This window comes from Niabella agricola, assembly GCF_021538615.1.
GTDB lineage: Bacteria > Bacteroidota > Bacteroidia > Chitinophagales > Chitinophagaceae > Niabella > Niabella agricola.
The window spans coordinates 4,382,359-4,440,029 of sequence record NZ_JAJHIZ010000003.1 but is presented as its reverse complement, the minus strand read 5'-3'; the positions used below and the strand labels follow the sequence as shown (position 1 = coordinate 4,440,029).

33 protein-coding genes (1 of these 33 running past the window's edge) are annotated in these 57,671 nt (G+C 49.0%); 6 read left to right on the top strand and 27 right to left on the bottom strand.

All coding sequences use genetic code 11. The annotated features are described in order from the left end of the window. Positions 1-696 carry the start of a F0F1 ATP synthase subunit beta gene (gene atpD / locus LL912_RS23770; protein ID WP_235556125.1) on the bottom strand. Its footprint begins 798 nt before the window's first position, so only the first 696 of its 1,494 coding nucleotides appear in the window; the start codon lies at positions 694-696; the stop codon falls past the left edge of the window. Between the two features lie 289 nt (positions 697-985). On the opposite strand from atpD, the gene LL912_RS23765 reads away from it, so the two are divergent. Both LL912_RS23765 and LL912_RS23760 read left to right on the top strand, forming a co-directional pair. Then, entirely contained in the window at positions 986-2,755 is a 1,770-nt protein-coding gene (locus LL912_RS23765; RefSeq protein WP_235556124.1) for a L,D-transpeptidase family protein, read from the top strand. 207 nt (positions 2,756-2,962) lie between these two features. Next, positions 2,963-4,156, top strand: coding sequence for a hypothetical protein (locus LL912_RS23760; RefSeq protein ID WP_235556123.1), 1,194 nt, complete (start codon positions 2,963-2,965; stop codon positions 4,154-4,156). 50 nt (positions 4,157-4,206) lie between these two features. Here LL912_RS23760 and LL912_RS23755 read toward each other — a convergent pair whose 3' ends face one another. Next, entirely contained in the window at positions 4,207-4,581 is a 375-nt protein-coding gene (locus LL912_RS23755; protein ID WP_235556122.1) for a hypothetical protein, read from the bottom strand. Between the two features lie 217 nt (positions 4,582-4,798). On the opposite strand from LL912_RS23755, the gene LL912_RS23750 reads away from it, so the two are divergent. Next, positions 4,799-5,476, top strand: a complete 678-nt coding sequence (locus LL912_RS23750; protein WP_235556121.1) for a metal-dependent hydrolase — start codon at positions 4,799-4,801, stop codon at positions 5,474-5,476. Between the two features lie 271 nt (positions 5,477-5,747). Beyond that, entirely contained in the window at positions 5,748-7,253 is a 1,506-nt protein-coding gene (locus LL912_RS23745; RefSeq protein WP_235556120.1) for a hypothetical protein, read from the top strand. Between the two features lie 447 nt (positions 7,254-7,700). On the opposite strand, the gene LL912_RS23740 is transcribed toward LL912_RS23745, so the two are convergent. The 25 genes from LL912_RS23740 to LL912_RS23620 form a co-directional block, all read right to left on the bottom strand. After that, on the bottom strand, positions 7,701-8,840 hold the full coding sequence (locus LL912_RS23740) for a glycoside hydrolase family 88/105 protein (protein ID WP_235556119.1): 1,140 nt from the start codon (positions 8,838-8,840) through the stop codon (positions 7,701-7,703). A gap of 21 nt (positions 8,841-8,861) precedes the next feature. Continuing rightward, entirely contained in the window at positions 8,862-10,394 is a 1,533-nt protein-coding gene (locus LL912_RS23735) for a sialate O-acetylesterase (RefSeq protein WP_235556118.1), read from the bottom strand. Positions 10,395-10,780: 386 nt separating this feature from the next. Next, the gene (locus LL912_RS23730; RefSeq protein ID WP_235556117.1) at positions 10,781-12,565 is read right to left on the bottom strand and encodes an alpha-L-fucosidase; all 1,785 of its coding nucleotides are present in this window, start codon (positions 12,563-12,565) and stop codon (positions 10,781-10,783) included. A 12-nt stretch (positions 12,566-12,577) separates the two neighbouring features. Next, positions 12,578-14,536: an SGNH/GDSL hydrolase family protein gene (locus LL912_RS23725; RefSeq protein ID WP_235556116.1), complete on the bottom strand. Its 1,959-nt coding sequence runs from the start codon at positions 14,534-14,536 to the stop codon at positions 12,578-12,580. Between the two features lie 175 nt (positions 14,537-14,711). Then, positions 14,712-17,249 (bottom strand): glycosyl hydrolase family 95 catalytic domain-containing protein, encoded by a 2,538-nt coding sequence (locus tag LL912_RS23720; RefSeq protein WP_235556115.1) that lies wholly within the window; start codon positions 17,247-17,249, stop codon positions 14,712-14,714. Beyond that, positions 17,246-19,318, bottom strand: coding sequence for a DUF5696 domain-containing protein (locus tag LL912_RS23715; RefSeq protein ID WP_235556114.1), 2,073 nt, complete (start codon positions 19,316-19,318; stop codon positions 17,246-17,248). The genes LL912_RS23720 and LL912_RS23715 overlap by 4 nt, the downstream gene beginning before the upstream one ends. Positions 19,319-19,567: 249 nt before the next feature. Then, on the bottom strand, positions 19,568-21,136 hold the full coding sequence (locus tag LL912_RS23710; RefSeq protein ID WP_235556113.1) for a RagB/SusD family nutrient uptake outer membrane protein: 1,569 nt from the start codon (positions 21,134-21,136) through the stop codon (positions 19,568-19,570). A gap of 10 nt (positions 21,137-21,146) precedes the next feature. After that, positions 21,147-24,515, bottom strand: a complete 3,369-nt coding sequence (locus tag LL912_RS23705; protein WP_235556112.1) for a TonB-dependent receptor — start codon at positions 24,513-24,515, stop codon at positions 21,147-21,149. A 141-nt stretch (positions 24,516-24,656) separates the two neighbouring features. Continuing rightward, positions 24,657-25,700, bottom strand: coding sequence for a FecR family protein (locus tag LL912_RS23700; RefSeq protein ID WP_235556111.1), 1,044 nt, complete (start codon positions 25,698-25,700; stop codon positions 24,657-24,659). A 157-nt stretch (positions 25,701-25,857) separates the two neighbouring features. Then, positions 25,858-26,448 (bottom strand): RNA polymerase sigma factor, encoded by a 591-nt coding sequence (locus LL912_RS23695; RefSeq protein ID WP_235556110.1) that lies wholly within the window; start codon positions 26,446-26,448, stop codon positions 25,858-25,860. Between the two features lie 517 nt (positions 26,449-26,965). Beyond that, positions 26,966-28,537 (bottom strand): hypothetical protein, encoded by a 1,572-nt coding sequence (locus tag LL912_RS23690; protein WP_235556109.1) that lies wholly within the window; start codon positions 28,535-28,537, stop codon positions 26,966-26,968. Positions 28,538-28,559: 22 nt separating this feature from the next. After that, positions 28,560-30,080 (bottom strand): glycoside hydrolase family 28 protein, encoded by a 1,521-nt coding sequence (locus LL912_RS23685; protein ID WP_235556108.1) that lies wholly within the window; start codon positions 30,078-30,080, stop codon positions 28,560-28,562. Positions 30,081-30,306: 226 nt separating this feature from the next. Beyond that, positions 30,307-31,731, bottom strand: a complete 1,425-nt coding sequence (locus tag LL912_RS23680; RefSeq protein WP_235556107.1) for an alpha-L-fucosidase — start codon at positions 31,729-31,731, stop codon at positions 30,307-30,309. Between the two features lie 201 nt (positions 31,732-31,932). After that, a complete protein-coding gene (locus LL912_RS23675; protein ID WP_235556106.1) occupies positions 31,933-33,306 on the bottom strand; it encodes a polysaccharide lyase 6 family protein in 1,374 nt (457 codons plus the stop codon). 26 nt (positions 33,307-33,332) lie between these two features. Continuing rightward, positions 33,333-34,727 carry a polysaccharide lyase gene (locus LL912_RS23670; protein ID WP_235556104.1) on the bottom strand — a complete coding sequence of 465 codons (1,395 nt, stop codon included), beginning with the start codon at positions 34,725-34,727 and terminating at the stop codon, positions 33,333-33,335. A gap of 197 nt (positions 34,728-34,924) precedes the next feature. Continuing rightward, positions 34,925-36,118 carry a glycoside hydrolase family 88 protein gene (locus LL912_RS23665; RefSeq protein WP_235556103.1) on the bottom strand — a complete coding sequence of 398 codons (1,194 nt, stop codon included), beginning with the start codon at positions 36,116-36,118 and terminating at the stop codon, positions 34,925-34,927. 178 nt (positions 36,119-36,296) lie between these two features. Then, positions 36,297-38,168 carry an alpha-L-fucosidase gene (locus tag LL912_RS23660; RefSeq protein ID WP_235556102.1) on the bottom strand — a complete coding sequence of 624 codons (1,872 nt, stop codon included), beginning with the start codon at positions 38,166-38,168 and terminating at the stop codon, positions 36,297-36,299. A 75-nt stretch (positions 38,169-38,243) separates the two neighbouring features. Continuing rightward, positions 38,244-39,413 carry an alginate lyase family protein gene (locus LL912_RS23655; RefSeq protein ID WP_235556101.1) on the bottom strand — a complete coding sequence of 390 codons (1,170 nt, stop codon included), beginning with the start codon at positions 39,411-39,413 and terminating at the stop codon, positions 38,244-38,246. 113 nt (positions 39,414-39,526) lie between these two features. After that, complete coding sequence (locus LL912_RS23650; protein ID WP_235556100.1) at positions 39,527-41,665, bottom strand: glycoside hydrolase family 31 protein; 2,139 nt, start codon at positions 41,663-41,665, stop codon at positions 39,527-39,529. A gap of 6 nt (positions 41,666-41,671) precedes the next feature. Then, positions 41,672-44,236, bottom strand: coding sequence for a glycoside hydrolase family 95 protein (locus LL912_RS23645; protein WP_235556099.1), 2,565 nt, complete (start codon positions 44,234-44,236; stop codon positions 41,672-41,674). A 148-nt stretch (positions 44,237-44,384) separates the two neighbouring features. Next, the gene (locus LL912_RS23640) at positions 44,385-46,871 is read right to left on the bottom strand and encodes a glycoside hydrolase family 2 TIM barrel-domain containing protein (protein WP_235556098.1); all 2,487 of its coding nucleotides are present in this window, start codon (positions 46,869-46,871) and stop codon (positions 44,385-44,387) included. A gap of 63 nt (positions 46,872-46,934) precedes the next feature. After that, positions 46,935-48,011: a hypothetical protein gene (locus LL912_RS23635; RefSeq protein WP_235556097.1), complete on the bottom strand. Its 1,077-nt coding sequence runs from the start codon at positions 48,009-48,011 to the stop codon at positions 46,935-46,937. A 20-nt stretch (positions 48,012-48,031) separates the two neighbouring features. Next, complete coding sequence (locus LL912_RS23630) at positions 48,032-48,757, bottom strand: fasciclin domain-containing protein (protein WP_235556096.1); 726 nt, start codon at positions 48,755-48,757, stop codon at positions 48,032-48,034. A gap of 26 nt (positions 48,758-48,783) precedes the next feature. Beyond that, complete coding sequence (locus LL912_RS23625) at positions 48,784-50,346, bottom strand: RagB/SusD family nutrient uptake outer membrane protein (protein ID WP_235556095.1); 1,563 nt, start codon at positions 50,344-50,346, stop codon at positions 48,784-48,786. Between the two features lie 13 nt (positions 50,347-50,359). After that, a complete protein-coding gene (locus tag LL912_RS23620; protein WP_235556094.1) occupies positions 50,360-53,512 on the bottom strand; it encodes a SusC/RagA family TonB-linked outer membrane protein in 3,153 nt (1,050 codons plus the stop codon). Between the two features lie 174 nt (positions 53,513-53,686). On the opposite strand from LL912_RS23620, the gene LL912_RS23615 reads away from it, so the two are divergent. Beyond that, positions 53,687-54,544: an AraC family transcriptional regulator gene (locus LL912_RS23615; protein ID WP_235556093.1), complete on the top strand. Its 858-nt coding sequence runs from the start codon at positions 53,687-53,689 to the stop codon at positions 54,542-54,544. A 28-nt stretch (positions 54,545-54,572) separates the two neighbouring features. Continuing rightward, positions 54,573-57,392 carry an endopygalactorunase gene (locus LL912_RS23610; RefSeq protein WP_235556091.1) on the top strand — a complete coding sequence of 940 codons (2,820 nt, stop codon included), beginning with the start codon at positions 54,573-54,575 and terminating at the stop codon, positions 57,390-57,392. The last annotated feature ends 279 nt before the right edge of the window (positions 57,393-57,671 follow it).

Below are 57,671 nucleotides of genomic sequence, written 5' to 3'. Positions count from 1 at the left end.
CGTTGCTTTGGAATCCGCCAGCTCTTCAGGGTTTACCTTGCTCAGGTCCCAGCCGCCTTCTTCCATGCTGTGCTTGAATGCTTCACCATATTTCATAATGCCTGCCTCAATCATCTCACGCATCAGGTCATTTCCCTCACGGGTACGCTCACCCACACCGGCAAACACCGACAAACCACCGTGTCCTTTTGCGATATTGTTGATCAGCTCCTGGATCAATACGGTTTTACCTACCCCGGCACCACCAAATAAACCAATTTTACCTCCCTTTGCGTAGGGCTCGATCAGGTCGATCACTTTGATACCGGTAAACAACACTTCGGTTGCCGTGCTGAGGTTTTCGAAAGCCGGCGGCATGGCGTGGATCGGACGGCCATTTGCTTTGGAAACAGCAGGCAACCCGTCGATGGCGTCACCGGTTACATTAAACAGGCGTCCTTTGATGGCCTCACCCGTAGGCATGGTAATCGCTTTTCCGGTATCGCGTACTTCAGTACCCCGAACAAGGCCTTCCGTACCGTCCATTGCGATGGTACGCACGCTGTCTTCTCCCAGATGCTGCTGCACCTCTAACACCAGGGTATCACCATTTTCTTTCGTGAGTTCCAATGCGTTATAAATTTCCGGGAGCGTGCCGTCGAACTGAACGTCGATTACCGCGCCGATCACCTGTTTTACTTTACCTACGTTTGCCATATCAATATTGAAATATAAGGTTTTATTTGAGGCTGCAAAAGTAAGGTTTATACCTATAATAAATAACGCAGCGGTCAAGAATTATTAATAACCTGTGGAAAAAATACATTTATCAGGACTTTGCCTGTATTTTTGTCCTCATAAACACTTAAAACTTATAGAAAATGACGAAAAACATCGGCCAAAGAAAGGAGCCGCCCTAAGGCCCCTTCATTATTTTACTGGCGCTACCCGCCGTATTTTCAATAAGTTCCGTAATTTTCTGTCAATTTTTAATTGAATGTATCCGATGCGTGTTCAAAAACTGATGCTCCCGCTGGCGCTGCTGACCATCGCCGGTATCTTCTCCTGTAAAAATGCCGAAAAAAAAGAGCGGCAAAAAGTAATCCGTGTAGAAAAACCGGTCACAAAGGTGGATGTCACCATCGACACCAGTAATGCCTTTAACCAGTTGTTTATCGACAGCAGCCTTGTAAACGGCTTCCTGGCGGCGGACAGTAGTTTGAGCGACACCCTGGTTAACCGTATAAAAAGCTTTTATAACAGCCGGAACTACCAGTATGCCTGGTTTTCTCCTGAAGGAATCCCGGAGCACACCATTTCATTCTGGAACCTGCTGAAGAATTACCTGAACTATTCGAAAGATTCTTCCGTTTACAATAAGGCGCTGAGCGCAAAGATGGAGGCATTGATCACCTCCCGCGAATCGGTAAAAGTTAAAAACGACTCCACCTTCCAGCAGCTGGAGCTCTCGCTTACCAAATACTTCCATTTATACGCCGATCATGAATATGCCTATGATGCCAACTTCGATATGAAGACCCTCGAATGGTATATTCCCAAGAAAAAGCTTACCCTCGAAGCAATGCTCGATTCCGTTATAGCGGCCAGGGGGCAATTTTCAGAGGCTTTTGCGCCCCGCAATCCTCAATATACCGCCCTGCGGAAAAAACTGCAGCAATACAAAGCCATTAAGGATGCCGGCGGCTGGCCCCGGGTAAACAGCAAGGTGGAAGAAATGAAAACAGGCTACAAGGATGCCGCTGTGCTGGCATTAAAAAAACGCCTGAAAACCGAGGGCTTCCTAGAAGGGGAAGACAGCACATTCACCAATGTGTACGACACCGCACTGGCCGAAGCAGTTAACACCGTAAAAGAAGTATACGGTTACAAACCCGACGGCAAGGCCGGGAAAACTTTTCTTAAAGACCTGAATGTATCGGTGGATGAGCGGATCCAGCAGATCCTGATCAATATGGAGCGGATGCGCTGGATCCCCATTGAAACCCGGGATTCCGGCCGGGCCATTATGGTAAACATCCCCGAATATAAAATGCATGTGTATGAAAACGGGCGTCCTGCCTGGGATATGAATGTAGTGGTAGGAAAAGAAAGTAATAATACCACCGTATTTACCGGTATGCTCAAAACGGTAGTGTTCAGTCCCTATTGGAATGTACCTACCAGCATCGTGAAAAAAGAAATGGGAGGTCGCCCCAGCGCGGCCTATTTAGCCCGCAACCACATGGAAATCGTAAACGGTCAGGTGCGTCAGAAACCCGGTCCCTGGAATTCATTGGGCCTGGTAAAATTCCTGTTCCCCAACAGCTACGATATTTATTTTCACGACTCACCTGCCAAAAGTTTATTTAATAAAGACAAACGCAGCTTCAGCCACGGATGTATCCGGCTGAAAGAGCCCGCAAAATTTGCGCAGTACGTGCTGGACGATACCGCTAAATGGAGCCCGTTGAAGATCGACTCAGCCATGAACAGCGGCAAGGAAAAATTTGTGCGCGTAAAACGGCCGATCCCCGTGCTGATTACTTATTTCACCGCCTGGGTGGATGATAATGACCGGCTTAATTTCCGCGAAGACATTTATGGTCACGATGCCATTATTGCCAAAAAAATGTTCCTGAACAGTGTAGGCACTACCTGGAGCCGCCAGAAGGCGGTACGCGACAGCCTGCAGCAGATCAAAGACTCCATAAAGAAAAAGGAGCTGGAACGGAAGGAAAAACTAAAACAAGACAGTTTGAAACGGGCGAAGATTTAGCTCCAGGTTTAACGTTCAAGGTTTCAGGCGTGCCCGTCGTGGCGGGTTGACTCCCGGTTTCATACCTGATAAGCGCCCTTCCTTCCTGGTTCTCATCAGCTGATTACGGATCACTGATAGCTGAAAACCGTTTCAAACCCGGGAGCCCCCGGCTATTGCCATTAATCATTGCCTATTCACTATTCACCTATTCCCTAATTTTGCCGGATGACACTGGAAGAAGTAACTACGGCCGCGCAGGCAAAAGCCTTCCTGGCGGTTAACGTACACATTAATAAAAATGACCCTAATTATATACGGCCGCTGGATAAGGATATTGAAGAAGTATTTGATCCTGCCCGGAACAAGGCCTTCCGTTTTGGCGAAGCCATCCGTTGGGTGCTGAAAGACGATCAGGGCAACCTGATCGGGCGTGTTGCCGCTTTTGTAAATAAAAAATACAGGACCAAGGGCGATGACGGACCTGTAGGCGGTGTGGGCTTTTTCGACTGCATCCATAACCAGAAAGCTGCCAACCTGCTGCTGGATGCGGCAAAGCAATGGCTGGAAGCGCGCGGGATGACGGCCATGGATGGTCCGATCAATTTTGGTGAACGCGACAAATGGTGGGGGTTGCTGTCTGAAGGTTTTGAACCGCCGTTATACTGCATGAACTATAACCAGCCCTATTATAAAGAGCTGTTTGAAACCTATGGCTTCAAACCTTTTTTCTACCAGGCCTGTTTTTCCCTCCGCGTAAAAAACCGTGTACAGGAAAAGTTTTATGAACGGCATGCAGCACTTGCCGCCGATCCGGATTACGCTTCGGATAATATTAAAAAGAACAACCTGGCTAAATATGCCCGGGATTTTACCATAGTTTACAACAAAGCCTGGGCCGGGCATGGAGGTCTTAAACAACTGGAAGAAAAAGTAGCCCTCAAAATGTTCCAGAGCATGAAAGCCGTACTGGATGAGCGCATTTGCTGGCTGATCTATTATAAAAAAGAACCGATCGGTATCTGGCTGAACCTGCCCGATTTGAACCAGTGGTTTAAATTGCTGAACGGCAAATTCGGATTGCTGGACAAACTGAAATTCCTTTGGTATAAAAAAACAAAGCCCTGCAATAAGTTTGTAGGTTTGGTATTTGGCATTATACCCGAATTCCAGGGAAAGGGTGCCGATGCCTATATGATCATTGAAGGCTGTAAACAGATCCAGCAGCTGACTATTAAAAACGGAGAATATATCATTGGGAAACCAATCTATGATCAATATGAAATGCAATGGATCGGTGAGTTCAATCCCAAAATGATCAACGTGGCTGAAGCCCTTGGTACTTACAAAAGCCGGCGGCTGACCACCTACCGTTATAACTTCGACCGGGAAAAGGAATTCAAGATGCACCCGGTATTATAAATAAAAAAAGCGGGCAGATTGCCCGCTTTAAAATTGATGATAAAATCATCTTATCGGTTACAATCTGCAGTCCAGGTATTGCCGTCCTTACCCACTGCGATATTAAGATTGTTCGCATTAAAACGGATAAAGCCTGTATATCCGTTCACTGTACCAATATACCCCTGATCTCCCTTTGAGATCTGCACATTTGATATTGTCGGAATATTATCTGAAAATTTAAAATCATAACGGTCACCCACCTTAGTTACAAAGACAGAACCGTTGGAGTTTGACACATCCTTGTCGCCATGGTAAGATACGCTTCCTTTGTAGGTACCTGCAAACAAATCATTATCGGCAGGATTATCATTTTTACTGCAAGAGGACAATACCACCGTTCCCGCAATCAGTGCCAGGCTTAAGAACTTTAAAAGTTGCTTCATAGAAATTTGGATTTTATTTGGTTAAAAAATATGATACGTTAACCAAGACAAGCACAATGCCAAACTATCGATATACGATTTTGTTTTAACATTTTCTATATCAAAAAGAACCGCCCAAAAGCGTGGACCGGCTGATTCCCTTCAACTACATTCCGTTGAGTTCCACCCCATTTGCATCACCGGTGGAGAATGATTAGCTTTGCGCAAAAGCGCTACAATGAAATTTACATTTTATGGCCAGTCCTGTTTCCTGATTGAGATCAACGGAAAAAAATTCCTGTTCGATCCTTTTATCACAGGCAATGAGCTGGCAAAAGATATTGACATCCGGACCCTCGACGCCGATTATATCCTGGTAAGCCATGGCCATGGCGATCATACGGCAGACCTGATCCCCATCGCCCAACGAACCGGCGCATTGGTGATCAGTAATTTTGAGATCGTTAGCTGGCTGCAGCAACAGGGCATCACCCATGTGCACCCGATGAATTTCGGAAGTTATGATTTTGATTTTGGCACGCTGACCTACATGCAGGCACTGCATTCCAGCAGTTTTCCCGATGGCAGCTATGCCGGTGCTGCCGGCGGTTTTATCCTGGCATCGCCCCATTATAACTTTTATTATAGCGGCGATACCAGCCTGATGCTGGACATGCAACTGGTACCCCACTACGCAAAAATCGACGCTGCTATCTTGCCCATCGGCGGCAATTTTACCATGAATGCACGCGATGCTGTAAAAGCCAGTGATTTTATCCAATGCAATAATATCATCGGGGTGCATTTTGATACCTTCGGCTATATTAAGATTGACCATGCAGCAGCCGTCGATCTTTTTAAAGCAGCTGGCAAAACTTTGCTGATCCCGCAGATCGGTTGTTCTTACGACGTGTAGCGAAGAGTTTCAGGTTTAATGTTTCAGGCTAGATCCGTGCTGCACTCGATACAAGATGCACAGCTCCCGGTTTCCACTACATAAAGCCTGAAGGATGGATCAGGAAGCAGTAACGGCATCTTACTTCTGCATTTCATATTTTACATTCTTTATTTTACATTCCCGAAGGCGCCGGAGATGCAACTTTTACCCAAGTACTCAGTTATTTTACCCTCTGTCATTATCATCTTTATTTTTTAATGAATTTTATGTTTCAATAAAATTCATTCATATGCAAGTGCGCATCGCTTCCTTTGGTCTACTGGCCGTTTGTTTCATCGCTGTTTCCTTTACAGCCACTCAGCGCTGGCAGTCTTCCTTTGTGGTACTGAACAGCAACGGAACGCTGACATATAAGGCCGATGAAAAAGGGAATACGATTCCCGATTTCAGCAAAGTAGGCTATCGCACCGGGAATGTTCCCATTCCTGATGTGCCGGTGATAAAAACCATCAACCCCGGACCGGATGCAGAAAGCGCAATTCAGCATGCGATCGACGTTCTGGCAAAAAAAGCGCCGGATAAAACCGGCTTCCGGGGCGCTATCCTGCTGAAGAAAGGCAGGTACTCCATCCAAAAAAATATAAAGATTAGCGCCAGCGGGATTGTACTGCGGGGCGAAGGCAATGAAACGCTCCTGGTGGCCGAAGGCACGGAAAGACGGGCGCTGATCGATGTAACGGGAACCGGTGACCCCAAAGAAATAAACGGAACCCGCACGCCTGTTACCGCGGATGTACCTGTAGGCGCCACAGCCATCCCCGTAAAATCTGCCGCGGCCTTTAAACCCGGCGATGCGGTGATCATCCACTGGGTTGCCAGGGATCAATGGATCGAAGATCTGAAGATGAACCAGATCGTTGAACGGCCGGGTACCAAACAATGGCGGGCCAAAGAATATGATTTTAAATTTCAGCGAACCATTATCCGTATTGAAGGGAACACGCTCTTCACCGACAATCCCGTGGTAATGGCTATGGAAGCCCGGTACAATACAGCGGAGGTTTATGCATACCATTTTCCCGGCAGGATCGCTAACGTGGGCGTAGAAAACCTTTCCTGTGCATCGGCCTATACTTCCGACACTGCAGAAGATCATTCCTGGGATGCCGTTGCATTGAACCGGGTTGAAAACGGCTGGGTGCGACATGTAAACGCCCGGTATTTTGCTTATTCCTGCGTAAACCTGGGCGCTTTGTCGAGGAACATCTCGGTACTCAACTGCTCCATCTCCGATCATAAATCCATCATTACCGGAGGGCGTCGTTATTCGTTTAACAATACCGGGCAGATGAACCTTTTTATGAACTGTGCGGCCAGCGACGGCCGCCATGATTATGTAACCGGCGCCCGGGTATGCGGCCCCAATGTATTTTACAATTGTACCGCGTCGCGCACGCATGCAGACATCGGACCGCACCACCGGTGGGCCATGGGCACCTTATACGACAATATTACCACCGATGGCGAAATCAATATACAGGACCGCGGCAACTGGGGCAGCGGCCACGGCTGGGCCGGTGTAAACCAGATCGTTTGGAACTGCACCGCGAAAAGTGCTACCGTACAAAGCCCCTGGGTATCCGGTAAAAATTATTGCATCGGGCTAAAGGGACAGAAATCAGCGGGAAGACTGGCCCAGCGGCCGGATGGCGAATGGGAGGGACAGAACAAAGCAGGCCTCGAGCCAGCTTCGCTTTATATGGCACAGCTCAAAGCCAGGGCGCTTCATCACTAACGACGCTGGTCTTAAAGACCTGGCAGTTTTCTCTGCTCCGGCATTACAAAGGTTCTACTCAAAGCAATGGTTCCTGCCCTTTTTTTGTAATAAACATATTTGTGATAAAAAAAAATATCACAAATTTCTTATTACAAAAAGGCTTATCACAACAAGAAAGGGCTCTATAACAGACCGGTGTCAATTTTATAAATTGGCGGTTCTCTTAAATGGTTTGTGAAAATACAAACCCTAACGGTAGTGTCCGCATTGCCCCGGCCAGGAAATTGATAGAAACAATTTGATACCGGTTTATTACCTGCCTTCCTCCGGTGCCTCCGGAGAGGGACGCAGGGTCCGCTGCGAGAGATCCTGCGGAGAAAAGGCGCTGCGGTGCACCAACGCCTGATGACAATCTCAACCTAACACATATAATGACAACCGCCGTTTTTGCCGTCCCTGGCAGGATCAGCGCAATAACGCCGTAGCGCACCAAAGCAGCGGTGCCTGGCCATGAAGGTCGCCCGTGATCCGTTTTCGATCCAGGTAATACTGGTGGTCATTTTTCTTATTGGTTCCTTCACATACCTCGGTAATATCTCCATCGGCATTAATATACTGAGTGAGCGATAGCCAGGCTTTCCGGGCAGCAGGTCCGTATACCTTCGGATCCAGCCATCCTTCTTTTACACCGGTGATAAACGCACAGGTAAACATGCCCGTGCAGGAGGTTTCCTTCCAGGATTTGGGATCATCAATCAGTTGCCGCCACATACCATCTTCCGCCTGGTATTTCAGCAGGGTAGCCATCATTTTTTTATACCCTTCCATGATCCGGGGTCTGTTGGGATTGTCTTTTGGAAGCGAGCGCAGCAGCTCGCTCATCCCTACCGCCATCCATCCGTCTCCCCTTCCCCAGAAATACGGTACGTCGGGTGCATGGTAAAATAATCCGTTGGGTTGTTGCAGCGAATCCAGGTAAAATACCATCTCGTTAGCCGCCTTATCGATATACCTGCGGTCCCCTGTGGCGCGATAGGCCTGCGACTGTACTGCCGTAATCATAAACATATCATCGATCCATAAGCGGGTTTGCCAGGTAAGCCCTTTGTTATAAAACCGGTGCGATTCCGCCGTTACCCTTTTCCCTTCGGGCGGCCCCCACTGCTTATCGGCAAAATGTTTTCCCAGCTTCAGGTAACGGGCGTCCTTTGTTTGCATATACAACTCAAACGGTACAGAACCGAACACAGTGTAGTCTACATGATCCGGTATGGGTACCAGGGTATCCCGGCTTCCCAACAGCGGCTCAAAACGGGCAGCCAGTTGCCGGGTAAGCTTTTTATTTCCCGTAACCTTAGCAAAGGTCAGCGCGCCATACCAGGTACAGGTTTCGGGGTAGGTAATTACCTTGGGCGGACCCGGCCGGTTAAAATTGGTATGCGGTGTGGCAACAAACCGGTTGGCGATGATATTGCCGATGTCTTTGGGTCCACTGCCTGCCGGCCAGTTTTTAAGATCCGCAGCCGTGTTTTTCGATTGTGCATAGAGGCTGGCGCTCATAAGCAGCCCAACAGCCGTTGCAGCCAAAAAAGAAACAGATTTCATTGAAAATGTTTTTTAATTTTTTTAATGATTGTTGATGGTTTCGCCCGGCCAGTCGTCGGTGCGGAACGGCGATGCCGGCAAACCCGCTTTGTTAAACAATACCGCATGTGGTACGGCACTCCAGCCAAACCGTACAGCAACCGGCTGCGGCACGGCGTTGCTCATTACCACAATTGAATTTCCTTCTATGCGGGCGGTAGCAGGCACAAACTGCCGGTTGGCTCCGGCAATGGTAAAGCCGGTCAACAGCCCGTCTTTTGCGATCAATCCGCCATCTGCAAAGGAAAAGCGAATGCGCATTTTATGGCCCTCCTGCAGCGCCGATTGATACTGCGGACCGGAATAGACCAGGCGCTGTTTACCGTACGTTTTTGCGAGGGCCCACAACGCCAGCCGATGCCCCACCACTGCCTTATTTCGCGGATGGATGTCGAGTGAATCGCCGGCATCGGTGATCACCGCCATACCTGTACCCGGCACCGTTTTATAGGCGAGCAGCTGTGCTTCGCGGATCTCCGGGCTTTGCTGGTAATGGGGCGCGATCTGCACAAAATAGAAAGGAAAATCCGCCTTCCATTCGGCCCGCCAGCTACGGATCATCGCCGGGAAGAGCTGGCGGTACTGGTAGGCCCTGCCGGCATTGGATTCACCCTGGTACCAGATCACCCCCTTCAGTGTAAACGGGATGAGGGGATGAATCATGGCATTGTAAAGCTTTGTGGGCGACTTGGAATTCTTTTCCGGTTCCACAGGACGCGCCGGTTTCTTGCGAAGCCCCTGCCGATGGGCCGCTGAATCTTTCAGCCATTGGTTCAGTTCCTGTTGGTATGTTACCAGGTCATCCGGATATGTTTTTACTGCCGTTTCATAACGATCGAGTATGAGCCGGAACTCCCTGCTGGTATCCAGCACTTCCTTCCGCGTCCAGGATTCTGCGGGTGTTCCGCCCCAGGAAGAATGGATCAATCCTACCGGCACACCTGTTGCTTCCCGGATCTCTTTGCCGAAATAATAAGCTACGGCAGAAAAGGTAGCCGCAGTTTCCGGTGTGGTGGGCGCCCAGTTCCCCTGTACGTCGGGCTGCGGCGTTCCGGCCACTTCCTGCTGTACGGTAAAGAGCCGCAGGCGCGGATCCGCGGCTTTCGCCACCTCCTCTTCATAGTTTGTTACCCCCGTACGCCAGGCTTTTTGTTTGGCCAACGGGAACTCCATATTGGACTGACCCGAGCAAAGCCATACTTCGCCCAGCAATACATCCCCAATTTCAATGGTATTAGTACCCTTGAAGCGGATCGTATACGGACCTCCTGCAGCAATGGTTTTTACACGGGTCAGCCAACGTCCGTCGGCTCCGGCTGTAACCGTTACCGGCTGCCGGTTCCAGCTGCATTGGATGGTGATGCGCTCTCCCGGGTTGGCCCAGCCCCATAAGGCCGCCGTGGTTTTTTGCTGTAGTACCATGTGATCGGCAATCACCGCCGGGAGTTTTACAGCAGCGAGCCCTTCAACGCTGATGCATAAGAATAATACATAAATCAGTTTTCTCCATTTCATTTGTTATTGTCTTTAAATGTGTCTGTACAATTTTCCAAATCCTGATCAAATGCCTGCATTGGGCTAATCAAAAAAAATTGCCGCTGTTATGCGGAGGTTTTTATTTGTATTGCAAAATCAATGAGCCTGTGAACTGATATTCTTTCATTGCCCCGCAAACGGCGGAAGGAGCGGAAGCGGTTCTCTATTTCCGCGCCCCCTAGTATCACAGAGATGCCCAGGCTCCACTTTGTTGCGCTCGGCATGACGAAAGTGTGATTGGTTGTCCATGTGTCATATCATCTGCCATTGGCAGCTTTTTATTTGCATTGCAAAATCAATGAGCAGAAACGCCTCGACTGTGACTGGCATGACGAAAGAATCATTGATCTTAGCCTTACCATTCCTTACTTCAGTGGTTCTGCAATAATACCCTTCAGTTTAAACAATTCCTTTCCCTGCCGGTAAGGGCTCACTTTAATGGTATACAGGCCCGCCTTTTGCACCGTAAGAATCGTAACGGGATGTTTGATAAACAACAGGGGCGCCGATTTATCAAACTCCGAAGTCCTTAAGGTACGGAACATATAGCTTTTACCATCTACTTCCAGGCATCCTTCCTGTTTGGCGCTTTCCTGCGGACAGGCATATTCCAATACCAGTTTATAATCACCCGGCTCTGTAATGCGGATGGTAAAGGCAGCCACATCCTCCGGTGACTGCATACCGGTAATACAGGTAGTATGCTTCCAGTCGCCAAAATAATGACTATAGGTAAGCGACTGTATTTTTGAAGCACCGCTTGTTTTGCCAAAGATGGCTTCTATATGATTGGCTGCATACTGTGCAGATACCGTAACGGGTGCCGCGGCATTATAAACCGGCGGCTGGCCTTTGTATTCCACCACCAGTACGTTGTCGGATGCAGGCGTGTCCGGAAGAGCGGCCATGTCTACTATAAGATCTGCTCCCTGCTTCCGGAAAGGAAGCGTCTTCTTATCCGTTAAAGCCGATACCCTGATAACAGCATTGGGAAAACCCGGCACCAGCAGTTTCCCGTTTTCAGGGCGCTCCCATACATGCAGGAACAGCTTACCTGGTTTGGAAGTGGTTACACCCCAGGGCTGCGCGGGTATCCAGCCGGCGGCAGAGCTGTAGATGCTTGCTCCGTTCTTTTGCAGCCAGGCACCGGTTTCTTTCAGGTACTTTACAGAATAGTAAGGAATATTCCCTTTCCCGTCGGGCCCCACATTCAGCATCAGGTTACCGCCTTTAGACGCTACATTAGAAAGCAAACGGATGATTTCATGCGCGGATTTAAAATTCATATCATGCGCAATATATCCCCAGGAATCATTATGCGTATAGATCGACTCCCAGGCGCCTTTGATGGGCACCGGCGGCACTTCAGAATCCCCAAAATCCTTGTAGTCGCCCAGGCCCTGTCCTACCCTGCTGCTGAACAAACTTTTCGGCTGTAATACCCGCAGTTCATCAATAAAGGCCTGCGTCTGTTCTTTGGTCATGCCGCCCGGTGTATCAAACCAAACGATGCCCAGCGGCCCGTAATTGGTCAGCAGTTCTTTTAGCTGTGGTATGGCCTTTTGGCGGTAGTACTGCTGATAATCTTTTTTGGATTCGTCAAAATCCCAGGTATTGCGTCCCCCGTTCGGTTCATACCAATCCTGGAACTGTGAGTAATAAAATCCAAACTGTATGCCTCTTTTTCTGGTTGCCATGGCCAGCGCCTTCATGGGATCTTTTTTATAAGGCGTTGCATCCACAATATCGAAGTCGGTTACTTTTGAATCGAACATGGAAAAGCCTTCATGGTGTTTGGCCGTAATCACCATGTATTTGATGCCGGCATCCTTTGCCAGCTGCGCCCATTCATCGGCATTAAAATTTACCGGGTTAAAACTTTCCGCTACTTTGCGGTAGCGGCTCACCGGAATCTTTGCCTGGTTCATGATCCACTCCCCGCTGCCGTAATAGTTCTTTCCATCCCAGGTGCCGGCCAGCTGGGAGTATAGTCCCCAGTGAATGAATAATCCGAACTTGGCTTCTTTGAACCATTGAACATTGGAGTGTTCTTTGACAACGGATGATTTATCCCACATTTCCTCCATTCCCTGCTGTGCAAAACAACTGCAGGAGATACCCAAAGCAAGTATTGCTGAACGTAATTTCATGTTTATTGTATGTTACTCTCCATTCACTAAAAAATACACGATCCGAACGGCATGGCCTTTTGATTGCGGGTGCTGCTGATCAGCAACTGTTATATCCAGATGATGCCTTCCTTTTTTTAATCCATCCCTCAGCAACAGGTACCAGGGCAGGTGCAAACCCTTGCTCCACTGGGTATAAAGATCCGCCGTCTGCTCCGGCCCTCCATCGATCGAATAACGGATCATGCCGGCATCCGGCCCCGAAACCACAGCAATGCCTACGGAGCTGCCCCGGAATGAAAAACGGGTTGATGCCCCTGCTGTTGCTCCCTCCAGCACCGGCACCTTTACAAACCCCGGCCGGGTACCCACACCGTCTGCCGGTTGCCAGTCTGGATGCAATACAAACCCTGTTTTAACCGAAGCATCTTTTACAGGTGCATATTTTCCTCCCGCATAATGAAGCGGGTCCATAGCCGGCGGAATTTCTCTTCCAGCAATAGCCCGCGGCACGGCTCCTTCCAACTGCTTTTGCAGCAAGGTCTTTATAGCATTGAAATACAACTCCTGCCCAAAAGGCGCGGGATGCAGGTTTTTAAAGTCGTATTCCCAGGTAAATTCCTGGTGTGCGATTCTTGCGTTTACTTCTGCGGCAAGGTTAATAAAGGGCAATCTGTAATGCCGCGCTATGGCCTCATGTAGGCTAATTTCCGGAGGTTCTTTTCCTGCCTGGAAATCGGCTAGCTTAAACTCATCGGCAAAGCCCATCAATACAATATCCATCGCCGGATTGCTGCCGAGCGCGTGCCGCACGATGCCTTCCAATGCCCGCCGCTGCTGGATCTCCGGCGTACCATTTACCCGGTCATTCACTGCAGCTTCAAGGAAGAGCAGGTCTACCCGTCCCTGGTCCAGCACATCTTTTTGCAGGCGGAAGGCATGGGGCAGGCTTCCCAGGGAAGGAATGCCCGCGTTTAAAAAACGGAAATGCGTTTCCGGGTACCGCTCCGCGAGATATTGTTCTACCTTATTGCGCCAGCCCGTCATATTGGTGATCGAGCCACCCAGAAATGCTACGGTTACTGTTTCCTTATGCCGGACGCGGAATAACAGGTTATCCAGTTTTCCATAAGCGCGGATATAGGCATCTGCCGGCAAAGGCTGAGGTTGTTTCCGTACATTTTCGAAAATAAAATCCGCCAGCGACGTTACATTTTCTATCGGAAAATGATGCCCCTCCAGGTCCTGCTTTCCGCGGGTCATCGGAATAACGGTTGCCGGCCCTCCATGTCGTATATAGTTTTGAACCAGGGCCAGGCTGTTCTCTTCCGCCGGAACGATCTGGTCCTGCAGTCCGATCACGTGCACAACAGGAACCTTGTAGGCAGCCAGTGCTTCAAGATTGTCCTTTGGCTGATCGGGGTATTGCAGGGCCTCCATTTCCGTAAGCCCGTATACCTTCAGCAATTTCTGCCATTCTGCGGGAGCGCCTTTGCCTTTTCCTTTCCCTGCAGGCCAGCTGGTAAAGTCACATACCGGTGCCTCTGCATATATGCAGCTTACTTTTGACGGATTGCGCTTTGCCCAACCGTATGCATATAATCCGCCCCGGCTTACGGCTTCCAGTGCCGGCCGTGCTGCAAAATGTAGTTGTGTAGTGAGGTAGACATACAGGTCATCCCACCGGTTCATGGCACTGGCATGCCCGAAGCGGTCGCTGGCATCGATATAGGCGATATACAGGCCTTTACGCAACAAGAGACTGTCCATATCGGTATGCCATTCGGGGAAATAAGCGCGCCACACCCAGAGATTGTCTTCCATTGGTGCAGGAGGTATTGTATACCAGGCTTCATTACCATTCAGCTTAAAGGTTACCCGCTTAAATCCCTTCCATACGACTTCCTTCCGATCGGTAATGACCTGTGCGCCGCTTTTATACGTTAAAGCCCCCGCAACAAACAATAGCAACAACCATTTTTTATATTCCATGCATCTGCATTTATCTCCGGCGTGACCAGATTGAGGATCACAAAATAAACGAAGTTTTACACACTACCCGTAAGCATTGCAGAAATTCATTGTTCCTTTTTGGCATTCCTGTAACCTATTTTTTCATGGTTCCGGTAAGCGGCTTTTCCTTTATCTGTTTTGTTTTCCGTTATTTTTATAACACCTTCCGGACCAGTTTTGCGGGATCTGTACTGGAGGGTACCAGCAAAATGCGATCCTGTACTTTTGTGTCCATTACCAGTATATCCGCTTTTAGCTGCTGCAGTTGCCGGCCGTTCTTGTAAACCATAACCTTGCTGCCCGGCCATGGGTTTTGAACCCGGCAGGTTTCCCCTGCATTGGATATCAATTCTACAAACTCAACCCTTCCTTTTCTCACAGAAGCGGAAGCCAGAAAATTTCCCCGGCAGAGCAGGCTGAATTGCGCATCCCAGTTGTTGGGCCAGGCCGGAAATACCCGGATCACCGGATCACCGCCCGGCGCGGGTGGAGCGCTCTGGCACAGGGCCAGGTGCAGGGCATCTGAAGCCCGCCCGATGCGCTGGATATTGGTGGTGTAAAAACCTTCGCTCAGATCCATCCGGTTTTCGAGAACCGGATTCCGCACCGCCCCTTTCAGCTGGTTAGGAATCAGTGCGCGTACTGCATCTGCCCGTCCGAGTACGGCGGCGGCTGCCGGTATTTTTGACAATACATGCGGAAAGGTTTCTTTAAAGGATGTATTGCGGAAATACCCGTTAAAGGTATTATGGGCAATGCGCAGCATGGCGGGGTTGCCCCCGGGGTTACAAAGATCAAAGAACCATACCGGCATGGTATTGCCATCCGGCAGGCGTTTGCCGTTTCCGCGGATGGGGCTGGTAGGTGGCAGTGATCCTACCCAGGCCTCCGGCTGCGATGCCATATCCGGATAATCTTTTGTGGTCGTCAGCGGTGAAAGATGCGTCATGAATTCCTTCCAAACCGGTCGCATGGCGGCATCGGTGTTTAGCAGCTCTGAAGCTTTGATCACCACCGGGAAAATGCCCATCATCGATGATATCTCTTCCACGGTATTATGACCACCCCAGATGGACTCGTTATCGTTTACATGCCGGATATGATACCTCCCATCCTTTTCTTTTTTTACATTCGGAAAATTGCGGTAGAACTCCGCCATACCCTTTAACATGGGATAGGCCTTTTCCCGCAGCCAGTTGAGGTCCTTTGTGTATTCGTACTTTTGCCAGTATTGATACGCAATCTTGGCACCACGCGAAAAAATATGGTTTACCGGACCATAGGGCCCATCCCCGCGTTCGGTATATTCCCACAATCCATCTTTCCATTTACCGATATGTTTCCAGTTCCACCGGCTGAGAAAGGGTTGTTTGGCAAAAGCGTAATCCATAAATCTTTTTGAACGCTGTTCCCAGGGCTTCCGGATCAGGTAGAGGTCGCGCATCTCTGCAGCAATGTCGTCCGGTAATGCCGGCACCCCGTCGAAACCAACCGTTTCCGGTATAAAGATGCCCTTCGATCCCCATTGCTGTAAAGCCGCCCGCTCAAACGAGGGATATGCGTTGGTATACATCTGAAACATCGGATTCATTAATTCGAGGTGGTTCGTGGGATACAGGGCTTCATAATAACAGCTTTGATTTGCTCCCCAGAAAGCGCCACCCCATTGCCGCGCATCGCCACCGGTGGTCCACAGCATACCATTGAATTTTGTGGGGAAATCACCGCGGGAACTGGATCCCATTACATAGAGAAAATAAGTGTAATTTTTTTCGATCTCATCCGCTACTCCGTCTGCGCTGTTCAGGTGCACAAAGGACTGCTGCCAGAAATGACTCCACCACATCCGGTTGGATGCTTCGATTCCGTCGTAACCTTTTTGCTGTGCCGCTTCCAGCTTGCGCAGGGCAGCCGATACTACATCCACAGTTGAGTCAAAGGAAGCAGCGCTTGCTATAAAAACATGGGCATCGGTCGTTCCTCCGGCGATGTTCAACCGCACCGCCATTGCATTGGTTTTTTCGGCAGTGGCCTTGGCTCCCGTAACTCCGATCACCACCGCGGAACTGCAGTAATAATCGTCTTCTTTAAATACCTGTTTCAACAGGATGCGTTCGCCCCTTGTTTCGATCGTAGATATAGCAGCGTGATTACCGCGCAGCGAAACCGGCATCCGCAGCATCCGGAGATTCACCGTCAACGGCCTTGTCGTGGCACGGTTATCTTTAATCGCCACCGCCATCACATCGGCTTCATTCCAGGCCAGCACTTTTGCCTGCACGGCCTTGCCCGATATGGTTGATACAGCGTTGTAACAAGACAACTGCTGCCGGAAGTCCTTACCCTCAAATACCGGCTCACCGAAATCCAGATCAACAAAGCCGGTACCACCGCAATAGTCGGTGTTCCGCTCAAAAAAATTATTGGAAGCCGAGTTGCTGGCAAACACATCCACCCGGTTGACCTGCATGCTCACCTGGGATGGCGTGGTCCATACCAGGCTTCCCATACGCCCGTTGCCCACCGGCTGTCCGGCTTCGCTCCGGGATGCCGGCCGATCGTATACGAGGTCGGCCCGCGACACCAGCTTTTGATAATCGACATTAAACAAAGAACGATTCTTATTTGCTTCCTGGCTACGAGCTACCAGCACAAGAAAGAGTCCGGTAATAATGGTACTGATTTTCCTCATAATGATTCGTTGATTTCAGGAGTGATGGTTACTGTTTTCTGATCCCAATCTACAGTAACAGTTGTGCCATCCGAGAACGTGGTGCGCTCTCTGGTGAACTCCTTATTTAAAAATTCATGATTGGTCATTTCTGCAAAAGCCAGCCGTTTGTTTAACGCGCTCATCCGTTTTACCAGCGACAATGCGGCCGGCCCCGCATCAAAATCCCGGCCCAGTTGCGGGAGCCCGGCATTGAGTAAGCCGTAAAGATCCGGGGGATTATAGGTTGTAAGAATGGCATCGTGATAAACCAGGTCCCATAACGGAACCGTAATGCCATTCCGGGCCTTGAGGGGTGAAGAGAAATCGACAAAGGGCACCGTCCAGTCGCAGGCCGTTTCCGTTCCCACAATGCCCAGGTGGACTTTAGCCCAGCGATACAGTTTGATGCGCTCATTTATTGCGTCGGTACGTGTTACCCGGTTTTGAGGGTTAAAGTCTTCGTCGGGTGGTACATACCCAAACACATCGAGATAAGAAGCCTGTGGTTTTATATCATGATCAAAAAGCCACTGGTAATTCTTCTTCATATGCCCCAGCATAAACCGGCCGTTCAGGTACGACATCTTGCCTCCGTCCCAGTAGTCCATATAGGGAACCTTGCCTTCCTTAAAATCGCCAAAACGGGTTCCAGGGAAGATGGTGGGTGGCGAAGCGCTGTCTTCTTCATGAATGGCGAATTCCGTATTGAAAGAAGGTGCATCTACATAATAATCCCGGTACTGGTCGTGCAATCCAAAAAGGTAGCCCATTGCTTTTAGTTCCCGGTTCAACCTTAGCATTCCTTCCCAGCCACCCGCTGCGGGGGCGGGAGGAAGTACATCCGGGTGTTGGCGGTCGTAACCCAGCTTTGGCCAGCCGGTGAGCACCACCATCAGGCTGGGTAGTCCTTTATTTTTCCATTCCCGGAATTGCTGCGCCCGCTGATCGAAGGTCACCATCGCATGCCGGGTAGCGGAATCGCGCTTCCAGCGTGCACTTCCGGGAAGATAGTCGGTAAGAATCCCGGAGCGGACAATGGGCGTGCCGATCAGATCGGCTACCCGCGGCTTTGCGGCCACCTTGTCTTTCAGCGAAACAAACCGGCCTTGCTCCATGGCATATTGCCGGTAACGTTTTGCCAGGTTTACATAGTTCCCTTTTTCAAAAAAGCACATCCGTACGGTGCGGGGATAGCCCAGCTTTCCCAGGCTGGGGCGCCAGCGCGGGCCGATCAACGTGGGCCCTCCGGCCGGATGACGGAACTGGTAGGCAGCATCATCAGGGGTTTCCACAATCAGCATCATCGCCGCCATGCCTTTTTGAAAGCCCCACCAGGACATGGACCAGTCTTCGATCACGTTGCTCTGCAATTCGCTATGGTCGGAGGGCGTAATGGTTCCGTCCGGCTCCGAGGTACGTATGGGATGATAGGGCTTGGGCCAGTTGCGCGGCAACAACACCCCGCGTACATTACTCAACAGGGTATAATCGATGTCCGATGCATCCAATGCCGCCGGCCAGTCGAGCTTGCGTACCAATGTTTGGTTTTCATCCGCAGCAATATCAAATACCAGTTCTTCTGCAGGTCCTTCCAGCGCCAGGGTTAGGAATAATTTCAGATCAGCGCCAGCCCAGCCCTCCAGTAGGATCCGGATTCCGGATTTATATCCCGTGTTATAGTAACTGATCTCTTTCCTGGATGCACTGGCAAGCCGGAGTGTTTTTTCTTTACCCTGCTTCTTTACTACAAGATCTCCGTCCTGCGACGGGAAAAAGCTCCAATTACCGGTGGCTGTTTTTACCTGCATGGACAGATCGTTCCTCTTGAGCACAACGGTGTTTTTTTTACCCGCAATTGTCCATTCATTGTTGTGCTTACGCACCGATACCTCCGGTGCGCCGAAGACTTTATTTTCAAACGCCAGGTCTGTTGCTCCGGTTCCGGGCTGCTGAGCATTTACACCTATGCCGGTTAACAGCACCAGCGCAACGCAGCAGCAATAGAGCAGGTAGCTAGTCTTTCTGCTTTGTACTTTATGTTGCATCATAACTTTTGTTTTTGAATGATTGTTGTGTATCTGAAGGACTATGCCACGAAGGCGCTAAGACACCAAGTAACACAAAGACGTTTAGTTATCTCTTATTATACCTGAATAGTTCTGCTAGAAAATTGCTCACAGATTTCTCAGATTTACTGGATTTTTACCACGAAGGCCCTAAGACAAAGCAACACAAAGACTTTTTGTTATTTATTTTCTCCCCTTTGTGTTTCTCCGTGCTTTCGCATCTTCCGGGTTCTACCGGTAATCCGGATTCTGAAAGTCTATCCCCATCATATCCACTTCTGTTTGGGGAACGGGCCAGTAATAAAAGCGGTCTTCAAATACACGGGTTACATTACCCGGATCTTTATAGCCGTTCAATACGTCTTTTGCAATTTTCCAGCGTTTGATATCATAATACCGCAATCCTTCAAATGCCAGTTCCACCCGGCGTTCGTTCCTTATGGCGGCACGGGTTAAAGGGGCTGTTTTTGCGGGCATGGCAACGCCCGGACGCGCTCGCACATCATTAATGGCCTTCAATGCCAGCGGATCACTCGTACTGCCGCCGCCCAGCTCCACCATTGCTTCTGCATACATCAGCAGTACATCCGCATAACGCAGTTTTACGATGGCCTGCGAGCTTCCGGCAGGACCACCGGAACCGTCATTAACCGTTAGGTTAATATACTTTCGAATGCCGAGATTATTTACTGAAGGGGATTCTGCTTTAAACTTGGCTTCATTGTTAAACCCGATCGTTGGATTGTAGGCCCATGGATCACCAGGGGTAAAGATGGTGAGCTTCAGCCGCGGATCCCGGTTCTGATAAAAATCATTGCGCATCCGATTCTTCGGATCATAGAACGAAGGCACGATGGGAGCTACCGGGGCGGTACCATCTTTCATTTCATAACAATCAACCAGGGTATGCAGGGGCACCATGGAAAACCGGGAACCATATAACAGATCGAGGTTATGGATAGCGGTGGGGCTGCTGGCCTTCACCGAAAACAGGATTTCCGGGTTGCCTTCCTGCTCGCCCCAAAAGATGCCCTGGTAACTTTTGGCCAGCGCTGCTTTACCTTCATCCATTACCTTCTTTGCAGCATCGGCTGCCTCCTGCCATAATCCGTTGTACAAACACATTCTTGCTTTCAACGCAAGCGCAGAAGCCCGTACCGGGTGCCCGTCAGCATAGGATACATTGAGAAGCCCGTTGGCAGCACTGTCCAGGTCCCGGATCATTTTTTTTACAATATCCATCCGCGGTGCTTTCTTGGTTTTAAATACATCCGGACCAAATCCCAGCAACTCCGTAATCAGCGGCACATCGCCATACAGCATGGTTAGTTCATTGTACATGAATGCCCGCAGAAAATACGCTTCTCCCTTCATACGCGCCTTGTCAGCCTCCGTCAGGTCCGGCACCCGGTGCAGGTTTCCGAGAAACCAGTTACAGCGGGCAATCCCTTTATAGGCATCCGTCCAAACACGCGTAACAATGCCCCCCGTGGTTGGTGTGATCACTCCCCTTGAAATGTCGGTATAATTATCAAGGGTTGAATTGCAATAGGCGTTGTCGGTTAATCCCTCAAACTGCAGGGAAGAAAAAGAACTCTGGTCGATGGCAAATGCCGGAGTCCGGAGTGAACTGTAACAACCGGTAAGGGCCAGTTCTGCATCTTTCCTGGAGGTCCAGAATGCTTCATTGGTTACTTTATCAAAAGGTTGTTTATCCAGAAAATGATCCCTCTGACAACCGGCCAGTAAAAGGAAGAGGGTTCCCCCCAACAGGAGCTGTTTTATATTATCAATCATCATAGTTGTAAGTTTAAAAAGTGACTTTAACACCAAACGTATATACGCTGGCCTGCGGATAAATGGCAAATCGTCCGCTGGTATTATCCGTAATCACCCGCTCGGGGTCGCCTTCAAAATCTGAAAAGGTAAGCAGGTTATCCCCGGAGAAATACACCCGCAACTGTTGCATCTTCATCCGTTGCAACAACCGGCTGTTGAAATTATAACCCAGCACCAGGTTTTTTAAACGCAGGTAGGACGCATCCTGCAACCAGAAAGAAGAAGCGGCGGTAATGGGCATGTATTGGTCCACATACATTCCCGGCAGCTTATTGGTAGGGTTGTCCGGAGTCCAGCGGTCTCTCCAGAACGTAGGCGGTGGCGACCATTGCCGGAATGCACCGTAGCCCCATTGATCCGTATACACTTTGATGCCGGCTACTCCCTGGAAGAATACGGTCAGATCAAATCCCTTGTAGGCCGCACCCAGGTTAAATCCATAATTGAATTTCGGATACTGACCCGGGATCACCACCCGGTCATAGGCATCCACTTTGCCATCCGGAGCGCCATCGGGTCCGCTCAGATCTGCAAAAATGAGATCGCCCGGCTTAGGCGCATACTGTTGTTTTGGTGCCGCATTGATCTGCTCCTGGTTTTGAAACACACCGATCCATTTCCACATATACCAGGAGTTCCAGGGAAGGCCTTCTCTTCTTAGTTTATTACTTTGGATTTCCTCTGCGCCGAGTTTGGTAACCCGATTTTTATAGGTATAATAATTAGCTCCTGCAAAAAAATCGACCTCGCCGAAACGGTCTTTATAATCCAGGCTGAATTCGAAGCCCTTGTTTTCCATGGCACCGGAATTAATGGTGGGGGCGCCCATACCTACAAAAGCGGGCACCTGCGCTATTCTGAGGATGTTTTTCGTTTGCTTGGAAAAGTAGTCGAAGGTACCGGAGAGCTTATTATGAAACAGGGCAAAGTCTACCCCGATCCCCGCAGCGGTTGTGGTTTCCCAGGTAATGTTTGAATCTGCAAGGTTGGCGTTTAATACGCCCGTAGCCACTTTGTCATAGATATAAATGCCATTATCCAGCAGGTTCTGATAGGGATAGTTGCCTATATTCTGATTCCCCAGCCGGCCCCAGGAACCGCGGATCTTTAAGTTGGAGAGCCAGGCGATGCCTTTCATAAAGTTTTCCTGCGATACCCGCCAACCGGCAGACATGGATGGAAACGCGCCCCATCTTCTTCCCTCCCGAAACCTGGAGGACCCGTCTTCTCTAAGACTAACCTCAAACAGGTAGCGGCTGTCAAATGCATAATTCAACCTTCCAAAGAATGATTTTAAAGCCCATTCATACCCATACCCGTTGGTCGTCTGCGCATCCGTTCCGCCGGCATTCAATGCAGGCAGGTTCTCCGAAGGAAAATCCCTGCGAAAACCGGCCAGCTGTTCATAGCTGAAATTCTCCTGGTTATATCCGCCCAGGGCAGTAAAATGATGCACATCATTGAAGACCCGGTCATAGGTGAGCGTGGAATAAAACGTGTAGTGAACGTCTTCCTGCTGGGTTTTTGTAAGCGTAATATAAGTACCCAGGTAATTTTGCTGTGGTGCATATACGCCATTGACATCCGGCTGAAACAGGAAGGTGGGCAGCGGTATATTTTGTCTTGTTTGCCTGTCGGTATTATAGGTTACGCCACCTTTTACCTGTGCCTTCAGCCCCTTTGCAATATTTACATCCACATAGCTGTTGGCCATTACACTGTAGGCTTTGTTATAATCTTTACTGGTCTGCATTACCGCATAGGCATTCTGGTTGGTGGTTTCAAAATCATAGGCTTTACTGGTAACCCGGCCGCTTCCATCCGGCAGGTAGGGCGACCAAAGCGGATGCTGGGCATAGATGCTGAGCACCAGGTTTTCGGTATTGCTGAAAGGATCCATCCGGTTGCCCTGCATAAAGCTGATGTTGCTGCCAAAGCCGATCACTTTGCTCATTTGGGTGCGAAAATTGAATTGGGCATTGTAGCGCTTATAGCCGGTCTTTATTAGAATGCCGTCCTGGTCAAGATACCCCAGCCCGAAATTGTACGTGGTTTTACCCTCACCGCCGTTTACACTCAGATAGTGCTGCTGGATCGGAGCATTTCTAAACATTAATTTTGTCCAGTCTGTGTTGGGATATTGCGCTGAACCATTCCCATTGCGATAAGCATCGATCTGTGCCTGCGTGTACAGCTTTCCCAGGTTTTGCCCGGTTCGGTTGATCCCCTCATTGCTAAGCTCCATAAATTCCACCGAATTCCAGATCAGTTGCGGTACTCCTGAAGGCTTCTGCAATCCCCAATTGTAGGAATAATCCACGTTGAGCCGCCCCCTGGTGCCGGTCTTTGTTGTTACAAGAATCACACCGTTGGCCGCCTGTACTCCGTAAATAGCAGCCGAAGCGGCATCTTTTAAAACAGAAATATTTTCGATGGCATTGGGGTTTACATTGGTAAGGGAACCCGGTATACCATCAATCAATACCAGCGGATTGTTGCCTGCCGAGCTAAAAGTGCCCACGCCATGGATCTGGATGGAAGGATTTTCCAAACCGGGTTGTGCAGAGTTCTGCACCACCTGCAGGCCGGGTACCTTTCCCTGCAGTAACAAAGAAGGATTGGCAGCCGGCCGTTTTACCAGTTCCTGCCCCGAAATCGTTGATACGGCTCCGGTGAGGTTTACTTTCTTTTGGGTGCCATAACCAACCACAATCACTTCCTCCAGTTTACGCTCTGCACGTTCCAGCACTATGGTGGCTGTTAGCTGGCTTACTGGTATCTCTCTTGCCACAAAGCCAACGACCGAAATCACCAGTACCGCTTGCTCATCTTTTACATTGATCAGGAAGCTCCCGTCTTCTTTTGTAACCGCACCATTGGTGGTGCCTTTCTCAACGATGTTGGCTCCTGGCACCGGCGCTCCGGCATCGTCTACTACGGTGGCCTTTACCGGTACTGCCGCCTGCTCCGGCTCGTTGCCGATGATTACGATCAGCCCCTTATTCATCCGTTTATAGGAAAACCCGGTCGTTTCCAACAGCTGCTGCATCACCTCATCAATGGCAGCATTTTTGGCATACACGTCTATCCGTTGCTTGCTCAGCGCCACACTGTCGCTATATACAAAGCGGTAATCATAACGCTCCTCAATGCCTTTTAAAACTGAAGTAATGGCAATATTGGATTGTTTTAAACTGATCCGTTCCTGGGAAAACGTATCGATGGCGATCGCCTGAGTAGAAGTGAGCAGGGCGATAAAGACGACAAGTTTCATTATCAACAGGTATTTGATAATTAATTGCACCCCATCGCGCATGGCAGGGCAATCTTTAATTTTCATATTTTTGTAATGATTAAAGTGATGGAATATTGCTGTCCAGGCAATGATTTCTGTCCTTATCCGGCGGAAAATGTTACGAGCATTTTCCGCTTTCTTTTTCTGTTTTATGTTTCCTTTTTCATATGGAATCGTTTTGAAGGGTTATTTAAAAAGCAATACGTTATTTTTATCCATCGTATACCGGATGCCGGATGCCAGCCGGAAGGATTCCAGTACATCCGCCAGGCTCTCATCCTGGAATGTACCGCTGAGCTTACGGTTTAGCAATAGCGTATCATTTACACGTATCGTACAGCCATAATGCCGTTCCAACGTTTTTATAATCGCTCCCAGGCGCTCCTGGTTAAATACCAGCTGATTCTTTAACCAGCGGGTTTCCGGAGCGGCGGATGCGGCAGTATCATAATTTATCTTCACCACGGCAATTTCCGGGAGCTCTTTTTCAGCCGGAGCGTTGGCGGCACTGTTCCGCACGATCACTTTCTCCATAGGCTTCAAAATAATCTTGCCGGTTTCTTTCCGTTTAAATGCAACTTCCACGATGCCTTCCATTAATGTAGCCTGTGCATCGGCCTCGTCTTTATAAGAACGCAGGTTGAAGGCGGTTCCCACGGCCCGTACGTCCATTAATGATGTGTGTACAATGAAAGGATGGGCTTTATCTTTGGCCACTTCAAAATAAGCTTCCCCCGATAGGTATACCGATCTTGTTTTAGCCCCAAATGTATGATCGTAGGTAAGCCGGGTGTCGGCATTTACCCAAACCTTGCTCCCATCGGGTAGGATCAGGTTGGTGCGCGAGCCCTTATCGGTGGCAATGACATTGGACGCTTCCGACAGCGGCTGCGATCGTTCTCTAAAAAAATAAACCGCTCCGCCTGTAATCAATATAAAAATCACTGCCGCTGCCACCATCCATCGTGCCGTCATCCGCGCAAAACGGCCTCTGCTTTGCTTTTCGGCCTGGCCGATCCGCGCCCATAATCGTTTTAATTCTGCAGTACTTCCCCCGGCGGTATCGCGGTTAAACAGCGGGGGCGCTTCTGAAAGCAATTTCAGCGATCGCTGTATTTCCGCGTAGGTTTCATTTGCCGCCAGGGCTTCATGCAGCTCCTTTTGTTCCAGCAATGTGATTTCACCGCTTTCCTTTTTTCTTAGTAATTCAATAAACCGGTTTCTTTCCATAAAGACTGCGCTTACAGGTAAGAGGATTCCAGGGATAAAAACCCTTAGTGCTTTTTTAAAAAAATACAGGATAGGCTGGCAGCAGGCGCCCTATATGCCGGTACAGGAGCGATCCTTTAAAATAATAACACGTATTTTATTCAACCAAGGATTGGGCCTACAGACCCGAGCGCTTCCCCGGCTTATAAGTGGCCGTATGTTGCGGCAGTACCAGCTCCAGGCATTCTACAATCCGGCTATACGCCAGCCGCATATGGGCTTCCACTGTTTTGACGGAGATGTCCAGCAAATGCGCCACTTCTTTGTACCGGAGGCCGTCATCCTTGATCAGCCGGAAGACCAGCCGGCATTTGTACGGAAGGTCGTTGATCACTGTTTCCAGCAGTTGTTTTATTTCTTTGGTCATTACATCGGTTTCCGGGTTTTCACCGGACAGCGTAATACGTTCATTCTCCTCAAACACAAGCGGCATTAAGCGTTTCCTGGATTTCAGATAATGCACTGCATTATTTTTCAACGCACAATAAAGGTAATTGGCCGGGTGTTCGATTGCGGCCAGACTTTTGCGATTGAGCCACAGGGTTACAAAAAGATCCTGCACCAGATCCGGCGCTACCTCTTTATCCCCCACAATCGATAGGGCAAAAGCCTGCATCCCAGGTGCGAAATGCAGATATAGTTGTTCAAAGGACGCATGACAGTCGTTTGCCGCCGTTTGCTCTAACCATTCTTTTATCCGATTGTTCATATGCGCAAACTATTGATCATTGTCCGGAACCGCTGTGCAAGAATTTGCAGTGGCCTCCGGCCTTTATAATAACCACAAAGAACGCTAAAAATTGTGTGCCTTATTTGCAAAATGCTCAACATTATTGACATTTCCTTCCGGTGCCGGTGATAACGCTAGTTGCTTTGCTTAGTACAAACATATGGAAGCAATGGCAGTGCCATGTGCATCAAAGATTGTCTTGAAGGCAAGCCTGTGCAAGTTAAGAAGCCGGCCGCCGCGCATCGCCGCTCCGTCCCATCGCTGCGTGAAACGAACCGCAGAGAGCGCAAAGGTGTGCCAGGCCTTTGTTTGTAATTGCGGCCTATCTCTGCCGCTTCCTTTGAATTGAACCGACAGGCCGCAAGGGCCCAATGCGCTTTCTACTGTTTTGAATGAAGCCGCACGCCGCGCATCGCCGCTCCGCCCCATCGCTGCGTGAAACGAACCGAAAAAAACTTAAAAATTGTATGCCTTATCTGCAAAATGCCCAACGGAATTACCATTTCCCGCCAGCACCTCCAAGAGCCTCGGTTGCTTTTTCTCCAAGCCGGCTTTTAAGCTGTGCCAGGTATAAACTCGCCGGAACAACGACCGCTCCGTGCGCATCATATACCCCTTCAGGAAGTATGGGTTCTTTATTAAAAGGCATCGCGCGTTGCTGCGGCGTTCCCACACATCCGATCACCCAGTTGTAAGCACCGGGTGGCTGCTGATTCAGATAGGATTTTGCGTTGCAGTTCCACGCTACGGCCCAGCCAATAGCCCAACCGTGTCCCGAACCCATTTCGCCCCGGTTCATAAAATCAATGCCCCCATCCGGCACATTGCAACCATCAACCAGCAAAGCGGTTGCCCAGCGCTGGTGCGGCTGTATCCAGCCATTCCCGGTAAACGTACAGTGCAGCAACACGATCGGTCCGCTCACTTTGGCTCCCGTAGCCAGGAAGAATACGTTATCGCCCCGGATCGTACAGCGATTGAATAATAACTGTGCCCCGTCGGCAGACAGATCTGCCGGTTTGGCCGCTCCAATGGTGGGTACCGTATGCCGGATATCAAGATCTGTAACCGTGATCTGCTTCCCGCCGATGCCCACGCTGTTTACCGTATTCCGGATCTGTACATCGCGCACCCACCCATCTGTTAAACCGCGGGTTCGAATGGCCGAATGATGCCCCTGGCTGATGGTAACGGATTGTTCCGGTGCTTCAATCACCAAATACTCCACGCCAACATTTTGAATCCCGCCGGTTTTTACGATCCTTTGCACCGCAGCTCCCGGCTTTGTAAAAGCTGCATCATAACTATCCGTAAACGGCACATCCACCGTTATTTTGTTCCCGTTTATCGTTTTTATTGTTCGTTCCACGGTGAGCTCCCCGGTGATCCAGGTTTGTTTTTTTCCTTCGCGCACCAGGGTGTCCATCCCCATAAACTGCACCCATTCCGGCGTGATGGGTTTTGAGATCTGCACGAGGTCTCCTGCAACTAATGTACCGGGATCGGCAACGGTCATGGCCTGGGTACCCGATGGTATGTATGAATCCGTAATTAACGCCTTATTTCCCATGAACTTTGTTTGAACCGGTGCCTCCAGCCGGATGGCCACATGCGGCGCACCGGTCATGATGATCTTGGATGCAGCACCACTGCCACGCAATACAATTCCGCTGTTTGGAATGATAATGGTTTGCGCACAGGGGAAATCCCCGGGAGCCAGTACCACGGCACCCTTGAAACCATTTTCAAGCGGAAGCTTTGCCACTGAATCAATGGCCTTTTGAATATGGGGTGTATTATCGCCGGCAATAGAATAAACCCGGATCACTTCTTTCACCTCCGGCAGTTTCACCCCTCCGCCCTTATACCCCGCATAAGAAAAATCCATAATGCGATCGCCCTTCGATGTCGTTGCATACTCCAGTTGCCCGCGGGTATCCAGGTGTATCCAACGGCTTTTGTTTCCATTTAGGACTGCCGGTTTTGTTTTCTGTGCAACGGCTGCACCTGTAAGCAGCATCAGCGCCAGCAGTAGGACAGCGTTCTTATGGAAAAAAACATATTGCATATTCGGTACTTTTTTGCCTTGCTTATTGACCGCTTTTATATTGAACCCCGGACCTGCTTGCTGTGTCTGCATCTATCAACAGGTTCGCCTTAGCTACCGCCTGTATTTTTTCCAGTGTGATTGCATCCGATGATCTTATTTTAATAATAGCAGCGGGATTGCCTTCTGCACGGAATGCACAATTTGTAAGTTGTGCCTGCTGTACATCTTCCATAAAAACAGCCGGACGGTGATCGGCTGCTTTTGTTCGTAGTTCGAGGTCTTTCACCCGGATATCCTGTGCGTGGCGCAACCAGAGTCCATAGGCCGGGATTACCGGTCCAAAGGTTTTTACTTCAGGGTATTGACTGATCGCTTCGGGCACCACTGCATCGGCTTCACCGACGGCACCACCGCCCGGTAATGTGATCCGGATCTTTTCAAGCATGATCCCTGAGATCCGGTGCTCCGGTACACCGGTGATCAATATGCCGGTAGCTGATTTTAATTGTGTGCTGTCTGCCGAAACAGCAGTAATATTCTTCAGTACTACATTTTCAAAGCTGCCGGTCTGCTGCTGCACATCCTGCCCTTTGCGGAATACGCTGAGCCGCGATCCTAAACGCAGCAATATGGGTGTACGGACCTGGTTCATGGTGATGTCAGCAATCAACACGTTCTTTATTTGTGCACCATCTACCGATAATAGTTTGATACCGCCATTGCGGGTATCCCTGATCTCACAACCGCTGATCTCTATATTTTCAAAATTGGCCATGGATTCGGTTCCCATCTTAATGCCGGCTTGATGGCTTTTTAACCGGAGCCCGCTTGCCTTTATGTTTTTACAGGCCATTTTACTGGAAGTGGTTTTAAATACCAGCGCGTCGTCGCCGCTTTCCACATCACAGTTTCGGATCACCACATCCTGGCACCCATCGATACCGATTCCATCATTATGCGCTACCCCCACACTTACAATTTTCAGGCGCTCGATCCGGATGCCTTTGGATTGAAAATAATGCGAGGTCCAGGCTCCCGCATACTTAAGCGTAACATCACTGACCTGTACGCCGGTACAACGTACCACCCGCAGCAGGAACGGACGCCGGCCCCAGCGCTGCCCTTCGGGCCGGGTATCTTTTAAAATATGGGCCGCCTTTAGTTTGCTTCCCTGCCCGTCGATCGTGCCGCCCCCTTCGATGCCGATATTCCTTCGGTCAACCGCCACCAGCAGCGCCCAGCCCACATCAATGCCCAGGCCTTCGGTAAACGGGTCCAGGTTACGGTAGGCTTCCATATCGGTGCTGCCCAGCAGGGTAGCACCTTTTTGAACATGCAGTACCACGTTGTCTTTTAACTCGATGGTACCAGACAGATAATTTCCTTCAGGAAAAAAAACTTTTCCACCTCCGCTACGGTTGCAGGCATCGATGGCCTTCTGAATGGCTATTGTATTTAAGGTGATGGCATCGCCTTTGGCACCATAATCCATTACGTTTACATCCGATGCCTTTGTATAAAACCAAAGTCCTGATAAAAAAATTAAGAATAATGATCTCATACTGATGCAGGTTTCTTTAAATGAATAAGAGCGGAATGCCGGATACCGGCAAGAAAGATGCAAGAAACGCAAGTATTTGTTCCAATGCACCTGATCATCAGCTACGCCTCACGGTTTCATCACACTCCTTGTGTTATAAAACCGCAAAGGGCATAATGAGTACGCAAGGGGTTCTTCCTGATCAACGTCCGCCGCTTCGCTGTGCCGCTGCGTGAGACAAAAACCACTAATCCAGTTCCCCCGTTTTCATTTTCTTACCACCCTTCGTATTTACATTTTCCACCGCGCCTTTTACCTGTAACCGGATTACGGAAGCAATTGCATCCGGAGCGGTTGCAGGCAGATCAATCACCACTGTACCATTTTGATTCCGGGCTTTTACCGGCTTGTTTCCGTCCAGCTGCACGGCGCTGATCACTTTGTTGGAAAGACCGGGCACAACCAGCTTCCCGTCTTTCGGCCAGTCGAATACAAACAGGTTCAATACCGTATTTGCCCCGGACGGTTTCATGGTGCATCTTCCCCATGAAAGATCCTGCAACGGGCTGGCCTGTGTGGCGTAAACCGCACTGCTGTTCACTTTCATCCATTTACCGATCTGGGCCAGGCGCTCTATGCTTTCTTCCGGTACCGATCCATCATCCTTCGGTCCGATGTTCAGGAGATAATTTCCCCCCTTGGAGGCAATATCCACCAGGTTCCGGATCAGGGTCTCTGTCGGTTTCCAGTTATGATCCCAGCTTTTATACCCCCAGCTGCCGTTCATGGTCATACAGGTTTCCCAATCCTGCCCGTCCAGCTCCGCCTGTGTAGGAATTTTTTGCTCCGGCGTCTTGGTATCGCCCCGGAAGTTTGGCCGTTTTAAGCGATCGTTGGTAATGATATTCGGCTGCAGCTTTAATACATCCTGCAGTTTCTGCGCCGCTTCGTCGGTCATATTGGTGGGCGTATCCCACCACAGCACGGCGATATCTCCATAGTTGGACAAGATCTCTTTTACCTGCGGCACAGCAACATCATTGATGTACTGATCAAAGGTTTTGGTTTCCTGTGCCGGATCCCAATGGCCTTTGTGTGCCAGCGTGTATGCGTCGATCTTTGCAGAATCGGGGTTGGGCCAGCCTTCGCGCATTTCCTTGCGGGCAGCCGATCCACCGGGATTGTTCCAGTCCTGTGCCTGGGAATAGTAAAAGCCCAGCTTCATTCCATATTTACGACAGGCATCCGCCAACGGTTTCAGCAGGTCCTTACCGTAAACCGTAGCATCTGCCACATTCCATTTACTGGCATTGGATTTAAACAACGCAAAACCATCATGATGCTTGGAGGTGATGATGATGTATTTCATCCCCGCATCCTTTGCCATTTTTACCCAGGCATCCGGATCGTATTTTACCGGGTTAAAGGATTTGGCGCGTTCCTGGTATTCGGTTACCGGTATCTTGCTGCGGTTCATGATCCATTCGGCACCGCCTCTTGCCTGCTGATGTCCGTGATACACACCGCCCCATTGTGCATATACGCCCCAATGGATGAACATGCCAAAACGGGCTTCCCGCCACCATTTCATGCGGGTATCTTTATCTGCCGACTGGCCATTTGCCATGCCTGTAAGCAGGCATATAAATAGTACAATTCCGATTCTTTTCATATCTGTTTTATATGTGGTTCCTTTTTATGTTACCGGCTACACTGCTTCTATCATCGCCTGTTGTGTCACTCCCTTCATCCTCCGGTAATCCTGTTCTACAAATGGGGCGCTCCTGACGGAGCGCACGGTTATTTTGCTATGCCCTTATTATGCGAAGCGTCCCTTTGTTATGCGAAGCATCCCGCTTCGCATACTTCTCTTTCATTTTGCCAGCGCGCCCACTTCGTCCGCCTTTAACGCATGGGCGGTCGTTTTTGCCGTGCTGTACTGATCGGCACCGGTATCCCATTTCCCGCTGCGTGCCTGGCCGTCCATATCTACCTTTACCAGTGGGTAGTTACTTTCGCCGGCACCGATGGCCGGGCTGTTTTTATCCAAATGCCAGATCCCGTCTGCACTTTTTACCAGCCTGGGATCCAGCTCCCGGCACCCGGTTGCAGGCATATCACCCGCGCCCTTTGTTTTAAAAATAATATTCCCTTTCCATTGTGGCGAGGTATAAGGTCCGGCAATAGATGCAGCTACATCTCCACCCTGAATGATATTACTGACAATGCTGATGGCCGTGGCACCCAATCCGTTCTTCCTTCCCGGCTGTTCAATATTCTTCTTATTGTTCACCATTGTATTAAAAGCGATTAGCACCCGGTCTGGCCGGTCATGCTCGGTAAGTGCGGCCCCATCTGCTACTTCCCCGCCACCGTTGCCCACCGTTATGGCCTGCGCACAGTTTTCAAAATAGTTACTGAAAATGGAATGATCATCTCCGAAAATGCGGATCCCCGGCGTGTTGAAAAAATAATTGCCATACACTTCGCATTTATTACCATGCCGCAATGTAAACTGCGCCGGACAATCACGGATGGTATTGTAGCGCAAGGTAACACTCGATGCTTTTACGGAGATGAGTTCATTTTCTCCATGACATTTTTCAAACAGGTTGTACTCCACGATGCTGTTGCTGGTTGACAAACTGAATCCACTTAACCCAAACTGAAATGTTTCGGCCCCGTTGGCGCCACCCTGATCGGGAAAATTGTAAAAATAATTATGATGGATGTGCAGACGTTCGGCGATCTGTTTCCCTTCCCCGCGGATGGCCAGGATTCGGCCCATTTCTTTTTTATTCTGGAACGTATTGTAGTCGATTTCATGATCACTCCCTGCAATGGTCAGGTATTCACCTTTGCCAGGCGTTTCAAAAATATTATGCGTCCAGCGGCAAAATCGGGTTCCGGTTCCCGAACGGGCTTTTGAAGCCGCATGTGTAAACTTAAAGCCGGAGACTACAATATACGCCGCAGGGCTTATCATGTTAAAACCACCACTGCCGCTTATTTCGGCACCCCCGGTATGTTCTGCCCGTATGATGATCGGCTGCTGTTTTGTTCCCTGCTGTGCGATTATAATGTCGCGGCTGGCGCTGTACACGCCATTTTTGAGTACAATCACGTCGCCGGGTACTGCCCGCTCAATGGCCTTCTGCAGATCTTCAAGGCTGGTTACAGTAACGATACCGGCCCATACCTGCACCGAAAGCAATAACAATACGCCTGCAATTATATGTTTTTTCATCACTTTTTTTAAGCCGCTTATAAGGGTTAATCATGTGCCTGCCCAGGGTTGGGGTTGGGGTTCTTTTCATATACATTAAAATCCGTCAGCCAAAGGGATTCATTTTTTAACAACGGACTTTGCCCAACGGGAGTCTGGTCCAGCCGGCCACCGGCAAGACTTCTGTAAATACCATACTTATTACGCATGTAAGAACTCCCCTTCCTCCACATATCAATATTGTCATCTTTAACGTCCAGCAATACTTTACCATCACTTACACGGGTGATGCTGCAGGAATAATAGCCATTGTGCGTGTAATGGATCTCTTCCCGCACCTGTACCCATTCGTCTTCAAAATCAGCCAGGGGTATATTGTCAACAATGGTACCTTTCCCGGTGCTGGCCCCATCTACTGAATGGATGATCTGTATCCGTTTATTACCGCCGCTGCTGCTGGCCCGGGGAGTGATGGTAATTAACGGGCTTCCGTTGTTGGGTCCATCCTGCGCCTTCAGTTGATGAATATGGCAAAAGCTGGAAGTGGGCTGAAACCCTTTGGGCAGTTTAAATTTCCACTCCAGTAACTGCCATTCATCCCAGTTGCCCTGTACTTTAGCCCAGGTAGTGTTATTGGTTGCAGATTTCATTTCATTCCGCTGCCGGTCTACCGTACCTGCACTGCAGCGGTCGCCATCGATTACCGGATCAATGTGTATATTAAACCGGAACACATATTTATTGAAATAAGGATCCAGTTCGGTATCGCAATGAACGCCGTTCTGGTGCCCGCCGTAACCTCCGCTGCAATGTGGATTTTCCGTATAATCAAACCCATAGGCTTTCATATAGGTGTTGATCTCATTATATTTTTTCCCGGGCATGGTTGAGTCGGATTGCATGGATGTCGTCAGCTGGTAGCCCCGGTAGCCCGGTCCCTGTAAATCCATCATGGTACAGGTAGTGCCGGCCTTCACCCACCCCGTTGTCTTTACCCGCGCATATATTGTATCCAGTTTTAATTCCACCACATATTGGTCCGCAGTACCCATTTCCTCAAATTTGACAAAATTCGAAGAACCTACAGCACAGGCGGTATTCCCGTTTGTACTTTTAATTTTCCCGGTCCAATCCACTCCGTTTACCCGTGCCGACAGGATATTAGCAATGGTGGGGCTGCCGTCCTCCGGGTTCCCCAGGTTGAGGATAAAATAGCCGATATCTTTAGCGTTATCCTGCGTTGTAATCGTATACGTCCAGATGTAGTCATTTGTTGCCTGGGCTGTATTTAAACGGATCTGATAGGTGCCTGCGTTCCGTGAGCCGGCCTGCAGGTTTTCACCTGCCTCCATTGCTCCGCTGAGCGGATTCCTGGTACTACATGCAAAAACAAAGAGCAGCAACGACATAATGAGGAAGCCTGTTTCCTTTAAATTTTTCATATGCAAATACATTATTAATTAACTACCGGATCATTCTGGCGCGACCCATCGATCCATTTCTTAACAAATAACCTATTTATTTCACAAAAAAAATGCAATGAAATTTGCTTTATGCTCAATGATTTTACCCATTCCCGTTCAGGTCGGCCGCGCAATCCGTTGAATGGTCAGGATCACACTCTCCGAAGCGTAACCTGTCAGAACAGCTTTTTCCCGGCCCGGAGTCTTTTTTGACGCAGCAACGCCTCCAGGTAATAATAGTCGGCATAGCTCAGCGGTTCATCTACTTCCGTATTAGTGAGTTTAGTACCCGTACTGTGCAGCAGCAAAAAGCCGCTTGCGGTGCCAATGGGTGCCCGGTAAGTTTTTGTAAGACTGCTCAGAATCCGGTTGGCCGCAGCCCGGTAAGTTTTTGCATGCTTACTATACGTACTTAATTCATATAAAGCCGATGCAATCACCGCAGCAGCCGAAGCATCCCTGGGTTCATCCGGAATACCGGGTGCATTAAAATCCCAGTAAGGCACCCCGTCTTTGGGCAGGTTGGGATGATGGAGTATGAATCCGGCAATGTTTTCGGCCATCTTCAGATATTTTGCATCCTTTGTTTCCCGGTAACATATCGTATAGCCATATAATCCCCAGGATTGCCCGCGCGCCCAGGCAGATTCATTGGCATAGCCCTGGTGCGTGGTCTTTTTGTTGATCTTACCGGTAACCGTATCATAATCCACTACATGGTAAGAACTATAATCCGGCCGGAAATGGTTTTTCATCGTCTGGTCGGCATGACCTACCGCTACCTGGTACAGATGCCGGTCGCCGGTAAGTTTCCAGGCTTCGAACAATAATTCAAGGTTCATCATATTGTCGATGATCACCGGAAAATCCCATTTATTTTTGCTATGGTCCCATGACCTCAATACTCCGGCAACAGGATTGAACCGCTTACTTAAGGTTTGGGCGGCCTGAATGATCACGTTCTTATAATGCGGATCTTTTGTAAGCCGGTAACCATTCCCAACACTGCAATATACTTTAAATCCCATGTCGTGCGTGGTACCGTTGGTCTTTTCCTGTTCAACGTCTGCGGTAAACGCCCGGGCTGTTGTTTCCCATTTTTTATTCCCCGACAGCTCATAGAGGTACCAGAGCTCGCCGGGAAAGAAGCCGCTGGTCCAGTCGCGGGAAGCCACCAGTTTCAGCTTACCGTCTTCCAGTGTCCTTGGAGACACGCCTTTGTTATCCGTTTGCTTTGCTACTGCTATCTCCCGGAGCATCACGGCGGTTTGTGCTTCGGCATCTTTTACCGTTGCCGGTATATTTACATTTTGTGCAGCACTCGTTAATGTGCCCGCAATAATAGCGATGATGATTCCTGTTTTTTTCATGTTTGCAAAAAGGTTGTTGTTTCAAAAGTCCCTAACCGACAATTCGACTGAAACGAAGCGGAATGGAGAAATCATACTATCTGGGAAGTATATGATTTGAGATTTCCCAACTTCTCCGCCGCGGCGGATTCGCTCGAAATGACGGCCTTCCGAAGACCATTTCATTTATTTCCATTTCTTATTTATTACCGGTCCGCACCAGCTGTACTTCCAGCAGCTTCATCAATTCCGTACCCGAAATCATTCCGGGACTGAGGACCAGGGTATTTACTCCCTGTTTCAGTTCCAGCCTTCCAATCTTTTCTGTAACGACTCCGCTCTTCGTATGCTGTACGGTTCCTTCAACCGATACAGCGTTATTGAGCAATAACTTATATGTGCCGCCGCATTCTTTCCCGGTTACATACTTTATTACTACATCATAGGACTGCACCTGTATGGTGCGCAGCTTCCATATCAATTGCTGCGCCGGCGATTTCCAGCCATCTACATAATAGCGATCGGCCTTCCCGTCGCCAAAACCAAACCCTTTTCCCTGCAGCTGTGCATCAAAAGCCAGCAGCCGGCTGGTGGGAATATTGGGAGCTATAAAGAACGTCTGATCTGTTTTAGCGGGTGCTTTTAACTCCAGTACCACTACGGTATTGGCTGTATCTGCGGCAACGCCGGAAAGGTCGATCAGCACATCATCCGGTCCTATGCGTTTTGCGGTTACTGCTTTTTTATCAGATAGTATATAGGCATTGCTGATTGCAGATTGTAACCCGCCTATATATAATTTACGATCGGCCGGGAATTCGAATACATGCAGGTAGATCTTATTTTCCTGCATGGTACTTACGCCCCAGTTCTGCAACGGCAGCGGGCTTGGTGTAACATTGTATATGCTTTCACTATTTTGTGTTACCCAGTTGCCGATGCCTTTTAAAATGGCAAGATCTTTTACATCAATAGCGCCGTCTCCCTTAGGGCCAATATTCATTAAAAGATTACCACCGCGCGATGCCGCCTTTGCCAGCAGTTGTATAAAAAAAGGAACGGATTTATGGCTATTGTCGTACCGGGAATAGCCATAGCTTTCGTTGGTGGTGGGAATCGCCTCCCAATCGCCGGTAACCGGTGCAAACTCAGCAGGGCGGTCACCGGTATTCAGATAATCACCATAGTTGCGTGCAGCACTCCTGGCCAGTCTTCCATTTACTACCACCTGCGGATCTGTTTCCCTGATCGCTTTTAAGATCCGCAGGTTCTCAGAAAAAGGCAGTTTATGCGGGGTATCGAACCAGATGATATCCGGATGATATTTTGTAAGTAGTTCTTTTATTTGAGGTATTGCTTTTTCATTAACGTATTTCACTGCTTTCGGCAGGAGTTCGGGGTGCTGGTCATACCAGTCGCGTCCGCCAAACAGGTTCTTATCACCACCCGGATTGTTATACTCCCAGTCGTTGCCCGGTGCATCCGGATGCTCCCAATCGAAAGCATGGGAATAATAAAACCCGAATTTAATACCGTATTTTTTACAGGCAGCAGCCAGTTCTGCCAGCGGGTCGCGCTTAAAGGGCGTTTGCGCATGAATATTGAAATCAGAAACGGAAGAAGGATACATCGCAAACCCATCATGATGCTTAGCAGTAATGATCATATAACGCATGCCGGCATCGCGGGCGGCTCTTGCCCATTCATCTGCGTTAAACAAAACGGGGTTGAACCGGTGCGCCAGTTCCAGGTATTCGCTACGCGGTATCATTTCCTTACGCATTAAATGCTCTGCATACCCGCCTACCTTCTTTCCTTTCCATTCGCCCCCGGGCAGCGAATAGATGCCCCAATGAATGAACATGCCAAATTTAGCCTGGTGCCACCAAGCAATCCGTTCCTCATGTGTTTTCATCGACTGCGTCCACCAGCCTTTTACAGCATCAAGCACAGCCTGCTGATCACGCTGCTGCCCTTTATTATACATATCCTTATCCTCATCACCCGCAACCTGGGCGGTGGAAGCCACCGTAACGGTACTCAATAACAAGTATATAAAAAATCGTTTCATTTCTTTTTTTTGAATCCAACTACAGTACAGATGGCAGCTGCGTTGCGTCGCACTCTTTTGCACCTTTACATGCCTCTATCGCTCTACCCATATCAACGGGTTTCTTACCGGCAGGTTTCGGATCACTTCTTCCGTTTCGGGCGCATGATCCAGTTTTTTCCAGGTAGTGAACCATTCTTTGTTTTTAAATTCAACCGCTCCAAATACCAGCGCTGGCTGGGCCACGGGCCAGTGCTCCCAGTACATCACATCCTGTTTATATGGCCATTTATTTTTATCGGCGATAAACGAGTAAAGGAAGGCAATCCCTTTTTTTATGGAGCGCCCATCCGGGGTCTGATAATTCCAGAGATCATTTGATTTTGTTGACAGCACCTGGCAAATGGTCGCCATCGCATCTAAATTAAACAAAGAATACCCATAGGGTTTGGTACGTACCAGCTCCCTGGGAAAACTTCCGTCCGGCGCCATCTGATTGGGCAGTAAAACATTTTTATACCGGTTGCTGCAAAATTGCAGAAGTTCTTTGTTCCCGGTAAATTTTGCAAAAACCGCTACCTGCATTACCCAGCAGGTACCGTGGTTATTGGCTGCATTCATTTCCTCTTTACCATACGGATGGGTGGTCAGCCATTGCAAAAAGCTGGCGAACCACTTTTTGGTTGTCGTCAACACCATCCGGTCCATCGCCGCATCCTGTTCCATCACCAACAAACCCTGCACCACTTCCATCAACTGTATGGCGTCAATGATACCGATGCCGCGACCGGTAGCTCTTCCCTTTATAGCTTGCGCATACAGGAGATTCGGGTTCATCAGCGTTGCGGTATCAACAAACCAGGCTTTGCAATGGGCCAGCACCTGTTTTACATATTGCTGCTGCGGCCGGACCCGGTATGCCGATGCCAGGGCACCTACGATCCGGCTGAAACGGATCATCGCATGCCGGTGCGCTACAAAATTGTCCGGGTTTGTCTGGCCGTCTTTTTGAATATACGGACTGTCCACGCCGGCCGGATTCGGCCACCAGTAATCACCTTCACTGTAAAAATCATGTTTTCCTCCGGCACTGCGGGGTGCCTGTTGTGCTGTGACGGTTTCCGGCTGCTGCTGCATGGCCCAGGCGGCTTTTTGAAGTACCTGCTTCTTTAAAACAGATTTTACCCCGTTTATATCCTGGGCCGGAAGCCATTGCGGCTGCAACAGAGCTACAAGCAAAACAAGGTATATATTTCTTATTTTCATTAATATTTTCAGCTTTTTAATGGTTCGTGAGGACACGAACCATTGGCATGAGCAACACGAAGTTTTTTTTCTACCTGCCCTTTGTGTGTCTTCGTACCTTCCGGTCTTCGTGGCTACTTCCTCGTCATAAACTTCCACGTGATCCTGCCATAGGATTGGACTTCTTTTTTATGCGAAGGTTCAATGCTTCCCATTAATTTGCCTTTGACATCCTTTTCGATACGGATGGTTCTCCAGTCGTAATTTCCTTTTTCATAATCAAAGGTTTCGCCGTCATCGTCATATAGCCGGTACACGCCGGGCTTTTCGCCATACACACGGATCTCAAGATCCACTTTTTCTCCTGCCTTTGGCGCGTGCAGCAACGGCGGCATCATGGGGATCACCCCACCATCTTTTACATATACGGGGATCTTATCCAGCCCGGGCGTAACTGTGATTACTTCTCCGTCACCGGCGAAGGCCCCGGTATAGAAATCATACCAACGTCCTTTGGGCAATACCACTTTCCTTGAAGTTTGTCCTGCAAATAAAGGCGCTACCAGCAGGTATTCGCCAGCCATATACTGATCCTTTACTTCTTTGGCAACCGCTTCCAGGTAAGGATTGTCTTCCAGGTTGTTTTTTACAGAACTGCTGGCATTTAATTGGTATCCGGGTTCCAGGCTCATGCCGCGAAAAACGGGGGTACCTTCAAAATGATACTTTGCAAACGCTGAATACCAGTAGGGCATCATCCGCATGCGGAGCAATGACAGCTCCTTTACCTGGGCCGCTACCTCCGGGTAGGACCAGGGCTTGGTACCGCTGGACCAGGCATTGATCATGGCCATGGGCGAAAAAATCACGGTCTGAAAACGGCGTAACCATTCTTCTGCAGTTTTTGAAGCACGGACTTCCGGAGTCCACAACACGCCAATATATCCGCTGTTGATCAGGGCGGTGATGAAATCTTCATGATTATAATAATCATTGTACAGCACATAAGGATAACTATTGGCCCCGGCATTGGAAGCCCTTACCAGGCCATAGGTGCGTTGGTTTTTGTTTTTAAACAGATCGATGCTGTTCTTCATGGCCAGTACGCCATAAGTCTGGCGCATCTGTTCCCCCGAGAGGCCTGAAGGGAAGGTGGCTACATCCGGCCACAGGTAGTAATCATACCCGTCTACTTCATCGATCTTATACCCGCTTACACCAACATCCACCTGGTTTTTTTTCAATTGTCCAAAAAAAAGCTCACGTGCTTTGGGCATTGTAAAGTCCGGCACCTCACCGGTCCAAACGGTATGCGAACCGGTATAAGGGGTGATCGCTTTATAAAAAGACGCAGATTTTGATATATAGGGATTGATCCACAGGTTCAGGCGGATCCGTTTATTGAGCATTTCTTTTACAAAGGCTGCCGGATCCGGATACCGGCCCTTATCCCATTCAAAGGTGCCCGGATAGGAACGGCTTTGCCAGCCGGGTTCCAGTCCGATAAAATCGAGCGGATATCCTTTTACAGAAAAAGAATCGGCTTCCTGTTTTACTTCATCCGCTGTAAACAGCGACCGTACCCGTTGGGTAAAGCCCAGTCCCCATCTTGGCGGCAATACACCACCGCCATTAAAGAGGTTGTAGCGGCGTACTGCATCCAGCGCGGTAGGACCTGCAAAAACATATACTTCGGTACCCGGCGCCGGTACCAGCAGCTCTACCGCATCCGAATAGGGCCGGGAGTTCCAGCTTTTATCGGTATTACGGTCTTTTTCCACCGGGGGATGCGGACTGTCTTTACGTACGCCCGTACCGGCGTATACATTGATGTATCGCGCCGCATTTACAAACACGCCATAGCCTTTGGAGGATACATAAAAAGGAACGGGCGCATGTGTACGGCCGTTATCTTTACCTCCGTAATGATCCATATGCAGCTGCAATATTTTGCCGCGCTGGTGCACCGTCTGAAAATTTAAACCGAATCCAAATAACTGTTCTTCTTTTTCCAGCGGAAAACGCAGGTAGGTTTTGCCATCTGTAACCGAACCGAAAACAGCCTCCTTAGAAAAAGGGAATGGCTGTTCGCTCATTCCTTTCAGCGCAGGAGCCGGTGTGGCCTCCGCTGCTTTTAAAAGATCATAGGCTTCCGGCCGGCCTACCACACCTTTCCAAACACCTGGCGCCACGGCGGTCCATATAATTGGCTGTGCTGAAATACCGCTACATACGGCAATCAGAAAAAAAAGATAAATGATTCTATGTAGCATAACATTCTATAATGGTATCAATGTGTATTGTTTACCTTTCTCTGTCTTAAAATCGATGGTATACCCCTTCTCAGCGGACAGGCGCACCAGTTTTGCATCCTTGTTTTTTTCATAGGGAGGCCTGCCGTAAGAAGCAAGCAGGGCATTTGAAGTTTCACTCCTTGCTTCCCTGGCTTTTACTTCCACCACTTTCACAGGTACAGCAGTATGAATCCTGCAATTGCCACCGGATCCGGAGCGCACCGTGGCTTGTACCAGGCGGCCACCGGCCCATTCGATATTCCAGTGGAAGTTTCCGCGGGCCTTGATGCCTTTTATGGATCCTGTTTTCCATGCAGCTGGCAAGGCCGGCAATAACGCGATCTGCCCGTTATGACTTTGCAACAGCATTTCGGTGATGCCGGCCGTGGCTCCAAAATTGCCGTCGATCTGAAACGGAGGATGCGCATCAAAGAGGTTGGGATAGGTACCGCCTCCACCCATTTCGGCTTTCTTTTCCCTGGGGTCGATATAGGCAAAGGCATCGCTTAATATTTTGTACGCATGTTCCCCGTCCTGCAGCCTTGCCCACCAGTTAATCTTCCAGGCCATGCTCCAGCCGGTGCTTACATCTCCTCGGAAGATCAATGACTGCTTAGCTGCTGCGGCCAGTTCCGGCGTTTCTTTGACATTGATCTGGCTCCCAGGATACAATCCGAACAGGTGCGATAAATGCCGGTGCTTATCTTTGGGATCATCCCAGTCTTTAAACCATTCCTGTAACTGGCCATACCGGCCGATGTGATAAGGGTATAGCTGATCCTTCACCGCTTCCAGCTCTTTTGCAAACGCAGCATCCGTACCCAGTATCTTTGCCGATTTGATCACTGCTGTAAACAGTTCGCGTATAATGGACATATCCATAGTGCTGGCCATAGTCAGCTGGTATTCTTTACCATCTATCTTTATTGTATTCTCGGGAGATGTAGAGGGGTTGGTAACCCAATAACCTGAAGCCGGGTCCTTTACCAGCCAGTGCAATAAAAACCGGGCCGCCCCTTTCATCAGCGGGTAAGCTTCTTTTTGAAGAAATTGTTTATCCCCGGTAAAAAGATAGTGCTCCCACAGATGAGTGGAAAACCAACCGCCAGCCATGGGCCAGCAGCTCCAGCGCGGCATTCCCCGCGGATCATCCCATCCCTGTCCTCCGGGTGGTGATGTCTTGGCCCAGAGGTCAGAGTTATGATGCGTTACCCACCCCTCTGTAATACCGTAATTTGTTTTTGCGGTAACCGCACCATTTACCGCCAGTTCTTTCATAAAATCAAACAAGGGTTGGTGACATTCGGAAAGATTGGTATTCTCCGCGAGCCAATAGTTCATTTCCGTATTGATATTGGTGGTATAATTACTGCCCCAGGGCGGTTGTACATGATCATTCCAGATACCCTGGAGATTTGTAGGTCGCGCACCCGGACGGGAAGCCGCGATCATCAGATAACGCCCAAACTGGTAGTACAGGCTTTGCAATGCGAAATCATCGGGTGTCTTTGCAAAGCGCTTCAACCGCTCGTCAGTAGGCAGTTGCAGCCGGGCGGCATCCGTACCCAGGTCAATCGATACCCGGTTAAACAGGGACTGATAGTCGTTGATATGCGCTGCCCGCAACGCTGCATATTTTTTTTGTACTGCTTTATGAAGGTTGGCCATGGCTTCAACAGCGGGGTCCTTGCCTTCCCGCCCCGGCGATTTATCGAAGCCGTTGAAGCTGGTTGCCTCGGAAAGATAAATGGTTACCGCATTGGCCCCTGTTACCACCAGCGCGGTATCCTTACGGTTGACCGATCCGCCTTCTGTAACAATTTTTGCGTATACCTCAAAGTTCATCCCTTCCCCGTTCCAGTCGTCATACACAACCTGCTGCGGTTCATATTCCCGGTTGGCTACAAATTTTGGCGCCTTGCCTTTTAATACCAGCAAGTCCTGCGCTTTGCTTGCTACCCGGTATTTTAATTTGCTGGTCAGCCCCACAGCAAAACTGATGGCCTTCTTTTTATCGGCCGTAATGCGGATCATCATGATCTTATCCGGGTGGCTGATAAAGGTTTCCCTTGTATACTGCACGCCGCCGGCTTTATAGCGCACGGTAGCCGTCGCATTGGTTAAGTCCAGGTTGCGGTAGTAACCGGTAGTCTGTGTATCTCTTAATGAAAAGTTCAGCCAGAGATCTGCCAGCGGCAGGTAACGGGCCGAATAAGGTCCATGCATCTTTTTCCATACAACAGCTGCACTGTCATAGTTTCCCGAAAAGACCAGCGCCCTTACCTTTTCCAGTATGGCGGGACCTTCCGGCTGGTTACCCGGGTTGGGCGCGCCCGACCAGAGCGTATTATCATTTAACTGGTACCGCTCTTTTACCACACCACCAAATACCATGGCGCCGGTCTTTGCATTTCCCAGTGGCAGGGCTTCCTCCCAGATGGTAGCCGGCTGTGCATACCAGAGTTTGAGCGCATTGGATGCCCCGCCGGTTTGCGCATTTAAAACCCAACCGGGCATTGCCATTGAAAAAAGGATCAAAAATCTTTTCATTTCTATATACCGTCCCTACGGACTCTATTTTATTTTAAAAATCGGATCTCCGAATCCGTCGCCCCTACGGGGCTTTGTGTTACGTTAAAAATATATGCTATCAATATATTGCCCCTATGAGGTTCTGCTTAATAGTTTCCTCCGGTTCTTACAGATCCAGGAATGCCAGGGGTAATTTACCCGATCTTGCGCTTAACACTGCCCGGTCTTTCCCTTTCGCTACGCTGATCAGTGCCCGGCCGTTATATAGCTGCACATACCTCGATCCCGAGGAGGTACCAAGGTCATCCAGCAACCGGCCATCGCCTGTTAATCCAAAACGGATCCAGTCCATTGCATCGAGGCAGCGTATGCCTTTATCATCCATCAACTGCGCCTGCAGCGTAACCACTCCATTTTCTTCTTTTATCTTTGTTAATTCCAAACGCGCAGGTTTTGCCCATTTCCCCGTCTGGTATTCAAAACGAATGGTATCGGTAACCGTTTCCTTTCCTTTTTTGGCCACTACCTTCACTTCATATTGTCCTTTTTTTAACGGCACATTCCAACGCAGACCGGCAGCCGGAAAATCCTGGCTGTTTCTTTTCTTAACACCAAGGGATTTACCGTTCACATACAGTTCCGCAACATCACAATTGGAATACACTTTGATCATCTTTTCCTCCCCTTCATTCCCCCAGCGCACCGGCCAGCTATGCCCGTAAATATGCGCCATGGGCTTCCCCGTCCAGTAAGACTGAAACACATAGTAGGCTTCTTTTTTGGTAAGGTCCCGTTCCACTACACCTTTCTGGTTCATATACGGGATGGGATTATCCGGCCGCACCGGGGTTGAAAAATCTTTAAAGGGCCACTGCGCTGTTCCAGTGAGCCAGGGCATGGTTTCCTGTTCTTTCAAATGCCAGTCTACCAGGTTGCAGATATAGGTCTCGCTCCAGTCGCCGTCCTTGGAGGCTCTTGCCGCACCGCCGTACAAAGAAGCATCCCCGGCCCGTTCATCCGCTGCGCCGGTTGCCTTGATATTTTGTAAGGATTTATCCGGGTTTTCAGAATGCCTTCCGGCATGACTATCGCCGCCCCATTCTACATGCAGGAAGTGATCCACCTTATCAAATTCAGACCTGGTTACTTCCTTATATTCCGTATAGATGCCCCGGTACCAGCCAGCCCAGATGGAAGGAGAATACACATCTACAATGTCTTTACAAAAATCACAACGCCTGATGGCGGTTTTACGTGAGGGGTCCAGCCGGTGCGAAAGGTCGTTCAGTTCCTTCATAAACTGCCGGATCTTTTCTTTATCAAAGTCCGGAAAATCGCCCGGCCAATCGTTTTCATTCCCCAACCCCCAGATGATTACCGAAGGATGGTTGTAATGCTGTTCGATCATGTTGGTGAGCATGCGCCGTGCCTGTTCCTTATACAAGTCTCCACCCAAACCGCCCCGGCACCAGGGAATTTCTTCCCATACCAGGATGCCCAGGCTGTCGCATAAATTCAGAATAATCCGCGATTGCTGGTAGTGTCCCAGCCGGATAAAGTTCACCCCCATTTCTTTCATGGAGATCATTTCCTCCCGCATCATGTTTTCAGTCATGGCAGCTGCCACACCGGCATGATCTTCGTGGCGGTGCGTACCTCTCAGTAACAGCCGTTTTCCATTGAGGAGAAAGGGACCGTGCTTTACAAATTCAAAGTCCCGGAACCCGATTTTGGTTTTTTGTTCGTATATACCAGCTGAAGTGCGGATCGTTGTTACCAGGGTGTACAGCACGGGTGTTTCGGGCGACCATAACTGGGGCCGGATTACTTTTAGTTCATCAAAGCGGTGCTCGCCGTTCAAGGACCTGCACTTCTTTTGGATCGCCTGTATCTCTTTACCTTGGGGATCCAGCAACTGCAGGGTCATTTCCGCTTCACCGGTAATGTTCGCCGGATTATATAACCGGGCGCGTACAGTGACAGTACCTGTTTTTCCATCTTTACCCGTTACCGCCTCAGCAAATACTTTATCCAGCGATACAGCAGGTACATACACGAGGTTGAGATACCGGTACAGACCTCCATAGAGATTAAAATCCGAAAGATCGGAAGGAATCATTTCCAGGTCGCGTGTATTATCACAGCGAATGGACACCGGCACTTTCCCCTTAAATTGTTTTACCAGGCTGTCCTGTTTCAGGAACGCATTTACCGCATCGGTAATATCGGCGGTCCATTCATCATAGCCGCCTACATGCGTGGCCACTTTGGTTGTGTACACATACACTTCGGTTTTTTGCCCGGCGCCTTCAAAATGCAGCAGGGTGCGTCCGTTTGCATAAGGATTTTTAATAGCGAGCTGCGTACGGTACCATGCCGGGCCCTGGTAATAATTCTCATCGGGGTCCACGGCATCCCGGGCATTTACACAATGCGGCAAGGTCACCTCGGTCCACAACGGAACGCTTTCGGGATTCCCCTCTTTTACGGGGCGTACGGCCTCCCAGATACCGCCCAGGTCCTGTTTCAGGAACTGCCAGTGATTGTTTAGCCGGATAGATTGTTGTCCGAAAGTCTGCTGAACCGTTATAAACAGGATCAGCAAACAGTTTAAACCAATTTTACGTTTCACCATACCGATTTGAATGCGCAATTTTATTCTTTTATGATTCCGTTACACGCTTCTGCCGAACCCACTATGAACGTATCGTGCCTGTTATGGATTATTTAACTGCGTGCCATCATCGTTCATATAGACGCTTTTCAGGAAAATCGTGGTTCCCGTGCTCCCCGATTTTGAAGGAAAGGTAATCCGGTATTCCTTTGCAAGCGGATCTGCAAATCCCGGATATTTCGCCTTCATATCCGCGAGCCAGTTCCTGATACCATTGCTGCTGAACCAAAGCGTGCCATCGACATATGCTGAAAAGACATTGTCCTTATCCAGGGAGAACGTAAACGTTTTCAACTGGCCGTCTTTCATGGAAAATAGCGGGTTTTTTCCACTGGTAGAATCCAGCGCATACGTTTTGGAAAAAGCACTGCTATCGCTCCATAGAGAGGTATTGGTAGCAGGTATAAAGGTTTCATACCGCATCCGGTAGTTGTTTGTTTTTGTATAATCATTCGTAGGCCAGAGCTCCCAGCGTATTTCACGGATATAGGGGGTTATAGTGCTTGCGGGCTGCACAAAACTCAACCCGATATAAACCGATTGCCCGGATCTGAAAAAGCTCTTCCATCCCATTTTTGTCCGAATGGAAAACGGAATCTTCAGATCAGCCAGGTTCAAGGATCTGCGGATATTGGGCGCACTGCTGGAGCTGGCAGTAAGCTCTGCTGTCGACTTTGCAGGATCTACATCATTTTTAAGTACGATGGGCGTTACTACATTGCTGGTGCTCCAACCATTACCATTAAATGTATAGGCACTTTGGAATTCATCAAAATAATAACGCGTTACTTTCATTACGGTAGACCGTGAGGAATTGTCGCCTCCGTTCTTTGCCTTTGCCGTTATAGTGTATTCGCCGGGCTGATTGGGGGCGATCCACAGGTTTTCAAAAAGGTTCTGTGTGCGGAACCCATCAAAGGAACCGCCGGTAGCCGACCATTGATAACTGATGCCGTCCTTATCGCCCGAAGTGGCGGCCCAAACCGGCACTCTTTCTCCAAAATAAAATTCTTCACCCGATTTGCTTAACGACTGGATCTGGATATCTGCATTTTTTTTGCAGGAGAACAGCAACGCAGCACAGATGATTATAGAAAAACAGTTGATTATCTTATTCATAAAATAAAGATTTGTCGAAATTAATTATCCTTTATCGCTTGACGGGTAGGCTCAAACAGCCAGCGGTTCATCACATGCACCACGCCATTGGTAGCATGCAGATCTGGCGTACGGGGCGCAATGTTTACCCAGTTGGCCGCAATATTTGTTGCCTTATAAATGGTAGGAACTCCGTTGTAGTTATTGATACGCAGATTGGCTTCCCGTACATTTTCGAGGTACAGGTATACCCTGGCAGAATCATTGGAACTGCTGTATGCCAGGGTTTCTACCCAGCGGGGTTTTGAATTTAAGGTAGAATAGGTTTGAGTTCCCTTAATCACATGATATCGCAGTAAATTGGCGATGGTATCGCGGCTGTATTGTGACCAGTCCGAACCACGCATCGTAACAATGCTGTCTGGTTTTCCCGGGTAAGGTTGCTGCACTGTATTGATCACCCAATAACTATTGGCATCTTCGAGATTAATGAGTGCATTATTGCTTAACAATAAAAAGGTATTCCCGTTGGTTGCATACATTTCCTTTACATCCTTAAACCGGGGATCCTGATCTACATAGTCGATGGCCGCCAGCATACCTGAAAAAAGATCCGGCCGCGATTTCATAAAGTCCATCACACTCATATTCAGATTGGTGTTATAAAACGATTTTTTGTAGTCATAGCCGTTTTGTAACTTATTGCAACCTGCCAGCAAGATTCCCGTGCATAATGCAAATGCTGTATATAATTTAAGATAACGCATAATGTCATTTTTAAGATAAACAGTAATTACTCGTCGTAAGGAGGATTCTGATCTCCCAATAGTTTATGATTGGCATTGAATGCTGCCGAATTAATCGGAAATAAAACCCGGCCCATGTTCGCACCGGAGAACTGAATTCCGCCGGTGGTGCCGGCCAGTATGGGGTTCATCGTCTCTCTTAAATAACCATACCCGTTATCGGTATAATCATATATTTTGCCGATACGGCACAAATCGAACCAACGTTTCCCCTCTCCGATCAGTTCCAACTGGCGTTCTTCCAGAATGGTCCGTTCGATGCCGGAGGTAATATCTCCTGAATAATCTGCCAGCTTGGCGGTTACGGTATACCCTACACGTTTGCGGATATTGTTTACGATATCCAGGGCGTCCTGGTATTTGTTGGTATGCGCCAGCGCTTCCGCCCGCAGCAAGAGTACGTCTGCAAAGCGATAGATTGGAATCGCCACGCTGCAATCCGAATTCCCCTGGAAGGTAAAGCCGGTACCGATGGGGGCATTGGCTTTCCAGGGAGAGTATTTACCCATCTGCGCTACCGCAGCGTCATATGCCTCCGCCGTGTTGTAGGAAAGCGTGTCAAAGATGGCCCAGAAACGACCGTCGATCGATTTCCCGCTTATCGGATCTACGCGGTCCTTGAGTCGCTGCCAGATAAAGGTACGGGGCTCATACTGGTTGGTATTGGAAGCAGACCCTACTTTTGAGCAAACGCCCACACCATTTCCTCTTTCGATAACTGACCAGAAAAGATTAAAGATCGCTTCAGAGGAGGTAGCCGGCGTTAGAAATATGTTCTTCCAGTCTGCAATATTGGTTACCAACTGGCATTTACTTTCCGTGATGCAATTCTGTGATGCCGTTAACGCCTTGTTATAATCCTGGAACCACATGGCTACATCGGTCTGTAAGGCATATACTGCAGCCTTTTGCATATAAAAGCGCTGCGTGGTAACGCTGCTGATCAGCAGCAGCGAAGAGTCAATATCGCTTTCAATCCTTGCACGTACCTGACCTACAGGCGACCGCGCTACTTCCGTTTCCTGGCTCAGGTTTTCAATGGGAGCCGTCAGCAAAGGTAATTTTCCCCAAATCCTAAGGCCATAGAAATACATCAGGGCACGCAGTGCATAACATTGTCCAAGGTAATCGCGGTAAACTGCGGCACCTCCGTCGGCATTGGACTCGATCATTCCCGGGAAGTATTTGATACCGTAATTACACAGGGAAATCGTGGTATACAGGTTCGTCCAGGTAGTAATGCCATTGATGTCGGCATCATTGCCCGAAAGCGTATTCGAGATCATGGTTTGCTGCGCATTTCCTGTTCCCCCTACCCGCACATTATCGGAGCGTACTTCTCCCCAGTCGAAAAACGCACTGCTTAATGTTGTTTGTATCTGGTTATAGATACCGGCCATCCACGTGGCTGCGTCATTTTTATCCTTCCAGAATTTATCCGGCGCTACCGTTGAGATCGGATCCTGCTGTAAAAACTTTTTGCAATAGGTGAGGCTCATCAGCAGTCCGAAAAGACAGATCGTGGTAACAATTATTTTTATCTTTTTCATAAATCAAACTTTATTAAAATGTAATGTTCGCTCCCATTCCAAATTCCCGTTTGTGCGGATATTTCCCGGGATCGTTACCGGGTTTCAATACGCTTATTTGCGAAACCTCCGGATCAAACCCGGTGTAATCGGTCCAGGTCAGAAGGTTGTTTCCATAAACGTATACAACAAAGTTTTTTGAAGCAACCTTTTTACTGATCCGGGCAGGCAACCGGTAGCTTACGCGAAGGCTTTGCAAGCGAACGAAGGAGCCGTTTTCCAGGTATTGGCTTCCGCCCCTGCGCATGTTATCTGCGGCTTTATCGCCACCAATATAGGCATCGGTAATTTGTCCGGGGTATTTCCACATATTTAAAATAAAGTAGGAATCCGGCGTTGTATTGTTGTTAGAGAAAGACGCCAGGTTCCTGCGGTTCTCATTATAAATAGAGTTACCAAAATTTCCATAAAAATTAAATGAAAGCGAAAATGCCTTATAGGTCAGGCTGTTTGCCCAACCCAAGCTCCAGCGGGGCTGACCATGTCCCAGGAACTGGCGGTCTTCATTACCGATATTGCCGTCATACAGGCCGTTTGCATCCGGCAGATTCTGCCAAATCACATCCCCGCCTTTGGATATCACTCCATTGGTTGTTAATTGCTTTACATCGCCCGTATAGGCGGTACCATCCGGGAGCGTGTATCCCAGCAGAATGGGCTGGTTATTTTTTTCAATGATCACATTGCCTTTATCATCTTTTTTAAACTGGGGCGTCAGCCTTGTTTTGTAATCTTCTGTATACGCATTGGACTGATCATACTCATAGATCCCTAAAAATTTATAACCGTAAAAGTTTCCGGCTTCTTTTCCTTTTTGTACACTCCAGATATCATCGATATAATCTACGGGCAGATCTGTGATGCGGTTACGGACATTCGACCAGTTGAGGGTTGTTTGCCAGTTGAAATCCTTGGTTCTTACCGGGTATCCCGAAACCATTAACTCGATCCCCTTATTTTCAATACCTCCTGCATTCACACGGGCCTTACCCGGAAAACCTACTTCAAAAGGCAGCGGGCTGTCGTAAAGCAGGTCCGATGTCTGTTTGATATAATAATCTCCGGTAAAGCTTAAGCGTCCATTCCAAAGCGTAAGATCCAAACCAATATTTTTCTGCGTGGTCGATTCCCATTTCAGGAACGGATTGCCCATCCGGGTATTGGTACGCACCCCGCTTACACCATTATAAAAATAGCCTCCGAAGATGTATTGCTGTGCCGCATCATAATCCCCGATTCCGGAATTACCGGTAGCTCCGTAGCTAAGGCGCAGCTTGGCATCCGTAACCACCTCCCGCAGGGAAGCCATGAATTTTTCATCGCTGATGCGCCAGCCAACAGAAACCGAAGGAAAGTTACCCCAGCGGTTTTCCGGGCCGAACACAGAAGACCCATCCCTTCTGAAATTTATATTCAGCAGGTAGCGCCCCTGGTAGTCGTAGCTTGCACGGCCTACAAAACCGACCAGCGAGGACTGTGTTGCCGTAGAATACACATTGGTAAGATCATACTGGCCTGCAGCGTTCAAGGTCTGAACCGCTTCCGTTACAAAAAAAGTACCCCGGATATTCAGTTCTTCCTCCCGGTCCCGCTCAATATTCATCCCCGCCATGGCCGAAAAATTATGCCCGCCGGAAAATGCCTTTTTATAGTTGGCAAATACATTTCCCTGCAACCGTATGGGCAGGGTTGCGTTATCTGATCCCGAGCTGATGGGCGGGTTGCTGCTCGACAGTAATTTTGAAGCGAACGAGTTGCTTCTTTGAATCTGGATATCCGCAGATGCGTCTGCATGCAAATTCAATCCTGTCAATACATTCAGGTCAAACCCCTGGTAAATCACCCCTCTGTAAATTTGTGTAACATCCTTTCTTAAATAGGCTTCTGCCAGCGGGTTTCTTCTTCCTCCATTAAAATAGATATATTCTCCGTCCGGAAGGTACAGGGCCATGCCCGGCGGCCGTTGCAATGCCTGCTGCAGCATATTGCCTTCGCTGATGTTATTCCGGTTCTGGTAAGCGAAATTAACACGGGTTGCCATTGAAAAACGCTTGGATGGTTTATAATCTATATTCGTACGGAACGACAACCGTTTGTTATAACTGGTGATCATGATACCAGTCTCATCCAGGTACTGCAAACTGCTGTAGTAGTTAAGGGTTTTGCTACCGCCCATCACGCCTACATCCACCTGATTGCGCACGGCGGTTTGCGTCATCAGCGCCTGGTAATCGTTATCAGAGTTCTTGGAAAACGCGGTAGAATCATCCGGTTTGGGATCCAGCCCCAGGTTTCCTTTACGGTCGAACATCTGCCGTTCCAAACGGTTTGCCTGCGAGATGCGGTTGGAAAGTTTATTATAGCTGCGCAGGTATCCCACCGTGATCTGGGGTTTTTCTGATACGCCTTTTTTAGTGGTAATGATCACGACTCCGTTTGCCGACCTGGCCCCGTAAATGGCTGCGGAAGCCGCATCCTTCAGGATCTCAATGGATTGTACATCATTCGGGTTGATATTATTAATATCGTCCATCGGTGCACCGTCTACAATATAAAGCGGGCTAACCCCGGCATCTGATAGTGTAGAAAGCCCCCGTACGGTAATTGCAGATGAGGCGCCCGGCGCCCCTGAGTTCGACATCACCCGTACCCCGGGAGCTGCGCCTTGTATCGCATCAAAGATGGAAACGGGCTGCTTCTCTTCAATGGTTTTCGCAGTGATCGAACTGATCGCCCCGGTTACATCCCGCTTTCGCTGGGTTCCGTACCCCACAACAATCACTTCATCCAGGTCGTTCAACGCCTGCTTGAGCACTACATTAACGGTCCGCTGCTCATTCAACACCTGTTCAAACGGCCCAAAGCCAACAGCCGAAAAAACCAGCGTCCCTTTTCCATCAGGAACCGGAATGGAAAACCGGCCGGAAGAGTCGGTCATGGCTCCGCGATCAGAATCTTTTAGAGCTACCGAAGCCTGCGAAATGGGGTCGCCTTTTTCATCCAGTACGGTTCCCTTTATCTGTACATTTTTTTGTGCCAGCAAAAAAACGGGAAAGGAAAACAGGAATAGAAACAGGAACAGCAGTTTCGTAGCGCTTCTCTTTTTTTTCATAAAGCAATACGTCATACAGTTGATTTTTAAAAATTGTTCAATCGTTTGCACACCCTGCAAATAAAAACGTTTTTAATGCAAAAGGGCTTTCTATATTATCCAACTACTAAGCTATTTTGGCATCCGCCTGCAACGCAATAGGATTCTTGTGTATATTTCGTTTACTATTACTTGTCAACACAAATCCGGATGAAACCGTATGTATTAAAGATGGCAACGCAGCCCGGTATTTCCTTTGAAGTCAGAAGGGACCTGGTACCGGTAAACAATCGCTGGCATTGTCATAAAGAAGTGGAACTCATCTATATTGCGCAAGGAGCAGGAACACTTCTTGTAGGCGATCATGTCCGCAATTTTTCGGCCGGCACCCTCTGTCTGATCGGTGCAGATGTACCACACTACTGGCGATTTGATGACCGGTATTTTGAAAACGCGCCGATGACCATTGATGTAATTGCGATTCATTTTCTTGAAATTTTCTGGGGAAAAGAATTCCTGGGTCTTCCTGAAAATAACAGCATCCGGCAATTGCTCGAACGGGCGCAACGGGGTATCCTCGTTCAGGGCCGCATCAAGCCGCTGATTCATTCCTTTGAATACCTCCTGCATATCAACGGGCCTTACCGCATCATTTCCCTGATCGCCCTGCTGTCGAAGATTGCAGAATGGACGGAGGTGGTGCTCCTTTCCTCCGGTAAGGTATCTGCCGGGGCAGGTGTTTTGGAGGAGCAACGGATCAACGCCGTTTATGAATACACGATGAAACATTTCAAACGCAAAATACCCCTGCAGGAAATCGCAAAAGTGGCCAGTGTAAGTCCCAATGCCTTTTGCCGGTATTTTAAACAGCGTACGAGAAAAACCTATTCGCAATTTATAACTGAGTTACGGATCGGTTATGTTTGTAAGCGCCTGGTGGAAACAGACAGTCCCGTGAAATTGCTGTGCTATGAAAGCGGGTTTAACAACGCTACATCGTTTCACCGGTGCTTCAAAAATATAACCGGCAGAAGTCCGCTTTCTTATCAGAAAACATACCGGAATTAGCCGGTCATCATTTTTTTAAACCTGTCATATGAAGTGCTTACCAATACTAATTTTTTCCGCATTCCTGCATTGCATGCCAGCCGGTTTGACTGCACAGTCCCCGGCACTCCAAAACAGCCGGTATGTGGCCGGCATTAAGAAAGATACAGTGGAGGTTGTTTCCGGCAGCACATATGCGTTTACTGCAGACACCCCGGAGGACAGCGGCCTGGTCGCTACCACGCCTTCAGTAGCGGCCTTCCTGGCAGACATCCGGCAGCAGTCTTATCAGTACACACTTCATTCCGTAAAAGGCCGCAGCCTGATCGCAACCGGGGATCGGCTTACGGAGCGCTGTACAAACGGGCAACTCCGGACTTATTATATCGCATGCGTTCGGAAAGCGCTGGGCGGACAACTGGCAGCAGCGCAGAAAAGTATTACTGTAAATACAATTACGGATCTTACACTTTATTTTACCGCCGGACAACGCAGCCCTGATGCAACAATTAGGATTGAGCTGCCTTCCGGAATACAAGCGTCGATGGAGCAGACAACCGTTAACATCATCGGCCGAGGAGATGTTCTACTAAAGGATCTCGAACACCAGTCCGTTGGCAGAACGGGTGCCGGCTATCCTTTTTCCAAAACCGGAGTGGTGCAGATCCTGGAAAACGGCCGGCTGCTGCTTTTTAAACACCTGGATCTCCGTCCTTCCAACGGACCCGACCTGAAGATCGTGCTCCGCAAGGTGCAATGCACCCAAACCGGCACCTGTATATTTAAAGCGCGTTATACAACCCGGTTACCAGCAGTATTGACGAGTGCGGATGCAAGTACTTCCGTTACTGTTACACGTACAATCGGAGATCTGAAACGGATTCCTGCAGCGGGTTTGGCTTACCATACAATACCAGCGCTATACACTTCCACGGTATTACAATGGTCCAGGTCACAAATTCCGGGTGCGCTTATACAACAATCTCTTGATTCCGGTAAAACCTGGCAACCTGCAAAAGCAACCCTCCTGTTAAACAAAGGTGAAGCCCGTCTTACCCGTCTCCAGCCTAACCGGCTTTACTGGTTCCGGCTATGGGTTCCCCGGGGGCCCCATAAAGGGGTATCCAACAGTGTGGCATTTTACTCCGGAGCAATAGATGTCCGCGATTGGGGTATTACCGGTAACGGCCTGGAGGATAATACGGAACAAATTAACGAAGCCATCCGTTATATACACGGCCTGGGCGGCGGCACGCTGCGCTTTAGCAGCGGAACATACCAGGTACGAACCGTGCATTTACTGAGCCATGTATGGCTTTATATAGATAAAGATGCTACCATAAAAGCGCTGAAGGGTGGCGACGCGCCCGAAGCTACCTGGTACAGCGACAAACAATACCGGTCCGGCCTCTCTCCTACCGATCCGGGACCATATGAAAACCCGCAGAACTGGCTTACCAAGCAGGATGTGGGGCATACCTTTTTTAGGAATGCCATGTTCCACGGCGAGCGCGCAGATAATATTAAGATCATCGGCAACGGTTATATTACCGGTAACGGCAACCTGGTAACCAGTGACAAGGTCATGAACAACGAGCCGGATAACCGTAGCGATAAAATGTTTTCGCTAAAACTTTGTACGCGTGTTGAAATCGGAGGTTTACACCGCAATGAAGACCTCTGGTACGACAGCATAAAAGATGCGCCATATTACATCCTGCCCGATCAGAAAAAGGATTTTGATACCGGGAATATGCTGCGTATCGACCGCGCGGGTCATTTTGTATTGCTGGCCACCGGAACGGATAATATTCATGTGCATGACACCTATTTTGCAAAAGAACATACATCCAACGCCCGCGATATCTATGATTTTATGAGTTGTAACAATGTTACGGTTATGAATATCTATTCCAAGGTAAGTTCAGATGACATTGTAAAACCAGGTTCCGATTGCTCCCTGGGATTTACCAGGCCCGCAAAAAATTACAGGGTGCGTAATATCATTGGCGATACCAACTGCAACCTGTTCCAGATAGGCTCTGAAACGGCAGATGATATTGCCGATATCTGTGTAGATAACATTTATGTACTGGGTGCCAATAAAGCGGGCTTTTCCATATCCACTAATGATGGCGGACATATCCGGAATATCCATCTCAATTGCGGGCATACCGGAAGCCTGCACCACCGCTCTAAAATGCTGCGAACCTACACACCCTTTTTTATCTCCATTTCCAACAGGGGTCGCGTATTGGGCGCTACAGCCAAACGGTTCCGGTTTCGCGAGCAGGGTGTATGGCGGGATGAACTGCTGGTGACCAACGTTGATATCGGCCGGGTGGAAAACATTCTTTTAAACGGGGTAGACATCGCCGAGGTGTACAATGGCAGTTCTTTTGGAAAGAGCGGCACACGCTGGATGCCATACGATGGTACACAAAGAGCAGCCACCCCTATTATTGCGGGCTACCAACTGCCCGAAGCCGACCAGGTGGAAGGCGGGTTACCATTCCGGCTGCCCAATGGTATGCATACCGGCTATATCCGCAATATTGCTTTTAATGATATCCAGGTATCGGTAAAAGGCGGGCACCCGGCTTCCGATACAACAGCCTGCCCTCCTGAACTGGGGGTTGGACAATACAATGCCTCCAACCTGAAAGTGCAACCCTCCTGGGGCCTTTGGGTACGCCATGCCCAGAACCTCACGGTAAAAAATTCCAGGTTCTACACCGAAAAGCCGGATGGCCGCTATGTACTTTATCTGGATGATGTTCAACATGCACAGCTGATCCGTATTCAAACGCCGGACGGCACCAGACAACGGCTGGGATACCGGAAGGTGGAGGGATTGACGATAGAATGATCGCAGTGTTCAGCCTGTCTTATCAATGATCCGTTTCCGATTGAGTTATAAAGCTGACACTGCTGATTGACAACCGATAACATTAGGAATAGCTGTAAGCATTCGTCTGTGACATTCCGTATCATCAGTGGAAAAAGATGCAAACTGACAAAGGCTCTGCATTATACGGCCGGCTGTTGTTCATGAATGCAAACAAGGATCATCGTAAAAAAAGCCAGATAGTAGTATAAACCACTGCCTGGCCCAAAAATCCACGCTCAATATCTACATGCAGCCCTT

Bases quoted from the DNA above. Each gene is read 5' to 3' on its own strand.
- LL912_RS23765 (WP_235556124.1), top strand. From the start codon at position 986: ATGCGTGTTCAAAAACTGATGCTCCCGCTGGCGCTGCTGACCATCGCC.
- LL912_RS23760 (WP_235556123.1), top strand. From the start codon at position 2,963: ATGACACTGGAAGAAGTAACTACGGCCGCGCAGGCAAAAGCCTTCCTG.
- LL912_RS23755 (WP_235556122.1), bottom strand. From the start codon at position 4,581: ATGAAGCAACTTTTAAAGTTCTTAAGCCTGGCACTGATTGCGGGAACG.
- LL912_RS23750 (WP_235556121.1), top strand. From the start codon at position 4,799: ATGAAATTTACATTTTATGGCCAGTCCTGTTTCCTGATTGAGATCAAC.
- LL912_RS23745 (WP_235556120.1), top strand. From the start codon at position 5,748: ATGCAAGTGCGCATCGCTTCCTTTGGTCTACTGGCCGTTTGTTTCATC.
- LL912_RS23740 (WP_235556119.1), bottom strand. From the start codon at position 8,840: ATGAAATCTGTTTCTTTTTTGGCTGCAACGGCTGTTGGGCTGCTTATG.
- LL912_RS23735 (WP_235556118.1), bottom strand. From the start codon at position 10,394: ATGAAATGGAGAAAACTGATTTATGTATTATTCTTATGCATCAGCGTT.
- LL912_RS23730 (WP_235556117.1), bottom strand. From the start codon at position 12,565: ATGAAATTACGTTCAGCAATACTTGCTTTGGGTATCTCCTGCAGTTGT.
- LL912_RS23725 (WP_235556116.1), bottom strand. From the start codon at position 14,536: ATGGAATATAAAAAATGGTTGTTGCTATTGTTTGTTGCGGGGGCTTTA.
- LL912_RS23720 (WP_235556115.1), bottom strand. From the start codon at position 17,249: ATGAGGAAAATCAGTACCATTATTACCGGACTCTTTCTTGTGCTGGTA.
- LL912_RS23715 (WP_235556114.1), bottom strand. From the start codon at position 19,318: ATGATGCAACATAAAGTACAAAGCAGAAAGACTAGCTACCTGCTCTAT.
- LL912_RS23710 (WP_235556113.1), bottom strand. From the start codon at position 21,136: ATGATGATTGATAATATAAAACAGCTCCTGTTGGGGGGAACCCTCTTC.
- LL912_RS23705 (WP_235556112.1), bottom strand. From the start codon at position 24,515: ATGAAAATTAAAGATTGCCCTGCCATGCGCGATGGGGTGCAATTAATT.
- LL912_RS23700 (WP_235556111.1), bottom strand. From the start codon at position 25,700: ATGGAAAGAAACCGGTTTATTGAATTACTAAGAAAAAAGGAAAGCGGT.
- LL912_RS23695 (WP_235556110.1), bottom strand. From the start codon at position 26,448: ATGAACAATCGGATAAAAGAATGGTTAGAGCAAACGGCGGCAAACGAC.
- LL912_RS23690 (WP_235556109.1), bottom strand. From the start codon at position 28,537: ATGCAATATGTTTTTTTCCATAAGAACGCTGTCCTACTGCTGGCGCTG.
- LL912_RS23685 (WP_235556108.1), bottom strand. From the start codon at position 30,080: ATGAGATCATTATTCTTAATTTTTTTATCAGGACTTTGGTTTTATACA.
- LL912_RS23680 (WP_235556107.1), bottom strand. From the start codon at position 31,731: ATGAAAAGAATCGGAATTGTACTATTTATATGCCTGCTTACAGGCATG.
- LL912_RS23675 (WP_235556106.1), bottom strand. From the start codon at position 33,306: ATGAAAAAACATATAATTGCAGGCGTATTGTTATTGCTTTCGGTGCAG.
- LL912_RS23670 (WP_235556104.1), bottom strand. From the start codon at position 34,727: ATGAAAAATTTAAAGGAAACAGGCTTCCTCATTATGTCGTTGCTGCTC.
- LL912_RS23665 (WP_235556103.1), bottom strand. From the start codon at position 36,118: ATGAAAAAAACAGGAATCATCATCGCTATTATTGCGGGCACATTAACG.
- LL912_RS23660 (WP_235556102.1), bottom strand. From the start codon at position 38,168: ATGAAACGATTTTTTATATACTTGTTATTGAGTACCGTTACGGTGGCT.
- LL912_RS23655 (WP_235556101.1), bottom strand. From the start codon at position 39,413: ATGAAAATAAGAAATATATACCTTGTTTTGCTTGTAGCTCTGTTGCAG.
- LL912_RS23650 (WP_235556100.1), bottom strand. From the start codon at position 41,665: ATGCTACATAGAATCATTTATCTTTTTTTTCTGATTGCCGTATGTAGC.
- LL912_RS23645 (WP_235556099.1), bottom strand. From the start codon at position 44,236: ATGAAAAGATTTTTGATCCTTTTTTCAATGGCAATGCCCGGTTGGGTT.
- LL912_RS23635 (WP_235556097.1), bottom strand. From the start codon at position 48,011: ATGAATAAGATAATCAACTGTTTTTCTATAATCATCTGTGCTGCGTTG.
- LL912_RS23630 (WP_235556096.1), bottom strand. From the start codon at position 48,757: ATGCGTTATCTTAAATTATATACAGCATTTGCATTATGCACGGGAATC.
- LL912_RS23625 (WP_235556095.1), bottom strand. From the start codon at position 50,346: ATGAAAAAGATAAAAATAATTGTTACCACGATCTGTCTTTTCGGACTG.
- LL912_RS23620 (WP_235556094.1), bottom strand. From the start codon at position 53,512: ATGACGTATTGCTTTATGAAAAAAAAGAGAAGCGCTACGAAACTGCTG.
- LL912_RS23615 (WP_235556093.1), top strand. From the start codon at position 53,687: ATGAAACCGTATGTATTAAAGATGGCAACGCAGCCCGGTATTTCCTTT.
- LL912_RS23610 (WP_235556091.1), top strand. From the start codon at position 54,573: ATGAAGTGCTTACCAATACTAATTTTTTCCGCATTCCTGCATTGCATG.